Source organism: Micromonospora sp. NPDC049497, from assembly GCF_044465805.1.
Classification (GTDB): domain Bacteria; phylum Actinomycetota; class Actinomycetes; order Mycobacteriales; family Micromonosporaceae; genus Micromonospora.
In genome coordinates, this window is the sequence record NZ_JBITMC010000012.1 from 48,787 (window position 1) to 95,905 (window position 47,119).

The 47,119-nt window shown below is 74.0% G+C and carries 42 protein-coding genes; 31 read left to right on the top strand and 11 right to left on the bottom strand.

Features of this window, described 5'->3' with window-relative positions; genetic code table 11:
* Positions 1-243: 243 nt before the first annotated feature.
* Positions 244-591, bottom strand: a complete 348-nt coding sequence (locus tag ACIBR0_RS17765) for an Lsr2 family protein (RefSeq protein ID WP_396716824.1) — start codon at positions 589-591, stop codon at positions 244-246.
* Between the two features lie 301 nt (positions 592-892).
* Between ACIBR0_RS17765 and lon the strand changes: the two genes are divergently transcribed.
* Complete coding sequence (gene lon / locus ACIBR0_RS17770; RefSeq protein ID WP_396716826.1) at positions 893-3,208, top strand: endopeptidase La; 2,316 nt, start codon at positions 893-895, stop codon at positions 3,206-3,208.
* Between the two features lie 163 nt (positions 3,209-3,371).
* Here the strand turns inward: lon and ACIBR0_RS17775 are convergent, their stop codons facing one another.
* The 3 genes from ACIBR0_RS17775 to ACIBR0_RS17785 all read right to left on the bottom strand — a co-directional run bounded on the left by ACIBR0_RS17775 (position 3,372) and on the right by ACIBR0_RS17785 (position 6,091).
* Positions 3,372-5,171, bottom strand: a complete 1,800-nt coding sequence (locus ACIBR0_RS17775) for a DEAD/DEAH box helicase (protein WP_396716828.1) — start codon at positions 5,169-5,171, stop codon at positions 3,372-3,374.
* A 130-nt stretch (positions 5,172-5,301) separates the two neighbouring features.
* Entirely contained in the window at positions 5,302-5,493 is a 192-nt protein-coding gene (locus tag ACIBR0_RS17780) for a hypothetical protein (RefSeq protein WP_396716830.1), read from the bottom strand.
* Positions 5,494-5,536: 43 nt separating this feature from the next.
* Complete coding sequence (locus ACIBR0_RS17785; protein WP_396716832.1) at positions 5,537-6,091, bottom strand: hypothetical protein; 555 nt, start codon at positions 6,089-6,091, stop codon at positions 5,537-5,539.
* 133 nt (positions 6,092-6,224) lie between these two features.
* Between ACIBR0_RS17785 and ACIBR0_RS17790 the strand changes: the two genes are divergently transcribed.
* The 10 genes from ACIBR0_RS17790 (at position 6,225) to ACIBR0_RS17835 (ending at position 16,826) form a co-directional block, all read left to right on the top strand.
* Positions 6,225-7,382: a sensor histidine kinase gene (locus ACIBR0_RS17790; RefSeq protein WP_396716834.1), complete on the top strand. Its 1,158-nt coding sequence runs from the start codon at positions 6,225-6,227 to the stop codon at positions 7,380-7,382.
* Positions 7,379-7,984, top strand: coding sequence for a DNA-binding response regulator (locus ACIBR0_RS17795; protein ID WP_396716835.1), 606 nt, complete (start codon positions 7,379-7,381; stop codon positions 7,982-7,984). Before ACIBR0_RS17790 ends, ACIBR0_RS17795 begins: the two co-directional genes overlap by 4 nt.
* A gap of 56 nt (positions 7,985-8,040) precedes the next feature.
* A complete protein-coding gene (locus tag ACIBR0_RS17800; RefSeq protein WP_396716837.1) occupies positions 8,041-9,300 on the top strand; it encodes an epoxide hydrolase family protein in 1,260 nt (419 codons plus the stop codon).
* A gap of 78 nt (positions 9,301-9,378) precedes the next feature.
* Entirely contained in the window at positions 9,379-9,888 is a 510-nt protein-coding gene (locus ACIBR0_RS17805) for a 2'-5' RNA ligase family protein (protein ID WP_396716839.1), read from the top strand.
* 191 nt (positions 9,889-10,079) lie between these two features.
* The gene (locus ACIBR0_RS17810) at positions 10,080-10,874 is read left to right on the top strand and encodes an ABC transporter ATP-binding protein (RefSeq protein ID WP_396716841.1); all 795 of its coding nucleotides are present in this window, start codon (positions 10,080-10,082) and stop codon (positions 10,872-10,874) included.
* A complete protein-coding gene (locus ACIBR0_RS17815) occupies positions 10,871-11,644 on the top strand; it encodes an ABC transporter ATP-binding protein (protein ID WP_357030232.1) in 774 nt (257 codons plus the stop codon). The genes ACIBR0_RS17810 and ACIBR0_RS17815 overlap by 4 nt, the downstream gene beginning before the upstream one ends.
* Positions 11,641-13,533 (top strand): AMP-dependent synthetase/ligase, encoded by a 1,893-nt coding sequence (locus tag ACIBR0_RS17820; RefSeq protein WP_396716843.1) that lies wholly within the window; start codon positions 11,641-11,643, stop codon positions 13,531-13,533. The genes ACIBR0_RS17815 and ACIBR0_RS17820 overlap by 4 nt, the downstream gene beginning before the upstream one ends.
* Positions 13,530-14,414, top strand: a complete 885-nt coding sequence (locus ACIBR0_RS17825; RefSeq protein ID WP_396716845.1) for a branched-chain amino acid ABC transporter permease — start codon at positions 13,530-13,532, stop codon at positions 14,412-14,414. Before ACIBR0_RS17820 ends, ACIBR0_RS17825 begins: the two co-directional genes overlap by 4 nt.
* The gene (locus tag ACIBR0_RS17830) at positions 14,411-15,511 is read left to right on the top strand and encodes a branched-chain amino acid ABC transporter permease (RefSeq protein ID WP_396716847.1); all 1,101 of its coding nucleotides are present in this window, start codon (positions 14,411-14,413) and stop codon (positions 15,509-15,511) included. The genes ACIBR0_RS17825 and ACIBR0_RS17830 overlap by 4 nt, the downstream gene beginning before the upstream one ends.
* Positions 15,512-15,527: 16 nt before the next feature.
* Complete coding sequence (locus tag ACIBR0_RS17835) at positions 15,528-16,826, top strand: ABC transporter substrate-binding protein (protein WP_396716849.1); 1,299 nt, start codon at positions 15,528-15,530, stop codon at positions 16,824-16,826.
* Between the two features lie 60 nt (positions 16,827-16,886).
* Here the strand turns inward: ACIBR0_RS17835 and ACIBR0_RS17840 are convergent, their stop codons facing one another.
* Positions 16,887-19,103, bottom strand: a complete 2,217-nt coding sequence (locus tag ACIBR0_RS17840) for a family 43 glycosylhydrolase (RefSeq protein ID WP_396716851.1) — start codon at positions 19,101-19,103, stop codon at positions 16,887-16,889.
* A gap of 144 nt (positions 19,104-19,247) precedes the next feature.
* Here ACIBR0_RS17840 and ACIBR0_RS17845 point away from each other — a divergent pair, with 144 nt between their 5' ends.
* From ACIBR0_RS17845 to ACIBR0_RS17865, 5 genes are all read left to right on the top strand, one after another.
* Complete coding sequence (locus ACIBR0_RS17845; RefSeq protein WP_396716853.1) at positions 19,248-19,991, top strand: ArsR/SmtB family transcription factor; 744 nt, start codon at positions 19,248-19,250, stop codon at positions 19,989-19,991.
* 135 nt (positions 19,992-20,126) lie between these two features.
* Positions 20,127-21,188 carry a cytochrome P450 gene (locus ACIBR0_RS17850; protein WP_396716855.1) on the top strand — a complete coding sequence of 354 codons (1,062 nt, stop codon included), beginning with the start codon at positions 20,127-20,129 and terminating at the stop codon, positions 21,186-21,188.
* Positions 21,185-22,018, top strand: coding sequence for an isocitrate lyase/phosphoenolpyruvate mutase family protein (locus ACIBR0_RS17855; RefSeq protein WP_396716857.1), 834 nt, complete (start codon positions 21,185-21,187; stop codon positions 22,016-22,018). Before ACIBR0_RS17850 ends, ACIBR0_RS17855 begins: the two co-directional genes overlap by 4 nt.
* Positions 22,019-22,111: 93 nt before the next feature.
* Entirely contained in the window at positions 22,112-23,080 is a 969-nt protein-coding gene (locus ACIBR0_RS17860) for a DUF5715 family protein (RefSeq protein ID WP_396716859.1), read from the top strand.
* Between the two features lie 4 nt (positions 23,081-23,084).
* Complete coding sequence (locus ACIBR0_RS17865; RefSeq protein ID WP_396716861.1) at positions 23,085-24,695, top strand: asparagine synthetase B family protein; 1,611 nt, start codon at positions 23,085-23,087, stop codon at positions 24,693-24,695.
* A gap of 106 nt (positions 24,696-24,801) precedes the next feature.
* On the opposite strand, the gene ACIBR0_RS17870 is transcribed toward ACIBR0_RS17865, so the two are convergent.
* A complete protein-coding gene (locus ACIBR0_RS17870; RefSeq protein ID WP_396716863.1) occupies positions 24,802-25,143 on the bottom strand; it encodes a winged helix-turn-helix domain-containing protein in 342 nt (113 codons plus the stop codon).
* Positions 25,140-25,868 (bottom strand): hypothetical protein, encoded by a 729-nt coding sequence (locus ACIBR0_RS17875; RefSeq protein WP_396716865.1) that lies wholly within the window; start codon positions 25,866-25,868, stop codon positions 25,140-25,142. The genes ACIBR0_RS17870 and ACIBR0_RS17875 overlap by 4 nt, the downstream gene beginning before the upstream one ends.
* A 150-nt stretch (positions 25,869-26,018) precedes the next feature.
* On the opposite strand from ACIBR0_RS17875, the gene ACIBR0_RS17880 reads away from it, so the two are divergent.
* The gene (locus ACIBR0_RS17880; protein WP_396716867.1) at positions 26,019-26,951 is read left to right on the top strand and encodes a PfkB family carbohydrate kinase; all 933 of its coding nucleotides are present in this window, start codon (positions 26,019-26,021) and stop codon (positions 26,949-26,951) included.
* Positions 26,952-27,026: 75 nt separating this feature from the next.
* On the opposite strand, the gene ACIBR0_RS17885 is transcribed toward ACIBR0_RS17880, so the two are convergent.
* Positions 27,027-27,647, bottom strand: a complete 621-nt coding sequence (locus ACIBR0_RS17885) for a maleylpyruvate isomerase family mycothiol-dependent enzyme (RefSeq protein WP_396716869.1) — start codon at positions 27,645-27,647, stop codon at positions 27,027-27,029.
* Between the two features lie 108 nt (positions 27,648-27,755).
* Between ACIBR0_RS17885 and ACIBR0_RS17890 the strand changes: the two genes are divergently transcribed.
* The gene (locus ACIBR0_RS17890; protein ID WP_396716871.1) at positions 27,756-28,757 is read left to right on the top strand and encodes a sigma-70 family RNA polymerase sigma factor; all 1,002 of its coding nucleotides are present in this window, start codon (positions 27,756-27,758) and stop codon (positions 28,755-28,757) included.
* 46 nt (positions 28,758-28,803) lie between these two features.
* On the opposite strand, the gene ACIBR0_RS17895 is transcribed toward ACIBR0_RS17890, so the two are convergent.
* The gene (locus tag ACIBR0_RS17895) at positions 28,804-30,228 is read right to left on the bottom strand and encodes an LVIVD repeat-containing protein (protein WP_396716873.1); all 1,425 of its coding nucleotides are present in this window, start codon (positions 30,226-30,228) and stop codon (positions 28,804-28,806) included.
* Between the two features lie 141 nt (positions 30,229-30,369).
* Between ACIBR0_RS17895 and ACIBR0_RS17900 the strand changes: the two genes are divergently transcribed.
* Positions 30,370-31,047: a DUF305 domain-containing protein gene (locus ACIBR0_RS17900; RefSeq protein ID WP_396716875.1), complete on the top strand. Its 678-nt coding sequence runs from the start codon at positions 30,370-30,372 to the stop codon at positions 31,045-31,047.
* 69 nt (positions 31,048-31,116) lie between these two features.
* Here the strand turns inward: ACIBR0_RS17900 and ACIBR0_RS17905 are convergent, their stop codons facing one another.
* On the bottom strand, positions 31,117-32,562 hold the full coding sequence (locus tag ACIBR0_RS17905) for an LVIVD repeat-containing protein (protein ID WP_396716877.1): 1,446 nt from the start codon (positions 32,560-32,562) through the stop codon (positions 31,117-31,119).
* Positions 32,563-32,789: 227 nt separating this feature from the next.
* Here ACIBR0_RS17905 and ACIBR0_RS17910 point away from each other — a divergent pair, with 227 nt between their 5' ends.
* The 3 genes from ACIBR0_RS17910 to ACIBR0_RS17920 all read left to right on the top strand — a co-directional run bounded on the left by ACIBR0_RS17910 (position 32,790) and on the right by ACIBR0_RS17920 (position 37,327).
* Entirely contained in the window at positions 32,790-34,028 is a 1,239-nt protein-coding gene (locus tag ACIBR0_RS17910) for a sensor histidine kinase (RefSeq protein ID WP_396716879.1), read from the top strand.
* Positions 34,025-34,690, top strand: coding sequence for a response regulator transcription factor (locus ACIBR0_RS17915; protein ID WP_357039060.1), 666 nt, complete (start codon positions 34,025-34,027; stop codon positions 34,688-34,690). The genes ACIBR0_RS17910 and ACIBR0_RS17915 overlap by 4 nt, the downstream gene beginning before the upstream one ends.
* A gap of 156 nt (positions 34,691-34,846) precedes the next feature.
* A complete protein-coding gene (locus ACIBR0_RS17920; protein WP_396717059.1) occupies positions 34,847-37,327 on the top strand; it encodes an ABC transporter permease in 2,481 nt (826 codons plus the stop codon).
* Between the two features lie 58 nt (positions 37,328-37,385).
* On the opposite strand, the gene ACIBR0_RS17925 is transcribed toward ACIBR0_RS17920, so the two are convergent.
* The gene (locus tag ACIBR0_RS17925; protein ID WP_396716882.1) at positions 37,386-38,771 is read right to left on the bottom strand and encodes a serine/threonine-protein kinase; all 1,386 of its coding nucleotides are present in this window, start codon (positions 38,769-38,771) and stop codon (positions 37,386-37,388) included.
* A 521-nt stretch (positions 38,772-39,292) separates the two neighbouring features.
* On the opposite strand from ACIBR0_RS17925, the gene ACIBR0_RS17930 reads away from it, so the two are divergent.
* From ACIBR0_RS17930 to ACIBR0_RS17970, 9 genes are all read left to right on the top strand, one after another.
* Entirely contained in the window at positions 39,293-39,922 is a 630-nt protein-coding gene (locus ACIBR0_RS17930) for an RNA polymerase sigma factor (protein ID WP_396716884.1), read from the top strand.
* 15 nt (positions 39,923-39,937) lie between these two features.
* The gene (locus tag ACIBR0_RS17935) at positions 39,938-40,726 is read left to right on the top strand and encodes a hypothetical protein (protein ID WP_396716886.1); all 789 of its coding nucleotides are present in this window, start codon (positions 39,938-39,940) and stop codon (positions 40,724-40,726) included.
* 146 nt (positions 40,727-40,872) lie between these two features.
* Positions 40,873-42,108 carry an ergothioneine biosynthesis glutamate--cysteine ligase EgtA gene (egtA, locus tag ACIBR0_RS17940; protein ID WP_396716888.1) on the top strand — a complete coding sequence of 412 codons (1,236 nt, stop codon included), beginning with the start codon at positions 40,873-40,875 and terminating at the stop codon, positions 42,106-42,108.
* Between the two features lie 59 nt (positions 42,109-42,167).
* Positions 42,168-43,442: an ergothioneine biosynthesis protein EgtB gene (gene egtB, locus ACIBR0_RS17945; protein ID WP_396717061.1), complete on the top strand. Its 1,275-nt coding sequence runs from the start codon at positions 42,168-42,170 to the stop codon at positions 43,440-43,442.
* Positions 43,443-43,476: 34 nt separating this feature from the next.
* Positions 43,477-44,223 (top strand): ergothioneine biosynthesis protein EgtC, encoded by a 747-nt coding sequence (gene egtC, locus ACIBR0_RS17950; RefSeq protein ID WP_396716890.1) that lies wholly within the window; start codon positions 43,477-43,479, stop codon positions 44,221-44,223.
* Positions 44,224-44,287: 64 nt separating this feature from the next.
* Positions 44,288-45,253 carry an L-histidine N(alpha)-methyltransferase gene (egtD, locus tag ACIBR0_RS17955; RefSeq protein WP_396716892.1) on the top strand — a complete coding sequence of 322 codons (966 nt, stop codon included), beginning with the start codon at positions 44,288-44,290 and terminating at the stop codon, positions 45,251-45,253.
* A 236-nt stretch (positions 45,254-45,489) separates the two neighbouring features.
* Positions 45,490-46,077, top strand: a complete 588-nt coding sequence (locus tag ACIBR0_RS17960) for a TMEM165/GDT1 family protein (protein WP_396717063.1) — start codon at positions 45,490-45,492, stop codon at positions 46,075-46,077.
* Positions 46,078-46,140: 63 nt separating this feature from the next.
* The gene (locus tag ACIBR0_RS17965) at positions 46,141-46,479 is read left to right on the top strand and encodes a DUF1622 domain-containing protein (RefSeq protein ID WP_396717065.1); all 339 of its coding nucleotides are present in this window, start codon (positions 46,141-46,143) and stop codon (positions 46,477-46,479) included.
* A gap of 318 nt (positions 46,480-46,797) precedes the next feature.
* Positions 46,798-46,992, top strand: coding sequence for a hypothetical protein (locus ACIBR0_RS17970; protein ID WP_396716894.1), 195 nt, complete (start codon positions 46,798-46,800; stop codon positions 46,990-46,992).
* The last annotated feature ends 127 nt before the right edge of the window (positions 46,993-47,119 follow it).

A 47,119-nucleotide genomic window follows, 5' to 3' on the forward strand; every position in this document is an offset into this window, starting at 1 on the left:
GCGACCCCGGTCGCGGCCGCCCACCCCCCCCCCGCCGGCGGGGCGGGGGGCCCTTTACTCCTTCTCCACCCCCCCCCCCCCGCGGGGCGCGCCCCCCCCCCCCCCCCCCCCCCCCCGGCCCCGGGTCGTGTCATGCCGCCGCCGGCGCGGCACGGAATGGCGGGCTCCCGACGGCAAAACTGCGGGGCCGCGCTGATTTCCAGCGTGGCCCCGCAGGTCGGAAGCGTCCTCGCGGACGGACGGTCAGCGGTTCTTGTACGCCTCGACGACCTCGACCGGGATGCGACCGCGCTCGGAAATCTTGTAGCCGTTCTTCACGGCCCATTCCCGGATGGCCCGGTTCTGCTCCCGGTCCATTCCCGACGTCCCCGACGCGGCCGGGCGACGTGGCGCGCGCGCACTGTCGACCGCCCCCCGCCCGATTCGCCGGCCAGCGCTGATGTACGGATCGAGCGCCTTGCGCAGCACGCCCGCGTTCTCGTCCGAGACGTCGATGGTGTACGCCACGCCGTCCAGGCTGAACTCGACGGTCCGGTCGGCCTTTCCGCCGTCCAGGTCGTCGGTCAGAACAGTGATTACTTTCCTAGCCATCGCCAATTACTCCCTGTGTGGGGCGGGGTGTGCTCAAAGTTTGACGTATCCCGCGCCGAAAAGGCAACAAAGCGCGTCGTGCTCATTTCGGCGGGTCGCGATATCCGGAAGAAATCGCGGCGCCGACCCGGAAAGGCGGAGGCGCTCCAGGCGCCGGGCGGCCACGGCGGTGCCGCTGCCGCCGTACCCACCCGCCTCGTGCGTCGACCCTGGGAGTGGTCTGGATCACAAGGAGGAACAAGGGGGCACGCTTTGTTACTTGAGCTGGACACGCTCAACCTAATCCGATAGCAGGTGTTCGATGGCAACTCTTCCGGTCCTTCCCCTGACCGACGCCGTGCTGCTGCCCGGCATGGTCATCCCGGTGACCCTCGACCCGACCACCCAGGCCGCCGTCGACGCGGCACGTTCGTCCGGCGACGGGAAGATCCTCGCCGTGCCCCGCATCGACGGCGACTACGGCCCGGTGGGCACCGTCGCCACGATCGAGAAGGTCGGTCGGCTGCCCGACGGTGAGCCGGCAGCGGTCGTCCGCGGCCTGTCCCGGGCCCGGATCGGCTCCGGCGTGCCCGGTCCCGGCGCGGCCCTGTGGGTCGAGGCGACCGAGATCAGCGAGCCCGCCCCCGCCGGCCGGGCCCGCGAACTGGCCCGCGAGTACCGCGCCCTGATGACCTCGGTCCTCCAGCAGCGTGGGGCATGGCAGGTCATCGACGCGATCGAGCGGATGACCGACCTCTCCGAGCTGGCCGACTCCGCCGGCTACGTCTCCTGGCTCACCCTGGCCCAGAAGACCGAGCTGCTCACCGCGCCGGACGTCACCGCCCGCCTGGAACTGCTCGTCGGCTGGGTCAAGGCCCACCTCACCGAGCAGGAGATCGCCGAGCAGATCAACACCGACGTCCGCGAGGGGCTGGAGAAGTCCCAGCGGGAGTTCCTGCTCCGCCAGCAACTCGCCGCCATCCGCAAGGAACTCGGCGAGGACGAGCCCGAGGGTTCCGCCGACTACCGAGGTCGCGTCGAGTCCGCCGACCTGCCGGAGAAGGTCCGCGAGGCCGCCCTGCGCGAGGTCGGCAAGCTGGAGCGCGCCAGCGACGCCTCACCCGAGGCCGGCTGGATCCGTACCTGGCTGGACACCGTGCTGGAGATGCCGTGGGGCACGCGTACCGAGGACAACACCGACCTGGGCGCGGCCCGCGCGGTGCTCGACGCCGACCACGCCGGCCTGGCCGACGTGAAGGACCGCATCCTGGAGTACCTCGCGGTGCGCAACCGCCGGGCCGAGCGCAACCTCGGCGTGGTCGGCGGGCGCGGTTCCGGCGCGGTCCTCGCCCTCGCCGGCCCGCCCGGGGTCGGCAAGACCAGCCTCGGCGAATCGGTCGCCCGGGCCCTGGGCCGGAACTTCGTCCGGGTCTCCCTGGGCGGCGTCCGTGACGAGGCGGAGATCCGCGGCCACCGGCGCACCTACGTCGGCGCGCTGCCCGGCCGGATCGTCCGCGCCCTGCGCGAGGCCGGCTCGATGAACCCGGTCGTCCTCCTCGACGAGGTTGACAAGCTGGCCGTGGGCTACTCCGGCGACCCGGCGGCGGCCCTGCTGGAGGTGCTGGACCCGGCGCAGAACCACACCTTCCGGGACCACTACCTCGAGGTCGACCTCGACCTGTCCGACGTGCTCTTCCTGGCCACCGCCAACGTGGTCGAGTCGATCCCCGGCCCGCTGCTGGACCGGATGGAGCTGGTCACCCTGGACGGGTACACCGAGGACGAGAAGGTCGCCATCGCCCGCGACCACCTGCTGCCCCGGCAGCGGGAACGGGCCGGGCTGACCGCGGACGAGGTGACGATCGCCGACGGGGCCCTGGCCCTGATCGCCGGCGAGTACACCCGGGAGGCGGGCGTCCGGCAGCTCGAACGTGGCCTGGCCAAGATCCTGCGCAAGGTCGCCGTCGAGCTCGCCACCGATCCGGCGCCGGTCGCCGTCGACACCGGCAACCTGGCCCGCTACCTGGGCCGGCCGAAGTTCACCCCGGAGTCGGCCGAACGCACGGCGGTGCCCGGCGTGGCCACCGGCCTGGCGGTCACCGGCGCCGGCGGGGACGTGCTCTTCATCGAGGCGACCAGCATGGAGGGGGAGCCGGGGCTGACCCTCACCGGCCAGCTCGGCGACGTGATGAAGGAGTCCGCGCACATCGCCCTGTCGTACCTGCGCTCCAACGGGCGCCGGCTCGGGCTGGACCCGAACGCCCTCGCCGGCCGGCGGATCCACCTGCACGTGCCGGCGGGAGCGGTGCCCAAGGACGGCCCCAGCGCCGGCATCACCATGGTCACCGCCCTGGCGTCGCTGGTCAGCGGTCGCCCGGTCCGCCCCGAGTTCGGGATGACCGGCGAGGTGACCCTCTCCGGCCGGGTGCTGCCCATCGGCGGGGTGAAGCAGAAGCTGCTCGCCGCCCACCGGGCGGGCCTGACCGAGGTGATCATCCCGAAGCGCAACGAGCCGGACCTGGACGACCTGCCCGCCGAGGTTCGCGAGGCGCTGACGGTGCACACCCTGGCCGACGTCGCCGACGTGCTCGCCCTGGCGCTCCGGCCGGCCGACGTCGCGTCACTCACCGCCGCCTGAGGTGAAAGGAAGGGCCCCCTGTTAACGCTTGGCGTTGTACAGGGGGCCCTTCTTAACGCGCCACGGCTCGTCGCCAGCGCGATCGTCGGCTCCCACGCCGCCCCTGTTAACAGGGGGCCCTTCCTCTACCGGAGTCGTTAAGAAGGGGCCCTTCCTTACACGTTCAGCGGCGCTCGCGGCGCTGCCAGCCGGCGGGGTCGCGGTCGCGGCGCTCGCGCCGGTCACCGCCGTCGAAGCGGCCCTCGCCGCCGCCGTCACCGTCACGATCCCGGCGTACGGTCGCCTTGCGGCCCTTGATGGTGCTACCCCGCAGCCCCGAGATCACGTCGTCGGCGACGGCGTGCGGGACCTCCACCAGGGAGAAGCGGTCGGCGATCTCGATCGAGCCGATGTCCCGCCCGTTGATGCCCGTCTCGCCGGTGATCGCCCCGACCAGGTCCTGCGGGCGTACGCCGGCGCGCCGGCCCAGTCCGATGAACACCTGGGTGGTGCCGCCGGTGCGGGGTCGCCCGGGACGGCGCTCGCCGCGGCCCTCCGGCCGACCCTCCTTGGGGCCCCGCACGGACACCTGCGGGATCTCCTCCTCGTCGTCGGAGCCCGGCGAGGTCGCCTCGTGTGCCAGCCGCACCGCCGCCAGGGCCACCTCCACCAGGTCGAACTCGTCGGTCAGCGACTCGACGATCGCCCGGTACGGGTCCAGGTCGTCCTCCAGCAGGCTCTCCCGCAGCGCCGCCTGGGTCAGCTCCAGCCGCCGGGTGCGCATGTCCGCCACGGTCGGGATCTTGTCGATGGTGATCCGCTGCCCGGTCACCCGCTCGATGGTCTTGAGCATCCGGTGCTCACGGGGCTCGGCGAGCGTGATCGCCACGCCCTCGCGGCCGGCCCGGCCCACCCGGCCGATTCGGTGCACGTACGACTCCGGCGCCGACGGGACGTCGTAGTTGACCACGTGGGTGAGCTGCTCGACGTCCAGACCGCGGGCGGCCACGTCGGTGGCGACCAGCAGGTCGGCCGTGCCGCCCCGCAGCCGGCCCATCACCCGGTCCCGCTGCTCCTGGCTCATCCCGCCGTGCAGCGCCTCGGCCCGGTAACCCCGCCCGTTCATCGTCTCGGTGAGCCGGTCGACCTCCTCCCGGCTACGGCAGAAGACGATCGCCGCGGTCGGTGACTCCACGTCCAGCACCCGGCCCAGCGCGGCCGGCTTGTGCCCCCGCGCGACGATGTACGCGCTCTGCCGCACCCGGGGCGCCTCGCCGGCCACCGGCTGCTCCCGGGCGATGAGGATGCGGACCGGGTCGGTCAGGTGCTTGCGGGCCAGCCCGTCGATGCGCGATGGCATGGTCGCCGAGAAGAGCACGGTCTGCCGCGCCTCGGGGGCGTGCTCCAGGATCGCCTCGATGTCCTCGGCGAAGCCCATGTCGAGCATTTCGTCGGCCTCGTCCAGCACGACCGTGGCCAGCCCGCTCAGGTTCAGCGTGCCTCGGGCGATGTGGTCCAACGCCCGGCCGGGCGTGGCCACCACCACGTCCACCCCGGCGTCCAGCGCCCGCAGCTGCCGGCCGATGGGCTGCCCGCCGTAGATCGGCAGCACCCGTGCGCCGAGGTCCTTTCCGTACCGGTGGAACGCCTCGGAGACCTGCACCGCCAGCTCTCGCGTCGGCACCAGCACCAGCGCCACCGGGTGCCCGGACGGCCGGTCGTCGGGCATCCGCTGCAGCAGCGGGAGCGCGAACGCGGCCGTCTTGCCCGTACCCGTCGCGGCCTGGCCCAGCAGGTCGCGCCCGGACAGCAGGAGCGGGATCGCCTCCCGCTGGATCGGGGTCGGCTCCTCATATCCGAGTGCGGACAGCGCGGCCAGCAACTCGTCGCGCAGGCCGAGATCGGCGAAGACGGTGCCCTCGTCGAGGGTGCCCGACGCGGAGGGTTCGGTGGGTTGGTCGTGCCGTACGGGTGCGGAACTCATGCGACAAGCCTTTCATCACCGCCGTGCGCCCGCTCCGGCGACTGGCACATCACGCCGTCCGGGCACCCGCCGCCCTGCCGGCGGATGCCCGGACGTGCCGGGACAGCGGGGTCGCCGCTGGTCCCGGTCGTCACGGCGTGGTGAGGAGGAACAGGATCATCGTGACGCCGAGGGCCGTGTCGAGGATGCCGCACCACTCGGCGTAGCCGCGCGGTACGACCTCGTCGCGCCGGTGGTGGACCGCGTCCCAGCCCGCGTGGGCGAGCCATCCGAGTGCCACCAGCCAGCGGCCGGTGTCCCCGCCGAGGGTCACCGCGGCCACCGCCAGCGCCGTCCATCCAGCAGGCCGGCCATCTGCACGGCGATTATCCGGCGGTCGCCGAGCCGGTGCCGCCACGCCCCGACGAGCGGGTAGCTGACGGCGAGGACGAGCAGGGTCCACCCACCCGCACCAGCGGATGCGCGTCCGGTCCGGGTCGGGTGGGGTGGTGCGCGGTGTAGTCGTCGGGGCGGCGGAGCACCGCCAGCAGCATCGCCGGCACCATCAGCAGGTGGCCGCCGGTCAGCAGGGCGCCCCCGTCGAGCAGCCCGGTGGCGTACGGGACGAGCAGCAGTAGCACCGGCGCGTACATGGCGGCGGTCATCTCGCCGATCGCCGGCCACGAGTGTCCGCGGTACCACATCCACACCGCCATCCCGATGCTCATGTCGGTGGCCATCAGCAGGGCGGCGGGTCCCGGCGCGGCGGGGCCGAGCCCGAGTGACCCGGCCAGCGCACCGCGCGCCGGTCCGAGCAGCAGCATCCCGGCGACCATGGCCAGCACCATTTCCAGCAGGTGCCGCGTCAGGGCCCACCGCCGGGCGCGCTGTGCCGGCCGCTCGGGACGGGTGCGGGTGGTGGGGGAAGTCAGCTCTGTCATGGGAGTCAGCCTCGGCGAGGGCGGCGGCCCGGAACATCCCCGAGGTGTCACCGGTCGGCCGGGCGGAACGCACGGTCGAATCGTGCGCACCGGCGGGTCCCCGGGTGCGGGGGCGCGCTCTACCCTGGCGACCGTGGTGGTGGACGCGGCGGTACCGGGACGCGGGCGGCCCCTGTCCCGCGCCCGGACCGCCACCCTGGTCTCCCTCGCCTCCGGCATGGCCGCCACCCTGCTCCTGCCGGCGGCCGGACTCGCCCGGGAGCCGGAGGCGTGGCGGTTGGCCTCGGGAGCGCTGGGGCTGGCCGCGTTCGCGCTGGTGCTGGCGGCGGCGCTGCGTACCGCGGTCACCCCCGCGCCGGCCGCCCGGATCCGCCGTCGGGTGCGGCTCGCGTACGCCGTCGTGGCGGTGCTCAGCGTGCCGCTCGTCGCGCCGGTCGCCGTCGGCGCGTGGCCGACCTGGGCGTGGCTGGGTGCCGCGCTCGTCGGCGGGGTGCCGTTCGTGGCCTCGCTCCGGCTGGTGGTCCCGGCGCTGGTCGTCGCCGTGGCGGTCGCCGGGGCCGTGGCCGCGGCGACCGGCACGCCGGTCGTCCGGTCCGTGCTGGTCACCGGAACCGTCGGTGCGGGCATGGCCGCGGTCAACGGCTTCCAGGTGTGGTTCTGGCAGCTGCTCGTGCGGGCCGGCCAGGGGCAGGCCGCCCAGGCCCGGCTGGCGGCGGCGCAGGAGCGGCTGCGCTTCGCCGCCGACGTGCACGACCTGCTCGGGCACCATCTGACGGTCATCGCCCTCAAGGCCGAGCTGGCGTCCCGTCTCGCGCCGACCGACCCCGCGCGGGCCGGGCGGGAGGCCGGTGAGGCCCAGCGCCTGGCCGCCACGGCCCTGGCCGAGCTGCGCCGCACCGTGCACGGGTACCGCCGTGTCGACCTCGCCGAGCAGCTCACGGCCGTGGCCGAGGTGCTCCGCTCGTCGGGCGTGCGATGCACGGTCCGGCCGCCGGCCGGTGCGGTGCCCGCGGAGGCGGCCACCCAGCTCGCGGCGGTGCTGCGCGAGGCCGGCACCAACGTGCTGCGACACAGTCGGGCCGACTGGTGCCGCATCGAGATCACCCAGGAGGACGACGTGGCGCGGATGACCGTGACCAACGACGGGGTGGCCGCCACGGCGGCACCGGACCGGCACAGCCACGGCCTGCGGGGCCTGGCCGACCGGCTGGCCGCGGCCGGCGGTGACCTGCGGACCCGATCCGTCGACGGTGTCTTCACCGTCGAGGCGACCGTACCGACCACCGCATGATCCGGGTCCTGCTCGCCGACGACGAGGAGCTGATCCGGACGGCCCTCGCGGCGCTGCTCGACCTGGAGGACGACCTGGAGGTCGTCGCGCAGGCCGCCGACGGCGCCGCCGCGGTGACCGCCGCCCTGGCCCACCGGCCCGACGTGGCCGTGGTCGACCTGTCGATGCCCGCCCGGGACGGCTTCGGGGTCGCCGCCGAGTTGGCCCGAGCCCTGCCGGCCTGCGCGGTGGTCATCCTCACCGGCCAGGGCCGCCCGCCGCACCTGGCCCGCGCGCTGACCGCCGGGGCGCGGGGGTTCCTGCCCAAGGGCGCACCCGGTGGCGCGCTCGCTGACGTGATCCGCCGGGTGCACTCCGGTGGCCGGTACGTCGATCCGTCGCTGGCCGCGGACGCGCTGCTCATCCCGCCGTGCCCGCTCACCCCGCGGGAGCTGGAGACGCTGCGTCTGGCGCAGGACGGTTCGCCGGCGGCGGCGATCGCCCGTCGGGCGCACCTGTCCACCGGCACGGTGCGCAACTACCTGGCGGCGGCGGTGCAGAAGCTCGGCGTGGACAACCGCGCCGAGGCGGTCCGTGCCGCCCGCGACGCGGGCTGGCTCTGACCACCGCGACCCGCGATTTCGCGATCCGGTCCGCCGGTCACCGGGCCGGTGCCAGGATGGACGGGTGCCAGCCCCGCCGACTCCCGGCGCGGGCCGACCTGACCCGGCAGGGGGAGAACGTGGGCGACGACAAGGAAATCCGGTCCTTCCGGCTGGACGTCCCGGACGAGGCGATCGACGACCTGCGTCGCCGGATCGTGGCCACGCGCTGGCCCAGCCGAGAGCTGGTCCCCGATCGCTCCCAGGGCGTGCAGTTGGCGACGGTTCAGGAGCTGGCCCGCTACTGGTCGACCGATCACGACTGGCGCGCGTTCGAGGCGAAGCTGAACGCCCTGCCGCAGTTCACGACCGACATCGACGGCGTCGAGATCCACTTCGTCCACGTGCGGTCACGGCACGAGAACGCCCTGCCGCTGATCATGACGCACGGCTGGCCCGGCTCGGTCGTCGAGCTGCTCGGGGTGGTCGGCCCGCTCACCGACCCGACCGCGCACGGCGGCACCGCCGAGGACGCATTCCACCTGGTGCTGCCGTCCTTGCCTGGCTACGGCTTCTCCGGCGAGCCCACCGAGCTCGGCTGGGAGAACGGCCGCATCGCAGGCGCGTGGGCGGAGCTGATGGACCGCCTCGGCTACACGCGCTACGTCGCCCAGGGCGGCGACGTGGGCGCCGCCGTCACGGACGCGATGGGCCGCCAGGGACCCGAGGGGTTGCTCGGCATCCACGTCAACCTGCTCGCCGGAGCGATCGGTCTCAAGGACAAACTGCCGGCGGAGTCCGAGCAGGAACGCGCGGCGCACGAGGCGCTCAACACGTTCACCACGGACGGCTTCGGCTACTTCCTGGAGCAGTCCACCCGGCCGCAGACCATCGGTTACTCCCTGCTGGACTCACCCGTCGGGTTGGCGGCCTGGATGCTCGACCACGACACGGACAGCTACTACAAGATGTCCCGCGCGTTCGTCGACGGCGAGCCGGTGGGCGGTCTGACCCGGGACAGCGTGGTCGACAACATCACGCTGTACTGGCTGACCGGCACCGGTGCCTCGGCCGCCCGGTGGTACTGGGAGTTCGGCCGATTCCAGGCGGCGTCCGCCGCGGCCGGACAGCCGCCTCCGGCGGTCTCGGTTCCGGTCGGCTTCACGACGTTTCCCGGCGAGATCTGGGCTGCCCCGCGCAGCTGGGCCGAGACGGTCTACCCCGGTCTCGCCTACTTCAACGAGGTCGACAGGGGCGGCCACTTCCCCGCCTGGGAGGAGCCCGACGTGTTCGCGGCCGAGGTGCGGGCCGCGTTCCGGCCGATGCGGACATCCTGAGCCCGCTCGGGGTCGCGGTGAGCAGCTTCTGACGGAAGGGCGGCCGCCGGCGGACAGCCCGGCGCTACCGTGGGCGGCGTGCGTACCGTCGAACTGGTCTGCTCGCCGGCACTGGAGGCGGCGGTACGCGCCGCGTGGGAGCGGCTGGCCGCGGCCGGCCTGCCGAGCCTTGCCGGCAACACCCATCCCACCAACCGTCCGCACCTGACCCTCGCGGCGGTGGACGACTTTCCGCCGGGAGCGGCGGCGCGGCTCGGCGCGCTCTTCGCCGAGGTGCTGCCGCTGCCGGTGAAGCTGGTCGATCTGCAGGTGCTGAACGGCAGCGCGCCCCTGGTGTGGTCGATCCGCCCGGATCCGTCGTTGACCGCGCTGCACGCCGCGGTGTGGGAGGTGCTGCGCGACGCGGACGGACACCATCCCTGGCACTCGCCCGGACGGTGGCGGCCACACATCAGCCTGGCGTTGCGGTTCCGAAACGCGGACGCGGCGCTGGCCCGGGCCGTTGTCGGTGCGGACGGTCCAGCGGGAAGCTTCGTGGCGGGCCGCACGTACCACAGCGTGGACCGCTCGGTGACCCCGCTGTGCTGAACCGGGGTGCCGCTCGCGGAAACGGCGACGGCGGTCACCGGGGCGGGCGCCGGAGCCGCCGGGCCGGGGGCGGACGGTCTACGACGCCTCGGTGATCGAGTTGCGGCCAATTCGATCTGTTGCGACGGCGTTCCGCGAGGTTTAATGCTCGGTAACTTGTGGCGCCAGTCACAGGGGAGGAGCCGCCGGCGATGCTGCGGGTGCGGAATCTCGAGGTCGTCTACGACGACGTGATGCTGGTCCTGCGCGGCCTCAGCATCACCGTCCCGCCGGGCGGGATCGTCGCGCTGCTCGGCGCGAACGGCGCCGGCAAGACCACGCTGCTGCGCGCGATCACCGGCCTGCTCGACATCCACCACGGCGAGGTCGTCCGGGGTGAGGTCACCCTGGACGGGGAGCCGGTGCACCGGCTCAAGCCGGCGGCGATCGTGCGCCGGGGTGTCGCCCAGGTGATGGAGGGGCGGCGGATCTTCGGCGAGCTGACCGTCGAGGAGAACCTGCGCCTCGGCGGGCACACCGACCCGCGGCGCGTAACGGGCCGGCTGGACGAGGTGTTCGACCTGTTCCCGGTGCTCGCGGAGCGGCGCCGCCGGGCGGCCGGTTACCTCTCCGGCGGCGAGCAGCAGATGCTGGCGATGGGCCGGGCACTGATGGCCGGGCCGCGCTACCTGCTGCTGGACGAGCCGAGCCTCGGCCTCGCGCCACGCCTGGTCGAGCAGATTCGTGAGCTGATCGTCCGGATCAACGCCGCCGGCACGGCCGTGCTGCTGGTCGAGCAGAACGCCACCATGGCGCTGTCCGTCGCCGCCCACGGCTACGTGCTGGAGACCGGCCGGGTGGTGCTGGACAAGCCGGCCGAGCAGTTGCTCGCCGACGACGACGTCCGCGAGTTCTACCTGGGACTGCACGCCGGCGGCGACGGGCACGCCCGCCGGTCGTTCCGGGACGTGAAGCACTACCGGCGACGGAAGCGGTGGTTGTCGTGACCGAGATCCTGCGCTTCGACGACGTCCGGCTCTCATTCGCCGGGGTCCGCGCGATTGACGGGGTGAGCTTCACGGTCGGCCGGAACGAGCTGTTCGCGGTGATCGGCCCGAACGGCGCCGGCAAGACCTCCATCTTCAACGTGCTCTCCGGGGTGTACCGGCCGCAGGCCGGACGGGTCGTCTTCGACGGCGTCGACCTGGTCGGCCGGCGGCCGCACGAGATCGCCGCGCTCGGGCTGGCCCGCACCTTCCAGAACGTCGAGCTGTTCGCCAACCTCACCGTCCTGGAGAACCTGCTGCTCGGCCGCCACCACCACCTCCGCTACGGCCCCCTCGCGGCGGTCCTGTGGCGGGGCCGGGCGCGGCGGGAGGAGTTGGCAGCGCGGGCCGCCGTCGAGGAGATCGTCGACTTCCTGGAGCTGGAGCAGTGGCGGCGGATGCCCGTCGGGCTGCTGCCGTACGGGGTGCAGAAGCGGGTGGAGCTGGGCCGGGCCCTGGCGATGGAACCGAAGCTGCTCCTGCTCGACGAGCCGGTGGGCGGGATGAACCTCGAGGAGACCGAGGACATGGCCCGGTACATCCTCGACGTCCGCGAGGAACTCGGCATCCCGATGGTGCTGGTCGAGCACGACATGGGCCTGGTGATGGACCTGGCCGACCGGGTGCTCGTCGTCGACTTCGGGCAGCCGGTGGCCACCGGCACCCCGGCGGAGGTCCAGACCCACCCGGACGTGCTCCGGGCCTACCTGGGGGAGGTGACAACAGCATGAGCGCCACCACGGCGCCGTCGGGCGCGACCGCCGTCGAGACCGCCGGCGCCGCCGCCACGACGATCGCCTCCCGCGTACGCGGACACGCGCGCGCCACCCCCCGCCGGGTCGCGATGCGGGAGAAGGTCCACGGCATCTGGGCGGAGGTCACCTGGGAGTCCTACTGGGACACCGTGCTGACCGTCGCGCACGGGCTGCTCGCCCTCGGGATCGCCCCCGGCGACCGGGTCGCCGTGCTGGCCGAGAACCGCCGCGAGTGGCTCTGGACCGACGTTGCCGCGGTCGCCGTCCGGGCCGCCACCGTCGGGCTGTACCCGACCAATCCCGCCGAGGAGGCCGGCTACCTGCTGGCCCACTCCGGCGCGCGGGTGCTCGTCGCCGAGGACCAGGAGCAGGTCGACAAGGCCCTGGCGGTGCTGGACGACTGCCCGCACCTGGAGAAGGTGGTGTACCTCGAGCCGCGCGGCGTCCGGGGCCGCTACGACCACCCGGCGCTGCTGGCCTGGGACGACCTGCTGGCGCTGGGCACCGCACACCGGGTCGCGCACCCCGGCGCGGTGGAGGAGTTGATGGCCGCGGCCACCGACGACGACCTGGCCACCCTCATCTACACCTCGGGCACCACCGGCCGCCCGAAGGGCGCGATGCTGACCAACGCCAACGTGGACTTCGCCGTGCGTACGGTCACCGAGGGTGGAGGCCTGGCCGACCCGCCGCCCGGTCCGGACGACCTGACCCTGTCGTACCTGCCGCTGTGCCACGTCGCCGAGCGGGTCTTCACCACCTGGAGCAACGCGGGCGCGGGTGTGCAGGTCGCGTTCGCCGAGTCGATCGCCACCGTGCCGGCGAACCTGCGCGAGGTGCAGCCCACCCTGCTGTTCGGGGTGCCCCGGATCTGGGAGAAGGTGCTGGCCACGGTCACCACCCGGGTGGCGACGGCGTCCCCGCTCAAGCGGGCCGTGGCCCGGTTCTGGCTGCGGGTCTCCGACCGGATCGGCGCCCGGCTCGTCGCCACCGGCGGCCGGCACACGGCGGCCACCCGGCTGGCGTACGCCCTGGGGTGGGTCTTCTGCTACCGGGCGCTGCGCGAACGGATCGGCGTGGGCAAGGTGCGCTACGCCGCCTCGGGCGCGGCCCCGATCGCCCCCGAGGTGCTGCGCTTCTTCATGGGCATCGGCGTGCCGATGCACGAGGTGTACGGCATGACGGAGAACTCCGCCATCGCCACCGGCAACCGCCCGGGCCGGGTGAAGCTCGGCACCGTCGGCGAGCCGCAGGAGGGTGTGGAGCTGCGGATCGACGAGGCGACCGGGGAGATCCTCACCCGCCATCCGGGGGTGTTCGCGGGCTACCGGGACGACCCGGAGGCCACCGCCGCCGTGCGGGAGCCGGACGGCTGGCTGCACACCGGCGACGTGGGGGAGTGGGTCGACGGCACCCACGTGCGGATCACCGGCCGGGCGAAGGACATCATGATCACCGCCGGGGGGAAGAACATCGGTCCGGCGGGGATCGAGAACGAGCTGAAGACCTCCCCGTACGTCAAGGAGGCGGTGCTGGTCGGCGACCGGCGCCCGTACCTGGTGGCGCTCATCGGCATCGAGGTCGACACCGTGGGGCAGTGGGCGCAGGCGCGGCGGCTGCCGTACACCACCTACCGCGACCTGACCGGCAAGCCGGAGGTGGTGGAGCTGGTCCGGTCGGTGGTCGACGAGGTCAACCGCCGGCACCCGCCGGTGGAGCAGATCAAGCGGTTCCGGCTGCTGCCCCGGGAGCTCGACCAGGACGACGGGGAGCTGACCGCCACCCAGAAGGTCCGCCGGGAGGCCGTCACCCGGGCCTTCGCCGACCTGGTCGACGAGCTCTACGCATCCGGGGGTGACCGGTGACCGAGCTGATCGAGAGCCTGCTGCGTGGGCTCGGCACCGGCAGTGTCTACGCCCTGCTCGCCCTCGGCTTCGTCATCATCTACAAGGCCACCCGGGTCATCAGCTTCGCCCAGCCGGCGTTCATGCTCGCCGGGGTCGTCGCGGTCACCTACCTCACCCCGGCGGTCGGCTTCTGGGCGGCGGTGCCCCTCGCGGCGGTCGGTACCGGGCTGCTCGCCCTCGGCGTGGAACGCACCGCCGTCCGTCCGATGGTGGGTCGTCCGGCGTTCGTCGTCGCCATCATCACCCTCGGCGTGGACGTCGCGGTGCGGGTCGTGGTCAACGCCTTCATCGGCCTGGACGTCCGACACGTCGGCGACCCGTGGGGGCTGCGCACCCTCACCATCGGCCCGGTGGAGGTGCAGCAGCGGCACCTCGCCGCCGTCGTGGCCGCCGGGCTGCTCGTCGCCGGGCTGTTCGCGTTCTTCCGGTTCACCCGCACCGGTCTGGCGATGCGCGCCGCCGCCCTGGACCAGGAGGCCGCCCTCGCCCACGGCGTCTCGGTCGGCGCGGTCTTCGCGATCAGCTGGGCGCTGGCCGGTGGGCTGGCCGCCGTCGCCGGGACCTTCGCCGCCGCCGGCGGCAGCGTCGACGGGGCACTGTGGCTGATCGCGCTGACCGCCCTGCCGGTGATCATCCTCGGCGGGCTGGACTCGCTGCCCGGCGCGGTGGTCGGCGGCCTCGCCGTGGGTGTGCTTCAGGAGGTGACCGCCACGTACGCCAACGACGTCGCCTGGCTCGGCGGCAACGTCTCGGTCATCACCCCGTACGTGCTGATGCTGGTCGTGCTGCTGGTACGCCCGTACGGGCTGTTCGGGACCCGGGAGGTGGAACGCGTATGAGGGGCAGACCCCTGCTGCGCACGTCGTACGCGCAGGACCTCGCCCTGCTCGACACCCCGGCGAAACGGTGGTGGACGGCGGCGCTGCTGGTGCTGGCGTGCGCGCTGCCGTTCCTGCTCGCCGACGACCTGCTGCAACTGCTCGCGGTGTGCTGCGTGGCCGCGATCGGGGCGATCGGTCTCGGCCTGGTCACCGGGTACGCCGGCCAGGTCTCGCTGGGGCACGCGTTCTTCCTCGGCATCGGGGCGTACACCGCGGCGGCCCTCAGCGGCGACCCGGACGGGCGGGTGATCGGCCTCGGTGTCACCGACATCGCGCTGTGGTTGCCCGCCGCGGGCCTCGTCGCGGCGCTCGCCGGGGTGCTCGTCGCCCCGCTGGCCACCCGGCTGCGCGGGCTCTACCTCGCCATCGTCACCCTCGGTCTGGTCTTCATCGGCCAGCACGTCTTCAACGAGTGGTCGGCGCTGACCGGCGGCGCGGGAGTCGGCCGGCCGGCGGCCACCCTGGAGTTCCTCGGCCGGCCGCTCGCGGTCACCGACGGCGTCGCCACCCGCGACCAGAAGCTGTTCTGGCTGATGCTGGCCCTGCTGATCGTCTTCGCGGTCGCCGCCCGCAACCTCGCCCGGTCCCGCATCGGCCGGGCGTTCACCGCCATCCGGGACCGGGACATCGCCGCCGGGGTGATCGGGGTGAACCTGCCCCGCTACAAGACCCTCGCCTTCGCCGTCTCGTCCTTCTACGCCGGGTGCGCGGGGGCACTCCTCTACACCGTCACCGGGTTCTTCGACCCGGGGTCGTTCAGCCTGCTGCTCTCGGTGCAGTACATCGCCATGGTCCTGATCGGCGGCGCGGGCACCATCTCCGGCGCCATCGCCGGGGCGTTCTTCATCACCCTGCTGCCCCGGCTCACCCGGGAACTGCAGGCGTGGGTGCCGTTCGTCAGCACCCAGCCGAACGAGGTGCCGAACGTCTTCCAGGTGGAGACGATCCTCTACGGCGTACTCATCATCGTCTTCCTCATCTTCGAACCACGCGGGCTGTTCGGCCTCTGGGTCCGGGCCCGCACCTACTGGAAGGCGTGGCCGTTCTCCTACTGACACAAGTGAGGAAGCGATGGGAAGACCGACGTCACGGATCGCGCTCTCCGCGGCCGTGGTTCTGCTGGCCGGCACCCTCACCGCCTGCCGGGGCGGTGACACCACCACCGACGCCTCCGGGCTCAAGACCGACGTGGGCGTGACCTCCGAGCCCTGCCCGGAGGCGGTCGACAAGAACAAGGGATGCATCTACCTCGGCATCATCTCCGACCTCACCGAGGGGCCGTTCCGGGCCCTCGCGGTGCCGATCACCGACGCGCAGAAGGCGTTCTGGAAGCGGGTCAACACGGCCGGCGGCATCGGCGACTACGAGGTGGACGTGACCCGCTACGTGCGGGACAACAAGTACAACCCGCAGACCCACAACCAGGTCTACCAGGAGATCAAGCCGAACGTGCTGGCGCTCGCCCAGAGCCTCGGCTCACCCACCACCGGCGCGATCCTCGGTGACATGAAGGCCAGCAACGTCATCGCCGCACCGGCGGCCTGGACCTCCGGCTACGCGTTCGAGGACGTGATCGTCGAGTCCGGTGCCAACTACTGCGTCGAGTCGATGAACGCGCTGGACTACGCCCGTGAGGCGTACTCCCCGAAGTCGGTGATGGCGGTGCACCTGGCCGGCGACTACGGTGACGACGCCGCGGCCGGGGTCAAGCTGGCCGCGCAGGCGCTCGGTATGACCTTCACCGATGTCAAGACCGACTCCGGCGCGGACAAGCAGGCCGGCGCGATCCAGGCGATCCTCGCCGGGAAGCCGGATCTGGTGGTGCTCACCATGGGCCCGGCGGACGCCGCGACCATCGTCGGCCAGGCCGCCGCCCGCGGCTTCGCCGGCCGGTTCATCGGCACCAGCCCCACCTGGAACCCGGCGCTGCTGCAGAGCCCGGCCGCCCCCGCGTTGCTGGCGAAGTACGAGCAGACCGCGCCGTGGAACACCTGGACCACGGACACCCCGGGGCACAAGGCGCTGCGGGAGGCCCTGCCCGGGGTCACCCCGAACGACGGCTACACCTCCGGCTGGGTCTGGTCGTACCCGCTGAAGGCGGCGCTGGCCAAGGCGGTCGCCGACGGTGACCTGACCCGGGCCGGCCTGGTGAAGGCGGTGAAGTCGCTGACCAGCGTGGACTACGAGGGCATGTTGCCCTCCGGTGCCGGCAACTACGCGGCCGGGCCGAACGACGGCGCCGTCCGCGTGACCGCCATCTACAAGCCCGACAAGGCGTCCCCGACCGGGGTGAGCCAGGTCCGCGACCTGTTCACCGGCCCGACGGCGAAGGCGTACACCCTGGACGGCCCCTGCTACGAGAAGCTCTGATCCGTTAAGAAGGGCCCCCGGTACAACGCGAGGCGTTAACCGGGGGCCCTTCCTTTCACCTCAGCGGTAGAAGCGGAGGTAGTCGAACTCCGCCGTCACCGGGGGTTCGGCGCCGCCGTGCGCGACGAGGCCGATCCGGGGCGTGGTGTCGGCCGGGAAGGTCCACACACCGCCCCACGTCCAGGTCCGGCCGTCCCGGCTGGAGCCGGCCCGGAACTCGTGCTCGCCGGTGGCCGGGTCGACCCGGTGCGCCAGCCGCAGCCACGTGGTGGTCGCCGGGGTGCCGACGATGTTGCCGCCGTACACCGGCTGCCCGGCGAAGGGCAGCTCGTAGCCGTACTCGACCTGGCGGGTGTTCCAGATCGCCACCTGGGCCAGCCGGGCGAACCGGTCGTCGTCCACGTACGCCACCAGACCGGCCTGCTGGTAGTTGCGGACGGTCTCCTCACCCAGGTCGAGGGTCACCTTCGTCTCGACCACGTAGTCGCCGGTCGGGGCGTCGCGCAGCAGCACCCCGGCGGTGTTGCCGGTGCCGGTCAGGTCGGCGCCCTGCACCGGCCAGTTCAGCGACCCGCCGGACACGGTGGCCGCCGGATCCTCACGGACCCACGTCCAGTCGGCGTCGAGGCCGTCGGCGAACTCGTCGGAGTACGCCGGAAGCGGCGCGCCGACGCGCGGCTGCGGCACGGCCCGCCGGACCGGCTGGTAGAGCCGGGCGAGGCTGACGTTGTCGAACTCGGCGTCGCCGCCGGCCGCGGTCAGCGCCAGCCGCCCGGCCACCGGCCGGTCCAGCCGCAGCGACACCACGGCCAACTGGTCACCGAGGCGTGCCGGGCTGAGTTCCGCGGTGAGGGTCCGGCCGCGTACCTCGACGGCGAGGTTGACCGGGTCGGCCGGGTCGTAGCCGGCGGGCAGCGGCGCGGACGCGGTGCGCGCGCCGTCCCGGGCGACCAGGCGCCCGGCGGCCACGTCCACCCGGACCTCGACCCGCCCGCCGAGGGTGAGCCCGGCGCGGGTCGCGGCGGCCGGCCGCAGGTCGGCCTCGGCCCGCACGTCGCCACCGAGGGCGGTACGCGCCTGCAGCGTCCCGGTCCCGACCAGTCGTCCTTCGGCGACCCGCCAGTCACCGGCGTCCCGCCACCGGTCGAGGCCGGCGGCGAACTGCTCGTCGACGCGCCCGGTGGTCACCGGGGCGCGGCGGGTGCCCTCGGACGGGCCGGCCCCGGCGTTGACGGTGGGCCAGCCGTCGATCCAGTCGAGCCGGTCCAGCAGCATCGGCCGCTCGTTGATGCCGAACGGCTCGTCCAGGTACGGGTCGGCGCGGTCGATGCCGTGGTAGACGATCCAGTCCTGGCCGGACAGGTCGGTGAGGAACCCGTTGTGGCCCACCCCGATCCAGCGGTTGCCGTTCTGGGTGAGCACCGGGGTGCCGCCGGCCCGGGACGCGGTCAGCGGGATCCCGTCGAGGTCGACGAACGGGCCCTTCGGGCTGCGCGACCGGCCGACGTGGACGGAGTAGCCGGTGGCCGGTCCGGCGCAGCAGTTCGCGGTCGAGGCGAAGAGGTAGTACCAGCCGCCGCGGCGCAGCACGTAGCTGCCCTCGAACTTGTTGTCGATCGCCACCAGGGTGGGCTCGCCGACCGCGCGCAGTCCGTCCGGGGACAGGGCGGTCACCGAGATGCCGCCGTAGTAGCTGCCGTAGTACAGGTAGTGGGTGCCGTCGACGTCGGTGAACTGGGACGGGTCGATGGTCCACAGCCACCCGCCACCCCCGCCCGGGCGCGGCGCCACGACCGGCTCGTCGGAGAACGTCCACGGGCCGGTGGGGGAGGGGGCGGTGGCCGCGCCGACGGCGAAGTCGCCACCCTCCGGCGAGACGGTGGTGTCGGTGACGGTCACGTACATGACCCACCGGTCGCCGACCCGGCGGACGTCGGGGGCCCAGAAGCCGGCGCCGGGTGCCGCGTAGGACGGGCGCTGGTCGGGGCCGAACGCGTCCCCGACGTACGTCCACTCGACCAGATCGGTCGACCGGGCCGTGGGCACGCGGTGGAACACTCCCTCGCCCTCGCGCAGCGGGTCGGTGGTGCCGTACGCGTACCAGAAGCCGTCCTCGCCGCGCACGATCACGGGGTCGGCGAAGGTGTCGGCGAAGTCGGCGGAGATCGGGTTGCGGTAGCGGGGATCGGGGTCGGCGGTGGCCGGCGCGGACGCCGTGCCGGCCAACAGCAGACCGAGCACGGCGGCGATCGCGCCGCCGCGGCGGAGGTGTCCCATCTGACCTGCCTCGGGTGGGGGACGGTGGTGGACGAGCACTGTGTCCGTTTCTACAACGTTGGATACAACGTTGTAAAGACCGTTGGCGATGTCGTTCAACCACGGGGTGCGGGCGGACCGGCCGGGACGTGCCAGCATGGGCGGATGAGTTCCGTTGTCGGCGGTGGGCCGGAGCTGGCCCGGCTCGCCGCGCTGCTCGCCGACGACACACGGGCCCGGATGTGCCTGGCGCTGCTCGACGGCCGGGCGTGGACCGCCGGGGAGCTGGCCCGGCTGGCCGGCGTCGCCCCGTCCACCGCGAGCGACCACCTGAGCCGCCTGGTGCGGGGCGGGCTGCTCGCCGAGGAGCGACAGGGGCGGCACCGCTACCTGCGGCTCGCCGGCCCGGCGGTGGCGCAGCTGATCGAGGACCTCGCCGGACACGCGCCGTCGTCGCGTACGCCGGCCCGCTCCCTGCGCGCCGCCCGCGCCGACGCCGCCCTCGCGTACGCCCGCACCTGCTACGACCACCTGGCCGGGCGGCTCGCGGTGCTGGTCCGCGACGCGATGCTCACCCGGCGGCTCCTCGACGACACCGCCGGTCTGGCGGTCACCCCGGCCGGCCGGGACTGGCTCACCGCGCTGGCCGTGCCGGTCGACCTGCCGCCCGGTCGCCGTCCCCTGGTGCGGGACTGTCTGGACTGGACCGAACGTCGCCCGCACCTGGCCGGAGCCGTCGGGGCCGGACTCTGCCGTCGCCTGGTCGACCTCGGCTGGCTCGTCCCGGGCACCGGCCGGGCGGTCCGGCTGACCCCGGCCGGTGGACCGGCACTGGCCGCAGCCCTGGACGTCGACCCCGCCCACCTAGCTCCGCCCCCGCCGCCCGCCCCCAACAGCGGGCGTGCCTGACCCCCCGTTGATCATGAGGTTAGCGGGGTGAGATGTCCGTTTCGAACCCGATAACCTCATGATCAACGCAGGGTGGGGCCCTGCGGGGCCAATAGTTCGGTGTGCGCCGAACGGTGCGGGTCCTACCGTCTGGCGGTGACCGTCGAGATTCCACCCGCACCGGACACGCCACCGTGCGGTCCGCCCACGTTCGCGTCCGACGGCGGCTGGACGGTGACCCGCCACGCCGACGTCCGCGCCGTCCTGCTCGACCCGGCCTGCCGGGTGCCGGTCGCCGGCGGCGGCCCGCCCGGGACCCTGGCCGGGCTGCGGGGGCTGGTCAGCCGGTTCAGCGACACCGACCGGCACCCGGCCCGGCGGGCGCTCGGGGTCGCGGCCCTCGCCCCGCTCGACCCCGACGACCTCCGCCACGAGGCGGCCCGGGAGACCTCCGCCGCCCTGGACCGGGCCGGTGGCCGCGTCGACGTGACGGGCGCGCTGGCGCGGCGCGTACCGCTGCGGGTGCTGGCGGCCCGCCTCGGCCTTGCCGATCCCGACGCCGCCGTGCCGGCGGTGGCCGCGGTCGCCGCCGCGTGGCACCCGGGGGCCGACCGGACGCGCGTCGTGGCGGCGGACCGCGCCGTGGAGGTGCTGTCGACGATGGCCCCGGCCGGGACGCCGGAGGAGCGGGCGAACCGGCTCGGCCTGCTGGTGCAGGCCTGTGACGCCACCGCCGGCCTGATCGGGTCCGCGGTCCGGCACGGGCTGGCGCTGCCACCTGCCGTGTCGACCGCCGACCTGCTCGCCGAGGTGCTCCGGCTCGATCCGCCGGTGCGCGGCACCCGCCGGGTGGTCACGGCCGCGACGCGGGTCGCTGGCCGCGACCTCGCCGTCGGCGATCCGGTGCTGCTGCGCTTCGACGCGGCGAACCGGGACCCCGTGGTCGTCGCCGACCCGGACCGCCTACGACCCGGACGGCCCGACGGCACCCTCACCTTCGGCGCCGGACCACGCGGTTGCCCCGGTACGCGTCTCGCGTCGGCGCTGGCCGCCGGGGTGGTGTCGGTGCTGCGGAGCCGCTGCCGGCTGGTCCACGACCCGGGGGACCACGAACCGCACCCGCTGCTGCGGGTTCCGCGCCGCATCGACCTCGCAGTCCACGGACCGAGGTCGGGCGACGGGCCGCAGACCGGCAGGACCGTGGAGGTGCTCCGGTGACCGACCGCTACGCCGCCTTCCACGCCCTGCACCACGGCGACCCGCCGCTGTTGCTGCCGAACGCCTGGGACCACGCGAGCGCCGCCGCGTTCACCGCCCGTGGCCACCCGGCGGTCGGCACGACGAGTCTCGGCGTCGCCGCGGCCGCCGGCCTGCCCGACGCGGCCGGCGTCCTGCGCGCGGAGAACCTCCGCCTGGCCCGGCTGCTGCGCCCGCTGCCGGTGCTGCTGACCGTCGACGTGGAGGGTGGCTGCTCCGACGATCCGGCGGCCGTCGCGGACCTGGTCGCCGAACTGGCCGACCTGGGCGTGGTCGGCGTCAACATCGAGGACGGCCACCCCGACGGCGGACTCGCCCCGTCGGAGCTGACGGCGGCGAAGGTGGCGGCGGTCCGGGCGGCCGTGCCGGGGCTGTTCGTCAACGCCCGCACCGACGCCTGGTGGCTCGCCGTTCCCGACCCGTTGCCGGAGGCGCGGCGCCGGGCACGCGCGTACCGGGACGCGGGAGCGGACGGCATCTTCGTGCCCGGCGTGCCGGACGCGGCCACGGTCGCCGCCGTCGTCGACGCGGTCGACGTCCCGGTGAACGTGCTCCATCGCCCCGGCGGACCCACCCTCGCCGAGCTGCGGGATCTCGGCGTGGCGCGGGTGAGCACCGGCTCCCTGCTCTACCGGGCCGCGCTGGGCGCCGCCCTGGCCGCCCTCGACGAGGCCGCGTCCGCTGCCGGCCCGGGTGCCGCCGATCCGCCCTCGTACGCGGAGGTGCAGCGCCTGAGCGGGCTGTCCGGTCGCGGCCCGGCTGCCGCTCCTGGCGGCGTTCGGGGGAGATAGGAGGATTGTTCGGACTTCTCCCGGCTCGCGCGTTTACGGTGTCGTCAGGGCGATGCACCACCGTGACGTCGTGACGGGAGAGAGGACCCGACCATGCGAGTGCCCAGTCGAAGCCCGGGACAGCCGCCCGGTCCTCCTGTCTCCCCGGCGGCGCCGGCCCGCCGCCGGGCCCCCTCCGCCCTGCCCCGCCGGACCGCGGCCCCGGCGCCGGACCTCGACGCGTACCGGGCCGCCGTCGCCGACCTGCTGATCGAGGTCGGTGCCCTGGCCGGAGCGCCCAGCACCGCCGCACGGCAGATGCTGGTGGACGACCGGCTGCGGGACCCGGCGATCGCCGCCGTCCTTGACGCCACCGCGCAGGGGCTCGTCGGCGCCCGGGAGACGCTGCTGCTGGAGATGGCCCGCTACCAGCCCAACGAGCGCAGCTCCGCGGCCGACCTGACGGCCCTCGTCCGGATCTACCTGCTCTCCCGGATCGACGTGATGTGGTGGCGGGACACCCCCACGTACCGCACCGACGGCCAGGTCAACGCCAGCACCGACCTGGTCGACCTGGAGTGGCTGCGCCGGCGCGACCTGCTGCGCTTCCGCTACACCGAGCAGCCCGCCACCGTACTCGGGCGCGGGCTGCGGGCGGTGGGCCGGCGGCTGCGCCCGGACGCCACCCCGCGTACCGCCGGGCTGATGTTCCGCCGGACCCGCCGGGAGGTCGTGGCGCTGCTCAACGACATCGGCCGGGAGTTCGCCGCCGCCACCGGACCCGGCACCCCGCCGCTGTGGGTGACCAGCCTCGTCCGCAGCGCCGAGCACCAGCACCGGCTGCGCCGGCTGGGGTACGCGGCGATGGTGCCCAGCGGGCACTGCCTCGGCTGGGCGGTGGACGTGGAGATGGCCTGGTTCACCCGGTTCGGTGCGCGGGACGTCCTCGCCGAGATTCTGCTCGCCCGCCAGCGGGCCGGCGAGGTCAACGTCGTCGACGAGGGGCAGGCGTGGCACCTGTGTGTCGCGCCGGCCGCCCGCAAGCGGCTGCGCGGGGCGTACGAAGCCGAGATGGGGGTCTGAGCGCATGTGCGGCATCGCGGTGAGCCTCGGACCCGAGGCCGACCCGGTGGTCTTCCGTCGGATGCTCGCCACCCTGGCTCCCCGCGGCGAGGTCACCGAGACCCGGTACGAGACCGGCCTGCTGACCGGCGTACGCCGCTTGCGGGTGGTGGACCGCGATCGCGCGGTGCAGCCGTGGGTCTCCGACGACGAGCGCTGGCTGCTCTGCTACAACGGCGAGGTCTTCAACCACCACGAGCTGCGGGCGGAGCTGACCCGGCTCGGGCACCGGTTCCGGAGCGCCAGCGACACCGAGGTGGTGCTGGCCGCGTACCTGCGGTGGGGCGAGGACATGGTCACCCGCCTGCGGGGCGAGTACGCCTTCGCGATCGTGGAGCGGGCCACCGGCCGGGCGTACCTGGTGCGTGACCCGCTCGGCGTCAAGCCGCTGTACTGGTCCCGCACCCCCGGCTGCCTGCACCTCGCCAGCGAGGTCAAGGCGCTGGTCGGGTACGGCGTGCCGGTCGCCGAGGTGCCGCCCGGCCACCACGGCTGGGCCGAGGCGGACGGGCCGGTGCGGCTGCGCCCGTACGTCGACCTGCTCACCCTCGGCGCGGGGCTGCCGGTGGTGGACGACCCGGACGAGGCCGCCCTGCTCGTCCGTGCCGCCCTCACCGACAGCATCCGCATGCGGGTGGACACCGACCTCACCGTCGGGGTGATCCTGTCCGGGGGGCTGGACAGCTCGCTGGCCCTGCTGCACGTCAAGGAGATGCACCCGGACTGCGTGGCGGTCACCGTCGGTGTGCCGGACAGCCCCGACGTCGCGTACGCCCGGCGGCTGGCGCGGGACCTCCGTGTGCCGCACGAGGTGGTCGAGCTGCGCCCGCGCGACATCCGGCGGGCCGACGTCCGGGAGGCGATCCGGATCTCCGAGCTGACCGAGTACGGCGACATCATCAACGCCGTGGTCTCGGTGCCGCTCTTCCGGCGCCTTCACGAGTTGGGCGTGAAGGTGGTGCTCACCGGGGACGGGTCGGACGAGCTGTTCGGCGGCTACCCCATGTACCACCGGGTCGGCCCCGAGGCGTCCCGCCGGCTCTTCCTCCACAAGATCCGCAACCTCTGCCGTACGGAGTTGCAGCGGGTCGACCGGACCAGCATGGCGTACGGGGTGGAGGCCCGGGTGCCGTTCCTCGACCTCAGCGTGGTCGAGCTGGCGATGCGGCTCTCGCTCGGGCTGACGATGCGGGCCGGCCAGGAGAAGTGGATCGTCCGCCGGGCGTTCGCCGACGTGCTGCCCGACTACATCCGCCGCCGGCCGAAGAACCCGATGTCGTACTCCTCCGGCCTGCACGAGCGGGCCCGGCTCTACAAGCCGCTGTTCGCCCGGCTGCACCGCTCGTTCGGCTACGACCTGCTCGAACCGGTGCGGCGCGACTTCGACAGCGTGCTCACCCGCTGCGGCAACGACCTGGACCGGGCGCTGGCCGCCGGCCGTACCCGACCGGACTACACGGTGCTGGAGCACGCCCGGGACCTGGTCGGCGCGGCGAAGTGGAACGCCGCACCGATGGTCCGCCGGCTGGTCGGTCCGCGCCGGACCGACGGCGACAACGCCCCACTACCCGGCTGACCGTCTCCCCGGTGCCCCGGTGCCGCCGCAGTTTCACGGAAAGAGTGGCCATCCGGCGCGGAATGGCCACACTTTCCGTGAAAGAGGGCGCAGGTCGGGGGCGGGATCAGGAGGCGGGGTCGGCGGTGGTGGCGGCCCGGATGCGGGACACGAGTTGCTCCAGGGCGGCCACCTCGACGCGCAGCGCCGCGCGGCCCTGCCGCGTGAGCTTCAGCCAGGTGCACGGTCGGCGGCCCTCGTAGCCCTTGGTCACCTGGAGCAGCCCGGCGTCCTCAAGGATCCGCAGGTGCCGGTTGAGGTTGCCGTCGGTGAGACCCAACTCGTCGCGCAGCGTGGCGAAACGGCACTCGGGGATCTCGCTCAGCACGGTGAGGATGCCGAGCCGGACCCGCTGGTGCACGACGTCGTCCAGCGCCGTCGCGGGGTGCGGGACCGGCGCCTCGCTCATGCCCCGGACCGGCGGGCCGACACGAGACGGACCGTGGCGACGGCGAGCAGTGGCAGGGCCATCAGGACAAGATAGTGGCCCGGACGCCACGCGAGCTGGCCACCACCGCCGGAGCCGCCGATCATCCAGCCCGGCACGGTGCCCAGCGGAAAGGTGGTGCACAGCCAGGCTGCCAGCGCGACGATCCAGGCGCCGGCGATCACCAGGCCCCAGCTGCGTTCCACCCACCCGAGCGCGACGGCCATCGCGGCCGGGGCCAGCAGTGGGGTCAGCAGTCCGGGCCAGAAGGGGCCCGAGAGCAGGACGAGGGTGTCCGGTGGCGGTGAGGTGGGCACCGCGGCGATGACCGCCAGCAGGACCAGCACGCCCAGGCCGGTGCCGGCGAAGGCCGGCCACGGGACCCGGACACCGAGCCGCCGGGCCCGCTGCCGATACCACCACGCCGTGCCGGCGAGGAGCACCGGCACACCCAGGAACCAGAACAGGTAGGACGCGACGGGCGACCGCTGCTGGTCGGGGAGCCCCGCCCAGTAGGGGTGCTCGCCCTCGATCGCCGACAGCTGGGAGAAGGGGGACCGATAGAGCGCCGAACTGGCCAGCAGCAGCAGTGCGATGCCGGCGGCGGGCAGCCAGGCGCCCCCGCGGGCCCGGCGCGCGCTGCGGTCGCGGAGCCGGTCGAGCTGCGCGAGCGTCTGTTCGGCCTCGGTGGTGCGGTCGCGCTCCATCGGCGTCTCCACTCTGTGGCTGCGATAACTCTGCGAAGCAAAGTCTAGGGCGCATGGCAGGCCGTCCACAAGGCGCGAACGGGTCTCGCCGCCGACCGCTCCGTCCGCCTCGCGCGCGTGCCGGACAGCGGCCGGGGTAAGACCGGGGGCATGGCGGGACTGGACGTGATGGTGGTCGGTCAGGTGGCGCGGGACCTCGTCCTGCTGGTCGACGAGGTGCCCGACGCCGGCGGCAGCGCACCGGTGCGGCGTCGCCGGGAGATGCTGGGCGGCAAGGGCGCCAACCAGGCGGTCGGGCTGGCCCAGCTCGGCGCCACGGTCGGCCTGCTCGGCGTGGTGGGCGACGACGAGGTGACCGACCGGCTGCTGGCGCAGGCACGAGCGGACGGGATCGACGTGGACCCGGTGGTGCGCCGACCCGGCACGCCGACCGGGTTGATCGTGGACGTGGTCGACGCCGAGGGCCACTGGCGCTACCTGGAGGACCTGCCCGGGGCGACCCTGCTCGGCGTCGACGACGTGACCCGCAGCGCCGACGCGCTGCGCGCCGCCCGCGCCGTGCTGGTCCAGCTCCAGCAGCCGGTGCCGGCCGCCCTGACCGCGGCCCGGGCCGCCCGTCGCGCCGACGGGCTGGTGGTGCTCGACGGCGCCCCGGGCGTCCACCCCGGCGCCGACGAACTGCTCGCCGTCGCCGACGTGCTGCGCGCGGACGCGCAGGAGGCCGGACTGCTCACCGGCGACGCGCCACGCGACGCCGACGCCGGTCTCGCCGCCGCCCGGACGTTGCGGCGACGCGGCCCCTCGGTGGTCGCCGTCGAGGTGGCCGGCGCCGGCAACGCGTTCGCCTGGCCCGACGGCGAGTTGTTCGTGCCGTTGAGCGAGACACCCACCGTGGACAGCACCGGCGCGGGGGACGCCTTCGTCGCCGCGCTCACCCTCGGCCTGCTGCGGCACGAGCCGCACGAGCGCGTGGCCCGGTACGCCGTCGCCGCCGCCGGCGCGACCGTCGGGCACCCGGGTGGCCGCCCGGCCCTCACCCGTCGGGCGATCACCGAGCAGCTCGACCGGATCCCCGCCGGCTGACCGTACCGCTGCCGCTGCCGCTGCCGCTGCCGCTGCCGCTGCCGGTCCCGGCGGCGCTGCCGCTTCCGGCGCCGGTCAGCCGGAGAAGCGCCCGGCGGCCGGACCGTCCAGCCGGCCCGCCGGCAGCCGGCGCCCGCACAGCACGAGCAACAGGTCCTGGGCCCGTCCCCGGACCGGGTCACCCGCGCCGTACGACCAGTCCAGGTCCGTCGCGCGTAGCTCGACACCGGTCAGGTCGGTGCCGAAGAACGCGATGTTCCTCGGCCGCATCCCGGCCAGCACCATGGCGACCCGTTCCGTGGGCACCCGGCGGTCCAGCCCGGCGCCCACCGTGATGTCGAGCCCGTGGATCACGTCGTGCGCGAGGGCACCGTGGGGACCGCCCCCCGGAGGCGTCCACGGATGCGTCGCGTTGTCGCGCAGCGCGGCGAGCAGTCGCTCGGGCGGCAGTGCGGCGGCGTCCCGACGTGCGGTCCGGTCGGCCATGCGGTTGATGCTGCCGCGGGCCTTCGCCAGGTCGAGCACCGTCCGTGCCAGTGAGGTGCGGAACGGCATGGTGGTGTGGGCGACCACCTCCCGCACCCGCCAGCCGTCGCACAACGTGGGCGCGTCCCACTGCCACGGCTCCAGGCCGGCGAGCAGGTCCGCCTGGTCCCGGCGCTCCGCCGCCACCGCCGCCCGTACGTCCTCGGTCATGGTCTTTCCCTCCGGTGGGCGGGGCGCGGCGTGTCCGCGCCCCCGGAAGGGATACGAGCCGCGTGCCGGAAACCCATCGGTCGTCGGTGGAGTGCGTATGGTCGAGCGGTGACCGTGGCGTCGACGGACGAGACCGTCTCCCGGCTGGAGCCGTTCCGAAACGAGTTGACCGGCTACTGCTACCGCATGCTGGGTTCCGGCTTCGAGGCCGAGGACGCGGTGCAGGAGACGCTGCTGCGGGCGTGGCGGTCGTACGACCGCTACGACGCGAGCCAGGCGTCGCTGCGGACGTGGCTCTACCGGATCGCGACGAACGTCTGCCTGGACCTGCTCCGGGGCGCCCGGCGACGGGCGCTGCCGATGGACCTCGGTGCACCGGCGCTCGCCGGTCCGGGCCTCGGCGAGCCGGTGTCGGAGTGGGTCCTCGTGCAGCCGGTGCCCGAGTCGCTGGTGCTGCCCGCCGCCGCCGACCCGGCGGAGCAGGCCGTACGACGGGAGACGGTCCGCCTGGCGTTCGTCGCTGCCCTCCAGCACCTGCCGCCCCGGCAGCGGGCGGTCCTGATCCTGCGGGACGTCCTGTGCTGGACCACCGAGGAGGTGGCCGACCTGCTGGACACTAGCCTCCCCGCGGTGACCAGCGCCCTGCAGCGGGCCCGGACCACCCTCCGGACGGTGGAGGTGCCGCCCGGAGAACCCTGGCGCCCGTCCGACCCGGACCAGCGCGACCTGCTCGCCCGCTACTGCGCGGCGTTCGAACGCCATGACGTCGCCGCCCTGGTGGCCCTGCTGCACGAGGACGCGACGATGTCGATGCCGCCCTTCCGGTGGTGGATCCGTGGCCGCGACCGGATCGCGGCGGCAATCTCCGATCCGGCGGCCTCCTGTGCGGGGGCACGTCTGGTGCCGGTGGCCGCCAACGGGTCGCCGGCGTTCTGGCAGACCCGGCCGGGTCCGGACGGGACCCACCGTCCGTTCGGGCTGGTCCTTCTCGACGTGCACGAGGGCCTGATCACCGGCATCGCGACCTACCTCGACACCGAGCGGCTGGTTCCGTTGTTCGGCGCTGCTCCCCACCTCGCCGCGACGCGACCGGGCCCGGCCCTCCCCTGAGGGAAAGGCCGGGCCCGGGTGCGCTCCGGTCAGCTCCGCCGAAGCGTCAGTACTCCGGCTGGGTCTGCACGTTGAGTCGCGTGTAGTGGTGGGTCTTGGCGCCGGGGATCGACTCCTCGTCGATCTCCAGGACGTCGAAGCCCTTCTGGATGTCGCTGGAGTAGATGTGTCCGTTGTAGTAGTACGCCGACCAGGAGCCGCCGAGGATCCGCTGCGTGGCGGAGAGCGGGCCGCGCTCCCAGTAGCCGATCTCGGTGGGGTTGGCCGAGTCGGTGAAGTCCCAGACCGAGATGCCGCCCTGGTACCAGGCTTGGACCATGACGTCGCGGCCGGGGACCGGGATCAGCGAGCCGTTGTGCGCCACGCAGTTCTCGGTGCTGGCGTTCTCCCGCGGGATCTTGAAGTAGCTGCGGAAGACCAGTTTCCCGTCCACGATGTCGTAGATGGCGTCCGCGCCCCGCTTCGGCCCGATGGTCGGGTTGCAGGTCGCTCCGCTGCCGCCGCCGAGTTCGTCGGTGAAGACGACCTTGGTGCCGGTGTTGTTGAACGTCGCGGAGTGCCAGAAGGCGAAGTTCGCCGTGTCCCGCACCGAGTGGATGACGCGCGGGGCCGCCCGGTCGGAGATGTCCATCAGGACGCCGTCGCCCATGCAGGCACCGGCGGCCAGGTCCTTCTCCGGGAACACGGTGATGTCGTGGCAGCCGCTGGTGTTCGTGTACCCGCCATCGGGGAACAGGTTGGGCATGGCCACCACGGCCGCGTCGGTCGGCGACTTCACCGGCACCTCGATGATCGAGATTGAGTCGTGCGGCCGGGAGCAGCCGACGTAGGTGTCACTCGGCCCGTACGAGGAGACGTAGAGGTAGATCGACTCCTTGTCCTTCGCCGGCACCAGCGTGTGGGTGTGCGAGCCGCAGGCCGTCTGGACGGACTTTATGTACTCCGGCTTCACCGGGTTGCTGATGTCGAAGACCTTGATGCCCTCCCACTTGGTCTGGCTGGAGGGGACTCCGGTGCTCGCGCACGAGTCGTCGCTGCGGGGCGAGTCGGTGGACAGGAAGAGCAGGCCACCGTGGACGGAGATGTCGTTCTGCGAGCCGGGGCAGTGCACCTGAGACATGATCTTCGGTGCGGCCGGGTTCGCGATGTTGTAGATGGTGAAACCCTCGTAGTTGCCCACGTAGGCGAAGGGCCCCTGGAACGCGACGTCGGTGCCGAGTGCCGACAACGTGTCGAACGGTGCCTGCTTGGGCAGGTTGGCGATCTGCCGCAGGTTGGGGCTGCTGGAGATCTCGTCCACGGCGAGTTGGGCGGTCACACTGCCCACGTCCGCCACCTGCTCGACCTCGGCCTCGTCCGGCGCCGCCTGCGCGCCCGTCTGGGCACCGGCGACGGTCGCCACGAGGAGACCGGCGGCGGCGATGCCGGCGAGGCGGCGCCATGCCGGTTGCGGTGCGGATAATTGGATCATCGGCGAGTCCCTCCGGAAGGAGATGATGATTCACGTCACCCTAGTGGTCAGACGATGAACATCGATGTGACCTAGGTCACACTTTGCGTCGGTCGTGAATGGATACGATCGGCCACGACCTCGACCTTCAGGGAGTGGCGGATGACCGCACGAGGCAGATGGACGCTGATCGCCGTCACACTGACGGCCCTCGTTCTCACCGTGGTCGTCGTCCTACTTCGACCGGATGACGGACCTGCGCAGCACACCGCCCGGACGCCGGACGCGTCCGCCGCCGCGGACGGCCCGCCGGTGATCGTGCCCGGCCGGCCGGGGGAGTCCGCCCAGGTCCGTCCCGCCGAGGAGGTCCGCGCCACCGCGACGCCGCCGCACAACTCGATGGACACCTGGTTCGTGCGGATGATGATCCCCCACCACGAGCAGGCCCTGGAGATGGCCGCGCTGGCCCCGGACCGGGCCGCCGACCCCCGGGTGCGATCCCTGGCGGAGCGGATCCGCGCCGGACAGGGGCCGGAGATCGACGTGCTGCGGGCCTGGCTGCAGGCCCGCGGGCTCCCGGCCGAGGCCGCCGGACACGACCACGGCACCATGCGCGGCATGCAGTCGCCGGAGGCGGTGCGCCGCCTCGCCGACGCGCGGGGCGCCGAGTTCGACCGGCTCTTCGTGCGGATGATGACCGACCACCACGCCGGTGCCGTCGAGATGGCCACCAACCTGCTGAAGGTCGGCGCGGAACCGGTCCTCCTGGAATTCGCCAACTCGATCGCCGTGGAGCAGAACGTGGAGATCAACCGGATGCGGGAGCTCACCGCTTCCTGATGTCGCGCAGCCGGGTCGGCTACGCGATCGGGCCCGACCCCGAGGGGTCGGGCCCGACGTGTCTCCGGGTCAGTTCCGGTACGCGTACTGGGTCTGCGCGTTGAGCTGGTTGACCCGCCTCGACTTCGCGCCGGGGATCGACTCGTCGTCGATCTTCAGCACGTCCAGGCCCTTCTGGTCACTGGAGTAGACGTGTCCGTTGTAGTAGTAGGCCGACCAGGTGCCACCGAAGGTCAGCTGGTCGGCGTTGACCGGGCCCCGCTCCCAGTAGCCGATCTCCCTGGGGTTGGCCGAGTCGGTGAAGTCCCACACCGAGATGCCGCCCTGGTACCAGGACTGGACCATGATGTCGCGGCCCGGCACCGGGATCAGCGACCCGTTGTGGGCGACGCAGTTCTCGGTGTCGGCGTTCTCGCGGGGGATCTTGTAGTAGCTGCGGAACTCCAGCGAGCGGGCGTCACCCCTGCCGGTGATGTCGTAGATGGCGTCCGCGCCCTTGTCCGGGCCGACCTTCGCGTTGCAGGTCGCCCCGCCACCGCCGCCGAGTTCGTCGGTGAAGACGACCTTGGTGCCGCTGTTGTTGAACGTGGCCGAGTGCCAGAACGCGAAGTTCTTCGTGTCGCGGACCTGGGCGATCACCCGGGGCGCCTCCCGGTCGCGGATGTCCAGCAGGATGCCGTCACCCATGCAGGCGCCCGCCGCCAGGTCCTTGAGCGGGTAGGCGGTGATGTCGTGGCAACCGCTCGTCGCCGTGCCGGTGCCGTCGCCCTTGTACCCACCGTCGGGGAAGAGGTTCGGCGTGGCGACCACCGCGGCGTCGGTCGGTGCGCCCAGCGGCACCTTGACGATGGAGATCGAGTCGTGCGGCGGCTGGCAGTCCGGGAAGGTGTCCGACGGGAAGTACGAGGACACGTACAGGTAGACCGAGGCGCCGTCCTTGGCCGGAACGAGGGTGTGGGTGTGCGAGCCGCAGGCGGTCTCGACGGCCTTGACGTAGCGGGGACTGGTCTTGTCGCTGATGTCGAAGACCTTGATGCCCTCCCACGACTCCTTGACGGTCGCCGACTGCGGGACGCTGCTGCACGAGTCGTCGCTGCGCGAGGAGTCGGTGGAGAGGAAGAGCAGGTTCCCGTAGACGGAGATGTCGTTCTGCGAGCCGGGGCAGAGCACCTGCGACACGACGGTCGGTGCGCTGGGGCGGGCGATGTCGTAGATGACGAAGCCGTTGTAGTTGCCGACGAAGGCGTAGCTGCCCTGGAAGGCGATGTCGCTGTTGGTGGCGGTCAGCGGGGCCTGCTTCGGCACGTTGGCGACCTGCCGCAGATTCGGGCTGCTGGCGATCTCGTCGACACCGGGGATGGTGGTCGCGGCGCCCACGGTGGCGGGTGCCGCCGACCGTGGTGCCACCTGGGCGCTGCTGGGCGCGGCGACCGCGACGCTCGCGACGAGGAGGCCGGCAGCGGTCAGGCCGACCGCGCGGAACCGCCGTGTCCACGGCGTGGATGATGTGATCATCGGCGAGCCCTTCGTAAGGAGAGGGTGAGTGTCCACACCCTACCGACCGCTGATGTCTGTCGATGTGATCTGAGTCACAAAAGTGGCCTGTTATCGATGGATGCGATCGCCGTGACCTCGACCGTGTGCGGTGCCCCGTGACCCAACGGTGCGACCGGGCCCCGCTGACCGTCACACTGCTCGTCCTGGCAGGTCCGGTCACCCCCTGAACCCGACACGTACGCTGGGTGACCGTGAACCGCACCGCCTTCGGTCGCCCGCTGCGCAGCGTCGCCTTCGACGTCCTCGTCACGCTCGGGGTGGTCCTGGTCGGCCTCCTCGGAGCGGTCAACCAGCCCGGCGGGTGGGCGGCGACCCTCGTCGGGGCCACGATGGCGGTGGCGCTGCTGTTCCGCCGGCACCACCCCAGTGCCGTCGCGGCCGCGGTGGCCGTCCTCGCGCTGGTGCAGGTCGTCGCCGGCTGGGGTCCGCTCGCCTTCGACGTCGCGGTGCTCGTCGCGCTCTACAGCGTGGTCAAGTACGCCGACCGTCTCCGCGACGGGGTGCTCGCCGGCGTGGTCGCCGCGGTCGGCGTGGTGCTGGCCGCCCTCCAGGTCGAGGGCGAGGTCCCCTGGTGGGCCAGCACCATCTACTTCGGGCTGGTCACCGGCGGGGTCTGGCTGGCCGCGCTGAACGTCCGGACCCGCCGGCTCTACGTGCTCAGCCTGGAGGAGCGGGCCACCACGCTGGAACGGGAACGCGAGGCCGAGGCACGGGCCGCCGTCGCCGAGGAACGCACCCGCATCGCCCGCGAGCTGCACGACGTCGTCGCGCACAGCCTCGCCGTGATGATCGTCCAGGCCGACGGGGCGCGGTTCACCCTCGACCGGGACCCGGAGACCGCCCGCGAGGCGGTCAAGGTGGTCGCCGACACCGGCCGGGCGGCCCTGGAGGAGATGCGCCGGCTCGTCGGCGTACTCCGGGAGCCGAACCCGCCGGAGACGGCCGCGCCCGGCACGGCGGGGGAGTCACCACCACCCGGGGTCGCCGCCGAACCCGAGCACCGCCGGCCGGCACTCGCCGAACTGCCCGCCCTGCTGGATCGCTTCCGCGACGCCGGGCTGCGCGTCCGCTGGTCGGCCGGCGACGAGGTCCCGCCCCTGCCGCCGGGGCTGGAACTGACCCTCTACCGACTGGTGCAGGAGGGACTGACCAACGCGCTCAAGCACGCGGGGGTCGGTGCCGGCGTCGACGTGACCCTCGACCACACCGCCGCCGCCGTCGTGGTCCGGGTGGTCGACGACGGGCGCGGCCGCCCACCGGTCCGGCCGGCGCCGTCCGGGGGCCACGGCCTGGTCGGGATGCGCGAGCGCGTCGGGGTGTACGACGGCAGCCTCACCGCCGGACCCCGACCGGGTGGGGGCTGGCGGGTCGAGGCGCGGCTGCCGCTACCGTCGACCCCCGGAGCGGAGGTGATCGCGGCATGACCGTGCGGGTGGTGATCGTGGACGACCAGGCGCTGGTGCGCGCCGGGTTCCGGATGGTGCTGGACTCCCAGCCGGACCTGGAGGTGGTCGGCGAGGCGATCGACGGCGCCGACGCCCTGCGGGTCCTCGCGCGCGTCGACGCCGACGTGGTGGTGATGGACGTGCGGATGCCGACCATGGACGGGGTGGAGGCGACCCGCCGGATCTGCGCCGACCGCCCGGCCGGCCCGCCCCGGGTGCTGGTGCTGACCACGTTCGACACCGAGAAGGACGCCTTCGCCGCCCTCCGGGCCGGCGCCAGCGGCTTCCTGCTCAAGAACGTGCCGCCGGAGGAACTGCTCGCCGCGATCCGGGTCGTCGCGCAGGGCGACTCGGTGGTGGCCCCGTCGATCACCCGCCGGCTGCTCGACCGGTTCGCCGGCCAGCTCGGCCCCGGCCCGGTGGAGGACCCCCGCCTCGCCCAGCTCACCGATCGGGAACGGGAGATCCTGCTGCTCGTCGCGCAGGGCCTGTCCAACACCGAGATCGCCGCGCGCGTGCACGTCGCCGAGGCCACGGTCAAGACCCACGTCGGGCGGATCCTGGCGAAACTCCAACTCCGTGACCGGGTGCAGGCGGTGGTCCTGGCGTACGAGAGCGGCCTGGTGACCCCGGGCGGCTGACACCGCGTACGACCCAGGTCGTACCGGCCGCCCGCCGCGGGACCACCGGGGACGCACCCCGGTCGAGCGCGACGGCGGACGCGCCCGACCGGTGCCGCCCCTAGCGTCGGAGACGTCCAGGAAACGATCTCCACCGGGGAGCCGCACGTGTCCGTCATGATCCGGTTGGCCCTGCGCTCGCTGCGCGCCGAAGGGCCGCGGCTGCTGCTGCCGGCGCTGGCCGTCGTCCTCGGTGTCGCGTTCGTCGCCGGCACCCTGATCGTCGTCGACGGCATGCGCGCCGGCGCGTACGACCGCGCCGGCGCCTTCGACCGGCACACTGACCTGGCGGTTCACCGGAAGGGCCAGGAGCCGCTGCCGACCTCGGTCGTCGACCGGGTACGTGCCGTCGACGGGGTGGCCGCCGCGGCGGGCGAACTCGTCGGCACCGCCGGGATCGTCGGCGCCGACGGCCGCCCGGTGCTCGGCTACACCGTCCTCGCCGCCATCCCCACCGAGGAGGCCCTGCGCTCGTACGACCTGGTGGCCGGGCGGCTGCCGGACCGGCCCGGCGAGGTGGTGCTGGACGCGCCGACCGCCGTCGAGCAGGGCTTCGCCCTGGGCGCCCCGGTCCGGGTGGGCGGCGACGCGGTGGCGGCCCGGCCGTACACCCTGGTGGGCACCGTCGACGTCGACGGCACGTCCCGCGACGTGGGCGGGCCGTTCGTCGGCCTGGTCGGCGCCGACGCGCTCGCCACCACCGGACGGGCCGGCTACGACCGGGTCATGGTCGCCGCCGCGCCCGGCGTCACGGACGCGGCCCTGGCCGACACGGTGACCGCCGTCGCCGGCTCGGGCACGACGGTGAAGACCCGGCAGCGGATCCTCGACGACGCGGTGGCCGACGCCGTCCGCGACCTGGACCAGTTCAACCTGGCGCTGCTGACCTTCGCCGCTGTGGCGGTCGTGGTCGCGGCCTTCGTGATCGCCAACACCTTCGCCATCGTGCTGGCCCAGCGCACCCGGCGGACCGCGCTGCTGCGCCTGGTCGGTGCGAGGAGGGGCCAGCTGTTCCGGGCCGCCGTCGCCGAGTCCGCCGTGGTGGGCCTCGTCGCCTCCGCCGCCGGGGTCCTGCTCGGCGTGGTGCTGGCCGCCGGCCTGAACGCCCTGCTGGCCCACCTCGACGCGCCGGTGCCCGGCGGCCGGCTCGTCCTCACCGTGCCGGCGGTGCTGGGCAGCCTCGCCGTCGGCACCGTGGTGACCGTGGGCGCGGCACTCCTGCCGGCCTGGCAGGGCACCCGGGTGGCCCCGGTGGCCGCCCTCACCGAGGCGGCCGTGCAGCCCGCCCGACGGCCCGGTCACCTCCGGCTGGCCGCCGGCGTCCTGGTCCTCGCCGGGGGCGTCGCCGCCCTGACCGCCGCCCCGTACGCCGTGCTGATCCCCCTGGTCGCCGTCGGCGGGGTGCTGGCCTTCCTCGGCATCGTGCTGCTCGGGCCGCTGCTGGTGCCGGCCCTGGTCCGGGTCCTCGGCGCGCCCGCCCGGCGGCTGCTCGGCGTGACCGGTGGCCTGGCCGTGGCGAACGCGGTCCGTAATCCCCGACGGGTGGCGGCGACGGCCACCGCGCTGGTGATCGGCATCGGGCTGGTCTCCGCCTTCGTGGTCGGCGCGCACAGCACCAAGATCGGCATCGAGCGCAGCGTCGACGCCGAGATCGGGGTGGACTGGCTCGTCACCGGCGTGGGTGGCGACCTCCCCGCGCCGCTGGCGGCGGAGCTGCGGACCAGGGACGAGTTGGCGGTGGTGCACGAGTGGCGCAGCGCGGAGTCGTCCGGCGTCGAGGTGCGGGCGTCCCACCCGGCGCTGGTCGGTCGTACGCTCACCGGCGTTGTCGCCGGCGACCCGAACCGGTTCGGCCCCGGACGGGTGCTCGTCGGCGCGGACCTGGCCCGGGTGCGCGGCTGGACCGTCGACTCCCCTCTCACCCTGCGCGGCCGGTCCTTCCGGGTGGCCGCCGTGGTCACCGACGACGGCCCGGCCCTTGCCGGCAGCCCCGCCGGGCACGTCGTCCACCTGGCCGACGAGGACTTCACCGCCCTCTACCCCGACGAGCGGGGACACCTCGCGGAGATCGAATCGGCGAGCGGAGTCACCGGCGAGCGGGCCCGGGCGGCGATCGAGTCGGTCGTGGAGCGCTACCCGACGGTCAACCTGCTCGACCAGGGCGCCTACAAGAAGATGCTGACCGGCACGGTGGACATGCTGCTCGGGTTCGTCACCGCGCTGCTCGGGCTGGCGGTCGTCATCGCGCTGGTCGGGGTGGCCAACACGCTGACCCTGTCGGTGGTCGAGCGGACCCGTGAGAACGCGGTCCTGCGGGCCGTCGGGCTGACCCGCGGCCGGATGCGGGCGATGCTCGCCGTCGAGGCGGTGCTGGCCGCCGGGGTGGGCGTCGTGCTCGGGGTGGCCCTCGGCGCCGGGGTCAGCGCCGCGGCGATGGCCTTGCTGGGTCGGATCAGCGGACACTTCACGGTGGTGCTGCCGCTCGGGCGGCTCGGCCTGGTCGTCGGTGTCGCGGTGGTCGCCGCACTGGCCGCCTCGGTGCTGCCCGCCCGCCGGGCGCTGTCCCGTTCGGCGGTGGAAGCCCTCGGCGACCAGTGAACGGTGCGCCGTACCCGTCTCCCCGCCGCTGTGCGGGGAGACGATGGCGCGGTCACTGCTAGCCGGGCGGGAGCGCGGGGTCGGTCGTGGGGGGTGGTGTCGTCGTCGGTGCCGGGTTCGGATCCGTCGTGGGGGGATCCGTTGCGGGCGGCGTCGTGGACGGCGGTTCCGTGGGCGCCGGGGGCGCCGTGGTGGGCGCGCTGGTCGGCTGCCGGCCGGTCGGGCTGGCCGGCGGCACGGTCGACGTCGCGGACGGCGACGCGGACGGTCGACCGGTCGAACCCACCGGCCGGTACGGCTGCTCGGGGTCGACGCCGGTCTCCACCTGCGCCGGCGGCAGCTCGTCGTCGTCGCTGGGCTCTGCGGCCGGCGCGGGTGCCGTCGGGACCTTGACGCCCTCCGGTGCGTCCGCCGCGGTGGTCACACTCAGCGCCACGCCGACGCCGGCCAGCGCCACCAACGCCGCCGCCGCGGCACCGACCAACCGGCCACGGCCACGCCGGCCGATGGAGCCGCCGGTCGCCGCGGCGGGCACGGAGTCCGTGCGGGTGCCGGGGCCGGCGTCGCGCAGGGCGGTGAAGCCCGCGGCGGGCACCCAGGCGGTCGGCGCCGACGGGTCGGACACCGCGGCCCGGGCCGCCTCGGCCATGGCCGCGCCGCTGGTGAACCGGTCGCCGGGATCCTTGGCCAGCGCGCGGCCGACCAGTGCCCGGACCGCCTCCGGGATGTCGTGCGGCAGCTCCGGCGGCTCGTCGTCGAGGTGCCGCACGGCGACCTGGAGGGGGTTGTCGCCGGTGAACGGCGGGCTCCCGCTCAGGCAGCAGTACGCCACCGCGCCGAGGGCGTAGATGTCGGTGGCCCCGGACACCGGCCGCCCGGCGGCCTGCTCGGGCGCCATGTAGAGGGCCGTGCCCGGCACCGCGTTGGTGCTGGTGATGCTCGTGACGTTGGTCGAGCGGGCCACCCCGAAGTCGACCAGGACGACGGTGCCGTCCTCCTGCACCAGCAGGTTGCTCGGCTTGACGTCGCGGTGCACGATGCCGCCCTTGTGGGCGGCGTGCAGGGCCTGCGCCGCCTGCGCGACGATCGACATCGTCTCGGCGACGTCCAACCGGCCGGCGGCCTCGATCCGCTTGGACAGCGGTTCGCCGGTGACGAACTCCATCACCAGGTAGTCGGCGCGCCCGCCGTCGACCAGGTCGTCCGCGCCGCAGTCGTAGACCTGGACGATGCCGGGGTGGCGCAGCGCGGCCATGATCCGCGCCTCCGCGCGGAACCGGGCGATGAAGTCGGGGTCGGAGACCAGCGCCGGCAGCAGGACCTTGACCGCGACCTGCCGGCCGAGGATCAGGTCCGTGGCACGCCAGACGTCGCCCATGCCGCCGGTGGCGACACGGTCGTCCAGGCGGTACCGACCGCTGAGCACGAGCTCCGATGACAACACAGCATTACCGTACCCAGCGGGGCGGCGGACGTCGCGCCGTGCCTGCACCCGTGCCGGTCGACACCCAACCCGGCGGGGCCTGCCGGCGAGGCATCCCGGCCCGGTATCCTGTGACCGCTCCCGGACGCTGCGTGACGAGACCCGCTGCGCGCGCTGCGCACACCGACGTCTCCACCCGTCTCGGGTGCGCGGAGCGTCCTCCGAGTGCCCACCGTTACCTCGACACGCCGTCCAGTCCGCGCGATACTTCTCACTCTTGCGGCGAGCGGGGCCGACTTGTCCGTTCAGGCCCGTGCTCCTACCGTTAGCGCGACTCGGGCTCAGCCGGCGGCCCTCGCCGCCGGCCGGACCGCCATGGCGAGAGTCCAGGCTCACCGTCCGGGCTGTCGTGGGATCGGGCGTGATCAGGTCAGCGGGGGGCTGAGGGTGCGGGAGCAGGTCCGGGCACCGGACCGGGGTGGCGTCGCGTACGCCCGGGCCGGGGTGCGCCGCAGCGTGTCCGCCGGACGGAGGCGACCCGGGTGACGGCCGAGCTCAACGACGCGGTCGTCCGCGCCCAGGCCGGTGACGAGGACGCCTTCCGGTTCCTCTACCGCAGCCTCCAACCCGGCCTGCTGCGCTACCTCACCGCCCTCGTCGGCGCGGACGCCGAGGACGTCGCCTCCGAGGCGTGGTTGCAGATCTCCCGGGACCTCCCCACCTTCACCGGAGGCGAGTTCCGGGCCTGGACCGTCACCATCGCCCGCAACCGGGCCATGGACCACCTGCGGCGGCAGCGGCGCCGTCCCTCCCTGCCCGTCCCGGTGCAGGCACTCAGCGAGCTGGCCGGCGACGCGGACACCGCCGAACGGGCCGGCGAGACCATCGGCACCGAGGCGGCCCTCGCGCTGATCGCCACCCTGCCGCCGCGGGAGGCCGAGGCGGTGCTGCTCCGGGCCGTCATCGGTCTGGACGCCGAGACCGCCGGGCGCGTCCTCGGCCGGCGCCCCGGCGCCGTGCGTACCGCAGCCCACCGGGGGCTGCGCCGGCTCGCCGCGCTGATGGAGCGCTACGACGTGGGTCAGCAGCCGGCCGCCCCCGACGGCACCCCGCCCCGTCCCCGCGACGGCCGGCGCCAGCAGGCGCCGCACGCCGAGCCGGCGGACGGCTGACGTGAGGGAATCGCGATGATCTTCCGCCGTGCCGGTCGGCCCGCCGACCGTGACGCCTCCGACCGCCTCCTCGACGCCGTCCGCTCCGCGCCCGGCAGCCGGGGGGTCGACCCGCTCGCCGACCTCCTCGCCGCGGCGTCCGCGTCCGCCCGGCCCACCGAACTGGCCGGGGAGGAGGCCGCGATGGCGGCCTTCCGGGTCGCCCGGACGGCGGCGCCCACCCCGGTCACGCACCGCCCACGGCGGCGACGCCGGTTCACCGCCGGTGCGGTCGCGTGGGGCGCCGGCATCGCGGTCACCGCCACCGCCGGCGCCGCCTTCGCCGCCGTCACCCTGGACCGCGCGGATGATCCCGCCCCGCCCCGCCGGCCGGCCACCCCCGCTCCCGCCGACACCACCTCCGGCGGCGCGACCTCCGGTGACCCGACCGACGGTCCGGGCACTCCGAGCGGCGGCGGCACCACCGGTCCCGGCAGTCTCGCGCCGTCCCTCGTACCGTCCACCACGCCGGGCGCATCCGCCACCTCGGGCAACGGGCGCACCACCGAACCTCCCGCCGGGCAGGTGGCCGGGCTGTGCCGGGCGTACCAGGCCAGGCCGCCGTCGCAGCGGGCCAGGGCGCTGGAGCCCCCGGCGTTCGCCGACCTCGTGACGGCCGCCGGTGGTGCGGCCAAGGTCGAGGACTTCTGCCGGGGCCTGGTGGGCGAGGCCGAGGGGGCCGACTCGGGGAAGGCGCCCGAGTCGCCCGCGCCGACGGCACCCGGCCCGCCCTCGACACCCCCGAGCCCGGCCGTCGGCAACTGACCCTTCGTCGCGGCGAATGCGCCGGCCACCAGCAGTTCTTCTGCTAGACAGAAGACGAGGGCGCCACCGACGCCCCGGACGATGTCGGTGGGTCGGGTTACGGTGGCGGGGACCGGAACACGGAGTGGTGTAGGGGGGCCCATCCTGTGGTGATGTCGCCGAAGCTGGAGCACGGGACCGTCCTCTCGTCGTCCGACGCGGCAGCCGGTCACATCGCCCGGATCTGCTTCAAGACCGGACCACCGACCCACACCGGTGTCGAGTTGGAATGGACTGTCCACGACGCCGCCGATCCCGCCCGCCCGGTCGAGGGCGCGCGGCTGCGGGCGGCCCTCGGGCGGCACTGCCCGCCCACCCTCGACGGCGCGAGCCCCGCCACGCGACTGCGGTACGGCAGCACGGTCACCGTGGAGCCGGGCGGGCAGGTGGAGATCTCCACCGCGCCGCGCAGCGCGATCGGCGCGTTGATCCGCGCGACGGACGCCGACATCGCCGAGCTCACCGCTCTGCTGGCCGCCGCCGGGCTGGTGCTCGGTCGCAGCGGCATCGACCCGTACCGCCCGCCGCGACCGGTGGTGGAGACCCCGCGTTACCGCGCCATGCGGCGCGTGTTCGACCGGCGGGGGCCGGCCGGCCGCACGATGATGTACAGCACCGCCGGGCTCCAGGTCTGCCTCGACGCGGGGGAGGCGGAGCAGGTGCCCGCCCGCTGGGCGGCGGTGCACGCGCTGGGCCCGCCACTGCTCGCGGCCTTCGCCACCGCGCACCGGCACGCCGGTCGGGCCACCGGCTGGGCGTCGGCCCGGATGGCCGCCTGGTTCGGCATCGACCCGACCCGCACCCGCCCCGTCTGGACGCCGGAGCGGGCCGACGAGGACCCGGTCGCCGGCTGGACGGCGTACGTGCTGGCCGCTCCGCTGCTCTGCCTGCGCGGCGCCGGCGCCGACTGGACCCCGCCGGCCGGGGTCACCTTCGCCGACTGGCTCGACGGCGCGCTGCCGCGCCCGCCCACCACCGACGACCTCGACTACCACGTGAGCACCCTCTTCCCGCCGGTCCGCCCGCGCGGCTACCTGGAGGTGCGCTACCTCGACACGCAGCCCGGACGGGACTGGCGGCTGCCGCTGGCGGTCCTGAGCGCGCTGCTCGCCGACCCGGACACGGTCCGCCGGGCCCACGCCGTCGCCGCGCCGCAGGCGCACCGCTGGCAGGCGGCTGCCCGGGACGGTCTGCGCGACCGCGACCTCGCCGCCACCGCCGTCGAGCTGCTCGACCTGGCCGTGTCGGCCCTGCCCGGGCTGCACCTGCCGCCCGACCTGCACGACGACATCGACCGAGGCGTACGGCGGCGGCGTGCCGTCGCGGGGAGGAGACACCGGTGACGGACACCACGACACCCGCGCTCGACGGGGAGCGGTTGCGCACCCGGATCGCGGAGGAGATGGAGCGCACCCGCGCCCGCACCGCGCTGCTGACCGAGGCCGTCGACGACGCGGACCTGGTGCGGCAGCACTCCCCGCTGATGTCACCCCTGGTGTGGGACCTCGCGCACGTCGGCAACCAGGAGGAGTTGTGGCTGGTCCGCGACGTGGGCGGGCGCGCGCCGGTCCGGCACGACATCGACGACCTCTACGACGCGTTCAAGCAACCCCGCAAGGACCGCCCGTCGCTGCCGCTGCTGCCGCCGGGCGAGGCCCGTGCCTACGTCGCCGCGGTGCGGGACAAGGTGTTCGACCTGCTCGACCGGGTCACGTTCACCGACCGGCCGCTGGTCGCCGACGGGTTCGCCTTCGGCATGATCGTGCAGCACGAGCAGCAGCACGACGAGACCATGCTCGCGACGCACCAGCTGCGCTCCGGGCCGCCGGTGCTCGACGCCCCGCCGCCGCCCGAGCCCGCAGAACGGGTCGACGGGGAGGTGCTGGTGCCGGCCGGCCAGTTCACCATGGGTACGGACACCGACCCGTGGGCGCTGGACAACGAGCGCCCGGCCCACCGGGTGCACCTGCCCGCGTACGTCATCGACGCCGCGCCGGTCACCAACGGGCGGTACCGGGAGTTCATCGCCGACGGCGGCTACGACGACCCGCGCTGGTGGAGCGACGCCGGCTGGCGGCACCGGCACGAGGCGGACCTGACCGCACCGCTGCACTGGCGGCGCGACGGCGACGGGTGGGCGTACCGGCGCTTCGGCCGCTGGTCACCCGTGCGCGACGACGAGCCGGTGGTGCACGTCTGCTGGTACGAGGCCGAGGCGTACGCGCGGTGGGCCGGCAAGCGGCTGCCCACCGAGGCGGAGTGGGAGAAGGCCGCGCGGTGGGATCCGGTCACGGGCCGGTCCCGCCGGTATCCGTGGGGCGACGACGACCCGACGGGCGAGCACGCCAACCTGGGCCAGCGGCACCTGTGGCCGGCGCCGGTCGGCGCCTACCCGGCGGGTGTCTCGCCACTGGGGGTGCACCAGCTGATCGGTGACGTCTGGGAGTGGACGGCGAGCGCCTTCCGGGGTCACCCGGGGTTCACCGCGTTCCCCTACCGGGAGTACTCGGAGGTCTTCTTCGGCGACGACCACCGGGTGCTGCGCGGCGGTTCCTTCGGCACCGACCGGGCCGCCTGCCGGGGTACGTTCCGCAACTGGGACTACCCGATCCGCCGGCAGATCTTCAGCGGCTTCCGGTGTGCCCGGGACGCCCGCGTCGCCGAGGCGCACCCGTGACGCCGCCGACCCCGCCGGCGGGCGGTGCCGACTGATGTGCCGCCACCTGGCGTACCTGGGGCCGCCGGTCAACCTGAGTGAGCTGCTGTTCGACCCGCCGTACTCGCTGGTGCGCCAGTCCTGGGCGCCGCGCGACATGCGCGGCGGCGGGACGATCAACGCCGACGGGTTCGGGATCGGCTGGTATCCGGGCGACGGCGAGCCGGTGCGCTACCGGCGTGCCCAGCCGATCTGGAGCGATCCGACGATCGCGCAGCTCGCCGCCGTCACCTCGGCCGGAGCGGTGCTCGCCGCGGTCCGGTCGGCGACGGTCGGGATGGCGGTGCTCGACTCCGCCGCCGCGCCGTTCGCCGAGGGGCGCTGGCTGTTCAGCCACAACGGCGTGGTGCGCGGCTGGCCGGACTCGGTGGTTCCGCTGGCCGGTGCGCTGCCGGTACGGGACCTGCTCACCCTGGACGCCGCCACCGACTCGGCGCTGCTGTGGGCGCTGGTCCGGCACCGGCTGCGAGCGGGCGTGAAGCCTGCCCGGGCGATCGCCGAGACGACCGTCGCCGTGGCGGCGGCGGCCCCCGGGTCGCGGCTCAACCTGCTGCTCACGGACGGTCGGACCGTGGTGGCGGGTGTCGCCGGACACGCGCTGTCGATCCGCACCACCCCGGCCTCGGTGCTGCTGGCGTCCGAGCCGCACGACGACGAGCCGGGCTGGCAGCCGGTGCCGGAGGGACAGCTGGTGGAGGCGACCGCGACGGAGGTGCGCGTACGCGCCCTCACGGAGGCGTGACCGCCGGCGGGGCGGCACGGGGTCGCCGCGAAGGACCTTGCATCCGTTCGACGAAGGGGAAGACATGAGCGCGGAGCCGTTGGAGATCCACCTCGAGGAGCAGGACCTGGGCCGTAGCCTGCGGGAGGACGTCCGCACCGGCCTGACCGCCACACCGAAGTGGCTGCCGCCGAAGTGGTTCTACGACGCCCGGGGCAGTGAGCTGTTCGAGGAGATCACGCGGCTGCCCGAGTACTACCCGACCCGGGCCGAGCGGGCGGTGCTGGCCGCCCGGGCCGGCGACATCGCGGCGGTGACGGGCGCGAAGACCCTCATCGAGCTGGGGTCCGGCTCGTCGGAGAAGACCCGGCTGCTGCTGGACGCCTTCACCCGGCGGGGCGGGCTCGGCACCTTCGTGCCGCTGGACGTGTCGGTGAGCGCGCTGCGCCAGTCCACCGACGAGATCGCCACCGACTATCCGGGGCTGCGGGTACGCGGGATCGTCGGCGACTTCACCCGTCACCTGGACCGGCTTCCTCCCGGCGGCCGGCGGCTGGTGGTGTTCCTCGGCGGGACCATCGGCAACCTGCTGCCGGCCGAGCGGGCGGAGTTCCTGTCCGCGATGCGGGCCGCCCTGGAACCGGGGGACTGGCTGCTCGTCGGCACCGACCTGGTGAAGGACCCGGCGGTGGTGGTGCCGGCGTACGACGACGCGGCCGGGGTCACCGCCGATTTCAACCGCAACGTGCTCCGGGTCGTCAACCGGGAGCTGGGCGCGGACTTCGACCCCGAGGCGTTCGACCACGTCGCCCGGTGGGACCCGGAGCGGGAGTGGATCGAGATGCGGCTGCGCGCGCGCCGGCCGATGCGGATCCGGGTGCTCGATCTGGTGGTGGACTTCGCCGAGGGGGAGGAGCTGCGTACCGAGGTGTCGGCGAAGTTCCGTCCGGAGGGGGTCGCGGCCGAGCTGGCGGCGGCCGGGTTCACCGCACACGACTTCTGGACCGACCCGGACGGCCTGTTCGGGGTCACCCTGGCCCGGGCCGACTGAGCGGAGCCGTGGCCGCGGGTGAACCTCTTCACCCGCGGCGGCGGGGCCGCCGGATGATCGGCTAGGCTGGTCGCGCGAAGGGGAGTAGCCCCCAATGTCGTGGTCGACACACTGGTGCGTTCCGCACCCGGCCACGCGGCCCCGGTCACCGGGGCGGGCGAGACCTTCGACCCAGGCTGTAGAAGCCGGGTCGAGGGCGCCCCGTACCTCCTCCCGGCATGATCCGGAAGGATGTCATGGAAGGTTTCCTCGTCGCGCTGGTGGTCAGCTTCGGCGTCATCTTCGTCGCCGAACTGGGCGACAAGTCCCAGCTGATGGCGCTGACCTTCGCCACCCGCTACAAGCCGGTGCCGGTGCTGATCGGCATCACCGTCGCCACCGCCGTGGTGCACCTGGCCTCGGTGGCGATCGGGTACGGCCTCGGCGCGGCCCTCCCCACGGAGTGGATCTCGCTCGTGGCCGGTCTGGCGTTCCTCGGGTTCGGCGCGTGGACCCTGCGCGGGGACACGCTCACCGAGGAGGAGCGGCGCAAGGCCGAGAAGACCAGCAAGTCGGCCATCGTGGCGGTGTCGGTCGCGTTCTTCCTGGCCGAGCTGGGTGACAAGACGATGCTCGCCACCATCACCCTGGCCACCCAGTACGGCTGGTTCGGCACCTGGCTGGGCTCGACGCTCGGCATGGTCGCCGCCGACGCGCTGGCGATCCTGGCCGGTCGGATGCTCGGCCGGAGGCTGCCGGACAAGACGATCAGGTACGGCGCCGCGATCCTCTTCGCGATCTGCGGGCTCTGGCTGGTCCTGGAGGCGGTGCGCCAGCTCACCTGACGGCCGACTACCGTGCGGCCCGCCGGGTAACGCCTGCGGGTGAACGCCGAGGACGTCCTACGGATGGTCGACGACGCGCTGGTGTCCGTCGTCGAGACCGCCGGCGCGGTGGTGATCTTCGTGGGGGCGGTGTGGGCGGCGCTGCGGTTCACCGCCGAGGGGCTGCGGCGCCGCAGCGCCGCCGCGTTCACCCCGATCCGACTGTCGCTCGGGCGTTTCCTCACCCTCGGGCTGGAGTTCCAGCTCGCCGCGGACATCCTGCGCACCGCGTTCTCCCCGACGTTCATGCAGATCGGCCAACTGGCCGCGATCGCCACCATCCGGACCGCCCTGAACTGGGTACTGCGCCGGGAGATCCGTGAGGAGCAACGGGAGGTCGGTGAGCAGGGGGTCCCGCCGTGACACCGGCCGTGGCGACCGCCCTCACCTCGGCCGCCGTCGTCGCGGCGGGCGTCGTGCTGGTCACCGGCAGGTCCTGGCGCCCGGCGCTGCGGGTGCTGCTGGACCTGCTGACCGCCGTGGGCCTGCTGCGCCTGTCCGGCAACCAGGGGTGGACGGACCTGGTCGCCGCCGCCGCCATCATCCTGCTGCGCCGACTGCTCTGGGCCGCCCTCACCGCCGACGCGACGGCACGACTATCCCCAGCCTCCGGCGGGCAGAAGGATCACCACCTACCGTTGCCGGTAGGAGGCGAAAGCGGGAAAATGGGAGGACAGCGACATGAGCAAGCACGACGAACCGAACGAGTACGGTTTCGCCGGCGGCGCCACCGCCCCGGAGCCGCCCGCCGGTGGGCGGATCGACGAGCAGGACCGGGCCGAGGAGGTCGCGGTGCCGGCTGACGACCTCATGGAGCCGGTGAGCGACGCCCTCGCCGACGAGCAGGAGGCGCGGCGTACCGAGCGGCGTTCCTGACCCTGGCGGGGGGCGGGGGGGGGGGGCCCCGGGGGGGGCCCCCGCCCCCCCCCCCCCCCCCCCCCCCCCCCCCCCCCCCCCCCCGCCGCGGCCCCCCCCCCCCCCCGGCGGCGCCCCGGGGGCCCGC

Coding starts and splice junctions, on each gene's coding strand:
- ACIBR0_RS17875 (WP_396716865.1), bottom strand. CDS start 25,868: ATGGAGCGCGACCGCACCACCGAGGCCGAACAGACGCTCGCGCAGCTC.
- ACIBR0_RS17810 (WP_396716841.1), top strand. CDS start 10,080: ATGCTGCGGGTGCGGAATCTCGAGGTCGTCTACGACGACGTGATGCTG.
- ACIBR0_RS17765 (WP_396716824.1), bottom strand. CDS start 591: ATGGCTAGGAAAGTAATCACTGTTCTGACCGACGACCTGGACGGCGGA.
- ACIBR0_RS17915 (WP_357039060.1), top strand. CDS start 34,025: ATGACCGTGCGGGTGGTGATCGTGGACGACCAGGCGCTGGTGCGCGCC.
- ACIBR0_RS17885 (WP_396716869.1), bottom strand. CDS start 27,647: ATGACCGAGGACGTACGGGCGGCGGTGGCGGCGGAGCGCCGGGACCAG.
- ACIBR0_RS17840 (WP_396716851.1), bottom strand. CDS start 19,103: ATGGGACACCTCCGCCGCGGCGGCGCGATCGCCGCCGTGCTCGGTCTG.
- egtB (WP_396717061.1), top strand. CDS start 42,168: ATGGAGCGCACCCGCGCCCGCACCGCGCTGCTGACCGAGGCCGTCGAC.
- ACIBR0_RS17970 (WP_396716894.1), top strand. CDS start 46,798: ATGAGCAAGCACGACGAACCGAACGAGTACGGTTTCGCCGGCGGCGCC.
- ACIBR0_RS17795 (WP_396716835.1), top strand. CDS start 7,379: ATGATCCGGGTCCTGCTCGCCGACGACGAGGAGCTGATCCGGACGGCC.
- lon (WP_396716826.1), top strand. CDS start 893: ATGGCAACTCTTCCGGTCCTTCCCCTGACCGACGCCGTGCTGCTGCCC.
- ACIBR0_RS17800 (WP_396716837.1), top strand. CDS start 8,041: ATGGACGGGTGCCAGCCCCGCCGACTCCCGGCGCGGGCCGACCTGACC.
- ACIBR0_RS17965 (WP_396717065.1), top strand. CDS start 46,141: ATGGTCGACGACGCGCTGGTGTCCGTCGTCGAGACCGCCGGCGCGGTG.
- ACIBR0_RS17920 (WP_396717059.1), top strand. CDS start 34,847: ATGATCCGGTTGGCCCTGCGCTCGCTGCGCGCCGAAGGGCCGCGGCTG.
- ACIBR0_RS17845 (WP_396716853.1), top strand. CDS start 19,248: ATGAGTTCCGTTGTCGGCGGTGGGCCGGAGCTGGCCCGGCTCGCCGCG.
- ACIBR0_RS17870 (WP_396716863.1), bottom strand. CDS start 25,143: ATGAGCGAGGCGCCGGTCCCGCACCCCGCGACGGCGCTGGACGACGTC.
- ACIBR0_RS17830 (WP_396716847.1), top strand. CDS start 14,411: ATGAGGGGCAGACCCCTGCTGCGCACGTCGTACGCGCAGGACCTCGCC.
- ACIBR0_RS17835 (WP_396716849.1), top strand. CDS start 15,528: ATGGGAAGACCGACGTCACGGATCGCGCTCTCCGCGGCCGTGGTTCTG.
- ACIBR0_RS17960 (WP_396717063.1), top strand. CDS start 45,490: ATGGAAGGTTTCCTCGTCGCGCTGGTGGTCAGCTTCGGCGTCATCTTC.
- ACIBR0_RS17905 (WP_396716877.1), bottom strand. CDS start 32,562: ATGATCACATCATCCACGCCGTGGACACGGCGGTTCCGCGCGGTCGGC.
- ACIBR0_RS17935 (WP_396716886.1), top strand. CDS start 39,938: ATGATCTTCCGCCGTGCCGGTCGGCCCGCCGACCGTGACGCCTCCGAC.
- ACIBR0_RS17860 (WP_396716859.1), top strand. CDS start 22,112: ATGCGAGTGCCCAGTCGAAGCCCGGGACAGCCGCCCGGTCCTCCTGTC.
- ACIBR0_RS17865 (WP_396716861.1), top strand. CDS start 23,085: ATGTGCGGCATCGCGGTGAGCCTCGGACCCGAGGCCGACCCGGTGGTC.
- egtC (WP_396716890.1), top strand. CDS start 43,477: ATGTGCCGCCACCTGGCGTACCTGGGGCCGCCGGTCAACCTGAGTGAG.
- ACIBR0_RS17820 (WP_396716843.1), top strand. CDS start 11,641: ATGAGCGCCACCACGGCGCCGTCGGGCGCGACCGCCGTCGAGACCGCC.
- ACIBR0_RS17785 (WP_396716832.1), bottom strand. CDS start 6,091: ATGACAGAGCTGACTTCCCCCACCACCCGCACCCGTCCCGAGCGGCCG.
- ACIBR0_RS17775 (WP_396716828.1), bottom strand. CDS start 5,171: ATGAGTTCCGCACCCGTACGGCACGACCAACCCACCGAACCCTCCGCG.
- ACIBR0_RS17900 (WP_396716875.1), top strand. CDS start 30,370: ATGACCGCACGAGGCAGATGGACGCTGATCGCCGTCACACTGACGGCC.
- egtD (WP_396716892.1), top strand. CDS start 44,288: ATGAGCGCGGAGCCGTTGGAGATCCACCTCGAGGAGCAGGACCTGGGC.
- ACIBR0_RS17880 (WP_396716867.1), top strand. CDS start 26,019: ATGGCGGGACTGGACGTGATGGTGGTCGGTCAGGTGGCGCGGGACCTC.
- ACIBR0_RS17895 (WP_396716873.1), bottom strand. CDS start 30,228: ATGATCCAATTATCCGCACCGCAACCGGCATGGCGCCGCCTCGCCGGC.